49 protein-coding genes and 1 pseudogene (1 of these 50 only partly in view) are annotated in these 57,671 nt (G+C 59.0%); 32 read left to right on the forward strand and 18 right to left on the reverse strand.

Going from position 1 to position 57,671, the window contains the following annotated elements:
• From VNZ60_RS07415 to VNZ60_RS07445, 7 genes are all read left to right on the forward strand, one after another.
• On the forward strand, positions 1 to 220 hold the 3' portion of the coding sequence (locus tag VNZ60_RS07415; RefSeq protein WP_325657781.1) for a methyl-accepting chemotaxis protein. Its footprint begins 1,409 nt before the window's first position; only the last 220 of its 1,629 coding nucleotides appear in the window; its start codon lies off the left edge, out of view; the stop codon is at positions 218 to 220.
• Positions 221 to 264: 44 nt separating this feature from the next.
• Positions 265 to 729: a chemotaxis protein CheW gene (locus VNZ60_RS07420; protein WP_325657782.1), complete on the forward strand. Its 465-nt coding sequence runs from the start codon at positions 265 to 267 to the stop codon at positions 727 to 729.
• The gene (locus VNZ60_RS07425) at positions 729 to 2,018 is read left to right on the forward strand and encodes a CheR family methyltransferase (RefSeq protein WP_325657783.1); all 1,290 of its coding nucleotides are present in this window, start codon (positions 729 to 731) and stop codon (positions 2,016 to 2,018) included. The genes VNZ60_RS07420 and VNZ60_RS07425 overlap by 1 nt, the downstream gene beginning before the upstream one ends.
• Positions 2,019 to 2,098: 80 nt before the next feature.
• Positions 2,099 to 2,815, forward strand: coding sequence for a chemotaxis protein CheW (locus VNZ60_RS07430; RefSeq protein ID WP_325657784.1), 717 nt, complete (start codon positions 2,099 to 2,101; stop codon positions 2,813 to 2,815).
• Positions 2,812 to 5,133, forward strand: a complete 2,322-nt coding sequence (locus VNZ60_RS07435; protein WP_325657785.1) for a hybrid sensor histidine kinase/response regulator — start codon at positions 2,812 to 2,814, stop codon at positions 5,131 to 5,133. The genes VNZ60_RS07430 and VNZ60_RS07435 overlap by 4 nt, the downstream gene beginning before the upstream one ends.
• On the forward strand, positions 5,130 to 6,182 hold the full coding sequence (gene cheB / locus VNZ60_RS07440) for a chemotaxis response regulator protein-glutamate methylesterase (RefSeq protein WP_325657786.1): 1,053 nt from the start codon (positions 5,130 to 5,132) through the stop codon (positions 6,180 to 6,182). Before VNZ60_RS07435 ends, cheB begins: the two co-directional genes overlap by 4 nt.
• 29 nt (positions 6,183 to 6,211) lie before the next feature.
• Complete coding sequence (locus VNZ60_RS07445) at positions 6,212 to 7,222, forward strand: GGDEF domain-containing response regulator (RefSeq protein WP_325657787.1); 1,011 nt, start codon at positions 6,212 to 6,214, stop codon at positions 7,220 to 7,222.
• Between the two features lie 261 nt (positions 7,223 to 7,483).
• On the opposite strand, the gene VNZ60_RS07450 is transcribed toward VNZ60_RS07445, so the two are convergent.
• Positions 7,484 to 9,604, reverse strand: coding sequence for a hypothetical protein (locus VNZ60_RS07450; RefSeq protein WP_325657788.1), 2,121 nt, complete (start codon positions 9,602 to 9,604; stop codon positions 7,484 to 7,486).
• 1 nt (position 9,605) lies between these two features.
• A complete protein-coding gene (locus VNZ60_RS07455; protein WP_325657789.1) occupies positions 9,606 to 10,295 on the reverse strand; it encodes an NUDIX hydrolase in 690 nt (229 codons plus the stop codon).
• A 204-nt stretch (positions 10,296 to 10,499) separates the two neighbouring features.
• Between VNZ60_RS07455 and prs the strand changes: the two genes are divergently transcribed.
• Positions 10,500 to 11,363, forward strand: a complete 864-nt coding sequence (prs, locus tag VNZ60_RS07460) for a ribose-phosphate diphosphokinase (protein ID WP_325657790.1) — start codon at positions 10,500 to 10,502, stop codon at positions 11,361 to 11,363.
• Complete coding sequence (locus VNZ60_RS07465; RefSeq protein ID WP_325657791.1) at positions 11,363 to 12,832, forward strand: nicotinate phosphoribosyltransferase; 1,470 nt, start codon at positions 11,363 to 11,365, stop codon at positions 12,830 to 12,832. The genes prs and VNZ60_RS07465 overlap by 1 nt, the downstream gene beginning before the upstream one ends.
• A gap of 512 nt (positions 12,833 to 13,344) precedes the next feature.
• Here the strand turns inward: VNZ60_RS07465 and VNZ60_RS07470 are convergent.
• Both VNZ60_RS07470 and VNZ60_RS07475 read right to left on the reverse strand, forming a co-directional pair.
• The gene (locus tag VNZ60_RS07470; RefSeq protein ID WP_325657792.1) at positions 13,345 to 13,968 is read right to left on the reverse strand and encodes a TetR/AcrR family transcriptional regulator; all 624 of its coding nucleotides are present in this window, start codon (positions 13,966 to 13,968) and stop codon (positions 13,345 to 13,347) included.
• Between the two features lie 130 nt (positions 13,969 to 14,098).
• The gene (locus VNZ60_RS07475) at positions 14,099 to 14,707 is read right to left on the reverse strand and encodes a TetR/AcrR family transcriptional regulator (RefSeq protein WP_325657793.1); all 609 of its coding nucleotides are present in this window, start codon (positions 14,705 to 14,707) and stop codon (positions 14,099 to 14,101) included.
• A gap of 134 nt (positions 14,708 to 14,841) precedes the next feature.
• Between VNZ60_RS07475 and VNZ60_RS07480 the strand changes: the two genes are divergently transcribed.
• From VNZ60_RS07480 to VNZ60_RS07525, 10 genes and pseudogenes are all read left to right on the forward strand, one after another.
• Positions 14,842 to 16,344: an efflux transporter outer membrane subunit gene (locus VNZ60_RS07480; RefSeq protein ID WP_325657794.1), complete on the forward strand. Its 1,503-nt coding sequence runs from the start codon at positions 14,842 to 14,844 to the stop codon at positions 16,342 to 16,344.
• Between the two features lie 26 nt (positions 16,345 to 16,370).
• On the forward strand, positions 16,371 to 17,513 hold the full coding sequence (locus tag VNZ60_RS07485; RefSeq protein ID WP_325657795.1) for an HlyD family secretion protein: 1,143 nt from the start codon (positions 16,371 to 16,373) through the stop codon (positions 17,511 to 17,513).
• Positions 17,514 to 17,526: 13 nt separating this feature from the next.
• The gene (locus tag VNZ60_RS07490; RefSeq protein ID WP_325657796.1) at positions 17,527 to 19,074 is read left to right on the forward strand and encodes a DHA2 family efflux MFS transporter permease subunit; all 1,548 of its coding nucleotides are present in this window, start codon (positions 17,527 to 17,529) and stop codon (positions 19,072 to 19,074) included.
• A gap of 175 nt (positions 19,075 to 19,249) precedes the next feature.
• On the forward strand, positions 19,250 to 19,732 hold the full coding sequence (locus VNZ60_RS07495; RefSeq protein WP_325657797.1) for a cyclic nucleotide-binding domain-containing protein: 483 nt from the start codon (positions 19,250 to 19,252) through the stop codon (positions 19,730 to 19,732).
• On the forward strand, positions 19,729 to 20,868 hold the full coding sequence (locus VNZ60_RS07500) for an AI-2E family transporter (RefSeq protein WP_325657798.1): 1,140 nt from the start codon (positions 19,729 to 19,731) through the stop codon (positions 20,866 to 20,868). Before VNZ60_RS07495 ends, VNZ60_RS07500 begins: the two co-directional genes overlap by 4 nt.
• A gap of 95 nt (positions 20,869 to 20,963) precedes the next feature.
• A pseudogene (locus tag VNZ60_RS07505) lies at positions 20,964 to 21,896 on the forward strand (fumarylacetoacetate hydrolase family protein); the annotation flags it as partial.
• A gap of 469 nt (positions 21,897 to 22,365) precedes the next feature.
• Positions 22,366 to 23,007 (forward strand): paraquat-inducible protein A, encoded by a 642-nt coding sequence (locus VNZ60_RS07510; protein WP_325657799.1) that lies wholly within the window; start codon positions 22,366 to 22,368, stop codon positions 23,005 to 23,007.
• Positions 23,004 to 23,636, forward strand: a complete 633-nt coding sequence (locus VNZ60_RS07515; protein WP_325657800.1) for a paraquat-inducible protein A — start codon at positions 23,004 to 23,006, stop codon at positions 23,634 to 23,636. The genes VNZ60_RS07510 and VNZ60_RS07515 overlap by 4 nt, the downstream gene beginning before the upstream one ends.
• Complete coding sequence (locus VNZ60_RS07520; protein ID WP_325657801.1) at positions 23,633 to 25,207, forward strand: PqiB family protein; 1,575 nt, start codon at positions 23,633 to 23,635, stop codon at positions 25,205 to 25,207. The genes VNZ60_RS07515 and VNZ60_RS07520 overlap by 4 nt, the downstream gene beginning before the upstream one ends.
• Positions 25,204 to 25,794 carry a PqiC family protein gene (locus tag VNZ60_RS07525; RefSeq protein ID WP_325657802.1) on the forward strand — a complete coding sequence of 197 codons (591 nt, stop codon included), beginning with the start codon at positions 25,204 to 25,206 and terminating at the stop codon, positions 25,792 to 25,794. The genes VNZ60_RS07520 and VNZ60_RS07525 overlap by 4 nt, the downstream gene beginning before the upstream one ends.
• 66 nt (positions 25,795 to 25,860) lie before the next feature.
• Here VNZ60_RS07525 and VNZ60_RS07530 read toward each other — a convergent pair whose 3' ends face one another.
• Entirely contained in the window at positions 25,861 to 26,511 is a 651-nt protein-coding gene (locus tag VNZ60_RS07530) for a TetR/AcrR family transcriptional regulator (RefSeq protein WP_325657803.1), read from the reverse strand.
• A 378-nt stretch (positions 26,512 to 26,889) separates the two neighbouring features.
• On the opposite strand from VNZ60_RS07530, the gene VNZ60_RS07535 reads away from it, so the two are divergent.
• From VNZ60_RS07535 to VNZ60_RS07560, 6 genes are all read left to right on the forward strand, one after another.
• Entirely contained in the window at positions 26,890 to 28,032 is a 1,143-nt protein-coding gene (locus VNZ60_RS07535; RefSeq protein ID WP_325657804.1) for a VOC family protein, read from the forward strand.
• A gap of 50 nt (positions 28,033 to 28,082) precedes the next feature.
• Positions 28,083 to 29,039: a fumarylacetoacetate hydrolase family protein gene (locus VNZ60_RS07540; protein WP_325657805.1), complete on the forward strand. Its 957-nt coding sequence runs from the start codon at positions 28,083 to 28,085 to the stop codon at positions 29,037 to 29,039.
• Positions 29,036 to 30,064: an alcohol dehydrogenase catalytic domain-containing protein gene (locus VNZ60_RS07545; protein ID WP_325657806.1), complete on the forward strand. Its 1,029-nt coding sequence runs from the start codon at positions 29,036 to 29,038 to the stop codon at positions 30,062 to 30,064. Before VNZ60_RS07540 ends, VNZ60_RS07545 begins: the two co-directional genes overlap by 4 nt.
• A gap of 27 nt (positions 30,065 to 30,091) precedes the next feature.
• Positions 30,092 to 32,041, forward strand: a complete 1,950-nt coding sequence (locus VNZ60_RS07550; RefSeq protein ID WP_325657807.1) for an acyl-CoA synthetase — start codon at positions 30,092 to 30,094, stop codon at positions 32,039 to 32,041.
• Positions 32,038 to 33,624 carry a bifunctional 3-(3-hydroxy-phenyl)propionate/3-hydroxycinnamic acid hydroxylase gene (locus VNZ60_RS07555; RefSeq protein ID WP_325657808.1) on the forward strand — a complete coding sequence of 529 codons (1,587 nt, stop codon included), beginning with the start codon at positions 32,038 to 32,040 and terminating at the stop codon, positions 33,622 to 33,624. The genes VNZ60_RS07550 and VNZ60_RS07555 overlap by 4 nt, the downstream gene beginning before the upstream one ends.
• A 62-nt stretch (positions 33,625 to 33,686) precedes the next feature.
• A complete protein-coding gene (locus VNZ60_RS07560; RefSeq protein ID WP_325657809.1) occupies positions 33,687 to 34,427 on the forward strand; it encodes an OmpW/AlkL family protein in 741 nt (246 codons plus the stop codon).
• 163 nt (positions 34,428 to 34,590) lie between these two features.
• On the opposite strand, the gene VNZ60_RS07565 is transcribed toward VNZ60_RS07560, so the two are convergent.
• The gene (locus tag VNZ60_RS07565; protein ID WP_325657810.1) at positions 34,591 to 35,520 is read right to left on the reverse strand and encodes a cation diffusion facilitator family transporter; all 930 of its coding nucleotides are present in this window, start codon (positions 35,518 to 35,520) and stop codon (positions 34,591 to 34,593) included.
• Positions 35,521 to 35,733: 213 nt separating this feature from the next.
• On the opposite strand from VNZ60_RS07565, the gene VNZ60_RS07570 reads away from it, so the two are divergent.
• Positions 35,734 to 36,384, forward strand: coding sequence for a hypothetical protein (locus VNZ60_RS07570; RefSeq protein ID WP_325657811.1), 651 nt, complete (start codon positions 35,734 to 35,736; stop codon positions 36,382 to 36,384).
• 82 nt (positions 36,385 to 36,466) lie between these two features.
• Positions 36,467 to 37,558: a patatin-like phospholipase family protein gene (locus VNZ60_RS07575; protein WP_325657812.1), complete on the forward strand. Its 1,092-nt coding sequence runs from the start codon at positions 36,467 to 36,469 to the stop codon at positions 37,556 to 37,558.
• A 22-nt stretch (positions 37,559 to 37,580) separates the two neighbouring features.
• On the opposite strand, the gene aroQ is transcribed toward VNZ60_RS07575, so the two are convergent.
• Positions 37,581 to 38,192 carry a gamma subclass chorismate mutase AroQ gene (aroQ, locus tag VNZ60_RS07580; protein WP_325657813.1) on the reverse strand — a complete coding sequence of 204 codons (612 nt, stop codon included), beginning with the start codon at positions 38,190 to 38,192 and terminating at the stop codon, positions 37,581 to 37,583.
• 106 nt (positions 38,193 to 38,298) lie between these two features.
• Between aroQ and VNZ60_RS07585 the strand changes: the two genes are divergently transcribed.
• Complete coding sequence (locus VNZ60_RS07585) at positions 38,299 to 40,428, forward strand: site-specific recombinase (RefSeq protein WP_325657814.1); 2,130 nt, start codon at positions 38,299 to 38,301, stop codon at positions 40,426 to 40,428.
• Positions 40,429 to 40,452: 24 nt separating this feature from the next.
• Positions 40,453 to 41,802 carry a cardiolipin synthase gene (cls, locus tag VNZ60_RS07590; RefSeq protein ID WP_325657924.1) on the forward strand — a complete coding sequence of 450 codons (1,350 nt, stop codon included), beginning with the start codon at positions 40,453 to 40,455 and terminating at the stop codon, positions 41,800 to 41,802.
• 4 nt (positions 41,803 to 41,806) lie between these two features.
• Here the strand turns inward: cls and hutG are convergent, their stop codons facing one another.
• From hutG to hutU, 6 genes are all read right to left on the reverse strand, one after another.
• Positions 41,807 to 42,628 carry an N-formylglutamate deformylase gene (gene hutG / locus VNZ60_RS07595; RefSeq protein ID WP_325657815.1) on the reverse strand — a complete coding sequence of 274 codons (822 nt, stop codon included), beginning with the start codon at positions 42,626 to 42,628 and terminating at the stop codon, positions 41,807 to 41,809.
• A 156-nt stretch (positions 42,629 to 42,784) separates the two neighbouring features.
• Complete coding sequence (locus VNZ60_RS07600; protein ID WP_325657816.1) at positions 42,785 to 44,167, reverse strand: formimidoylglutamate deiminase; 1,383 nt, start codon at positions 44,165 to 44,167, stop codon at positions 42,785 to 42,787.
• Positions 44,164 to 45,438, reverse strand: a complete 1,275-nt coding sequence (gene hutI / locus VNZ60_RS07605) for an imidazolonepropionase (RefSeq protein WP_325657817.1) — start codon at positions 45,436 to 45,438, stop codon at positions 44,164 to 44,166. Before hutI ends, VNZ60_RS07600 begins: the two co-directional genes overlap by 4 nt.
• A gap of 10 nt (positions 45,439 to 45,448) precedes the next feature.
• Positions 45,449 to 46,027, reverse strand: a complete 579-nt coding sequence (locus VNZ60_RS07610; protein WP_325657818.1) for a HutD/Ves family protein — start codon at positions 46,025 to 46,027, stop codon at positions 45,449 to 45,451.
• 21 nt (positions 46,028 to 46,048) lie between these two features.
• The gene (gene hutH / locus VNZ60_RS07615; RefSeq protein ID WP_414648794.1) at positions 46,049 to 47,590 is read right to left on the reverse strand and encodes a histidine ammonia-lyase; all 1,542 of its coding nucleotides are present in this window, start codon (positions 47,588 to 47,590) and stop codon (positions 46,049 to 46,051) included.
• 106 nt (positions 47,591 to 47,696) lie between these two features.
• Entirely contained in the window at positions 47,697 to 49,403 is a 1,707-nt protein-coding gene (gene hutU, locus VNZ60_RS07620) for a urocanate hydratase (protein WP_325657820.1), read from the reverse strand.
• Between the two features lie 264 nt (positions 49,404 to 49,667).
• Between hutU and hutC the strand changes: the two genes are divergently transcribed.
• The 3 genes from hutC (at position 49,668) to VNZ60_RS07635 (ending at position 52,750) form a co-directional block, all read left to right on the forward strand.
• Positions 49,668 to 50,378 carry a histidine utilization repressor gene (gene hutC, locus VNZ60_RS07625; protein WP_325657821.1) on the forward strand — a complete coding sequence of 237 codons (711 nt, stop codon included), beginning with the start codon at positions 49,668 to 49,670 and terminating at the stop codon, positions 50,376 to 50,378.
• Positions 50,379 to 50,468: 90 nt separating this feature from the next.
• The gene (locus VNZ60_RS07630; protein ID WP_325657822.1) at positions 50,469 to 51,950 is read left to right on the forward strand and encodes an MFS transporter; all 1,482 of its coding nucleotides are present in this window, start codon (positions 50,469 to 50,471) and stop codon (positions 51,948 to 51,950) included.
• Positions 51,947 to 52,750 carry a ferredoxin--NADP reductase gene (locus tag VNZ60_RS07635; RefSeq protein WP_325657823.1) on the forward strand — a complete coding sequence of 268 codons (804 nt, stop codon included), beginning with the start codon at positions 51,947 to 51,949 and terminating at the stop codon, positions 52,748 to 52,750. Before VNZ60_RS07630 ends, VNZ60_RS07635 begins: the two co-directional genes overlap by 4 nt.
• A 46-nt stretch (positions 52,751 to 52,796) precedes the next feature.
• Here VNZ60_RS07635 and pstS read toward each other — a convergent pair whose 3' ends face one another.
• The 5 genes from pstS to VNZ60_RS07660 all read right to left on the reverse strand — a co-directional run bounded on the left by pstS (position 52,797) and on the right by VNZ60_RS07660 (position 57,556).
• Positions 52,797 to 53,840 carry a phosphate ABC transporter substrate-binding protein PstS gene (pstS, locus tag VNZ60_RS07640; RefSeq protein WP_325657824.1) on the reverse strand — a complete coding sequence of 348 codons (1,044 nt, stop codon included), beginning with the start codon at positions 53,838 to 53,840 and terminating at the stop codon, positions 52,797 to 52,799.
• Positions 53,841 to 54,028: 188 nt separating this feature from the next.
• Complete coding sequence (locus VNZ60_RS07645) at positions 54,029 to 54,721, reverse strand: ABC transporter ATP-binding protein (protein ID WP_325657825.1); 693 nt, start codon at positions 54,719 to 54,721, stop codon at positions 54,029 to 54,031.
• Positions 54,718 to 55,500 (reverse strand): ABC transporter ATP-binding protein, encoded by a 783-nt coding sequence (locus VNZ60_RS07650; protein ID WP_325657826.1) that lies wholly within the window; start codon positions 55,498 to 55,500, stop codon positions 54,718 to 54,720. The genes VNZ60_RS07645 and VNZ60_RS07650 overlap by 4 nt, the downstream gene beginning before the upstream one ends.
• On the reverse strand, positions 55,497 to 56,594 hold the full coding sequence (locus VNZ60_RS07655; protein WP_325657827.1) for a branched-chain amino acid ABC transporter permease: 1,098 nt from the start codon (positions 56,592 to 56,594) through the stop codon (positions 55,497 to 55,499). Before VNZ60_RS07655 ends, VNZ60_RS07650 begins: the two co-directional genes overlap by 4 nt.
• 17 nt (positions 56,595 to 56,611) lie before the next feature.
• Positions 56,612 to 57,556 carry a branched-chain amino acid ABC transporter permease gene (locus tag VNZ60_RS07660; RefSeq protein ID WP_325657828.1) on the reverse strand — a complete coding sequence of 315 codons (945 nt, stop codon included), beginning with the start codon at positions 57,554 to 57,556 and terminating at the stop codon, positions 56,612 to 56,614.
• Positions 57,557 to 57,671: the final 115 nt, after the last annotated feature.

Consider the following 57,671-nt stretch of genomic DNA (forward strand, 5'->3'; position numbering starts at 1 on the left):
GGTGCAAGCTTTGACGCCACGCTTCCAGTCGGTCAACCAAGGGGTGCAGGCGCAAGCTATCGGCGCCGAACAGATCAGCCAGGCGCTGGGACAATTGAGCGAGGCTGCTCAGCAGAGCGTGGAATCGCTGCGCCAGTCGAGCCAGGCGATTGATGAACTGACACTGACTGCGAACGGCTTGCGCAACGGCGTCTCGCGCTTCAAACTGAAACTCGGCTAAATGCTGCCCGGCTAAAGCAGCAACAGGAATTTGCAAACCACACCATGCTTTTTTTATTGTTCCAAATCGGCGAAGACCACTACGCACTCGACACCAGTCAAGTGGCGGTAGTGCTGTCGCTGGTCAAGCTGAAACAAATGCCGGCGACTGCGCCTTGGGTGGCTGGCGTATTCACCTACCGCGGCCAATCGGTGCCGGTGATCGATCTCAGCCAGCTGGCGTTGGGGCGCCCTGCCCAGCGCCGTCTCAGTACCCGCACGGTGCTGGTGCACTACCCTGCCCCCGGCCCGGATAGCCGTCTGCTCGGGCTGATATTGGAAAAAGCCAGCGAAATCATGCGCCGCGAGCCCTCTGAGTTTCGCGACAGCGGCCTCGATCACGATCATGGTGGCGCCCCCTACCTGGGCCCGGTCACCGACGATGCGCGTGGCTTGATTCAATCGGTCAAGATACAAGACTTGCTGCCACCCGCAGTGCGGGCGCAACTATTTCCGCCGGCGGAGCAATAATGCCGCTGGCAAAATTCGAAACCATGCTAAAGCGCAGCATGGGCCTGGATATCCAGTCCATAGGCCGCCCCATGCTGGAACGCGCACTGCACGAAAGACGCGGCTACTGCGGTGTTGACGACCTCGACGCCTACTGGCATTTGCTACAGGTGTCGGAGCCGGAACAGCTGCAATTGATCGAAGCGGTCATCGTGCCGGAGACCTGGTTCTTCCGCAATCGCGAAGCCTTCATCGAGATGGCGCAGTTGCAACAGCAATTGCAAAAACGGCGGCCGCTCAGCGCCAGCCAGCCCTTGCGCGTCCTGAGCCTGCCCTGCTCCACCGGGGAAGAACCGTATTCGATTGCCATGGCGCTGCTGGACGCCGGCCTGCCACCGCAGCATTTCCATATCGATGCGGTCGACATCAGCCCGCAATCGCTGGCCGTCGCGCAGCAGGCGGTGTACGGCAAGAATTCATTTCGCGGTAATTTCCTGAGCTTTCGGGACCGTTATTTCGCACTCAATGAACACGGTTATGCGCTATCGGAAACGGTAAGGCAGCAAGTGCGATTCGTGCAGAGCAATCTGTTTGCTGTCGATCTGTTGGCCGGGCAAGCGCCTTACGACATCATCTTTTGCCGCAATCTGCTGATCTATTTCGATCGCCCCACACAGCATCAGGCAGTGACCATCCTGACCCAGCGGCTGGCGCCCGAAGGCTTGTTGTTTGTCGGTCCGGCAGAAAGCGCCTTGATGATGCAACACGCGCTGACGCCGCTCAACGCACCGATGGCCTTCGCCTTCCGCCAGGGCGTGCCGAAACAAGAAATGCCTAAGCCAGCTGCGCCATCGACAGCGCCGGCCGCCGCCATTTTTGTGCCGCAAGCGGTAGCGCCATCGCCGCGGCCGCTGCCCGGATCTGCCGGTGCGGGCTCAGTTCGCGCAGTTCGCCCACGAGCCAGAGCAGCTGCAGATATGCCCGCGACGGCGCCGTCGCAAACAGCGCTAGCAACGGTGCAGCTGCTGGCCGACCAGGGCAAGCTGGACGAAGCCGCCAGCCAGTGCGAACAACTGATCCAGCACCACGGCGCAGCGGCTGCTGCCTACTATCTGCTGGGCGTGATCCACGACGCAGCCGACCGCAAACCAGCCGCCGCAGACTGCTATCGCAAAGCCTTGTATCTGGAGCCGACCCATGCCGAAGCCATGACGCATCTGGCGGCGTTGCTGCAAACCCAGGGCGACGCCGCCGGCGCCAGGTTACTTCAGCAACGCGCGCGGCGTTCGACAGAAAACAATCCTTCCTGATATGTGTTCAGCCCTGATTTTTTCAAACAACGATAGCAGCGGCCCAGACTGGCCGCTGCTGGTCGTATGATGTGCCAATCATGACAAGTACATCCCCTGAACCCCAAACCGATACCGCCATGCCATTGATCGACGATTGCTGGAACCGGATCGGCGTGCGCGGCGACGCTTCATGCGAGCGCCTGACGCTGCATATCGATTGCCGCAACTGCCCGCTCCATGCCCGCGCCGCTGCCGAACTGCTAGACCGTTTGCAGATAGACGATGTTGGCGGCAGCTGGTTTGAGCAAACCCTAGCGCGGACCCAGGAGCAAGCCGAGGAGCCGCGGCAAACTGCGGCAGACATGCGCTCCCTGCTGCTGTTCCGCATAGGCGAAGAATGGCTGGCGCTGCCGACCACGCTGCTGGAGGAAATCACCGAACTGCGCAGCGTGCATCGCTTGCCGCATCGGCAAAACGCCATCGTCCTCGGTATTACCAATATCCGCGGCGCGCTGGTGACTTGCGTTTCTCTGGCGGCGATGCTCGGCATCAGTGGAAACCCGCAAGCCACCGCGCGCCAGCAGCTGTTACGGCGCATGCTGATCATCCGACACAACGGCCAGACTACCGCTTTCACGGCGGATGAAGTGCACGGCACCTTGCGCATAGCCGCATCCGCTCAGCAAGCGCTGCCCACCACGCTAACCCGCGCCGCCGGCCATTTCACCCATGCGGTGATTCACTGGAACGGCCATAGCGTCGGTTTGCTGGATCAGGAATTACTGTTTCACACGCTGGATCGGAGCCTCGCATGAACGCTGACGAGATGCGCGACGCCTCCATGCTCGACCTGTTCCGGCTAGAAGTGGAAACCCAGGCGCAGGTCATGAGCAGCGGACTGCTGGCGATCGAACGCGCGCCATCCCCGCAGCAACTGGAAGCCTGCATGCGAGCTGCCCATTCGATCAAGGGTGCAGCGCGGATTGTCGGCATCCAGGCCGGAGTAGACGTGACGCATGTCATGGAAGATTGTTTTGTCTCGGCACAACAGGGAAAAGTGCAACTCGGCCCGCGCCGCATCGACCAGCTGTTGCACGGCGTCGATCTATTACAACGCATCGCCATCAGTGCCGAAGACGTGGAGCTGTGGCAGGCCGGCAGCGGCCGCACGGAAATCGAGGTCTTCCTGCAAGGCTTGCAAAACAGTTTGCAACAAGCTGACGATCGCGCCCGGGAGTCGGATTCAGAGTCGAACTCAAAAGCACTGCTGGCGGTAAGCATGGCAGCGGATGGCGCTGCCCCCGCAGCCGGCGAAACGCAGCAAGCCAGCAGTCAAGATCGGAATCAAGAGCGGAATGAAGACAAGAGCAAAGACCAGGCAGATCGCATGCTGCGCGTCACCGCTGCGCATCTGAATCAGTTGGTCAGCTTGTCCGGCGAGTCGCTGGTGGAGTCGCGTTGGCTGCCGGCATTCAATGAATCGCTGCTGCGCCTGAAACGGTTGCAGCAAAGCGCCGCGCAATCGCTGGAAATATTACATGACGCGCTGCGCGAGAGTAGTCTCGCTGGTGCCCAATTCAAGGCCTTGCAAGAGGTTCGGCAACAGGTCGACGCCAGCCAGAAAATGCTGGCGGAACGTTTGACCGAACTGGAACTGTTCGAACGTCGCAACAGCAGCCGCGCCCAACGTTTGTACGATCAGTCCCTGGCCTGCCGCATGCGGCCGTTTGCCGATCGGGTGGTCGGCTACGACCGCATGGTGCGCGATCTGGGACGCACTTTGGGCAAGCAGGTAAGGCTGGAGATCAACGGCGAAAACACCCAGGTCGATCGCGATATCCTGGAGCAACTGGAGGCGCCGCTGGTGCATCTGTTGCGCAATGCGCTGGACCACGGCGTCGAGCCGCCAGCGCAGCGGCGCGCTGCCGGCAAAAGCGATGAAGGCCTGATCACACTGGCTGCGCGCCACCATGCCGGCCTGTTGCAAATCACCATCAGCGACGACGGCAGCGGCATGGACCTGGAACAGTTGCGCACCTCCGTGCTGCAACGCGGCCTGGTTGACAGCGCAACCGCCTGCCGGCTGAGCGATGCCGAGCTGCTGCATTTCCTGCTGCTGCCGGGTTTCAGCATGCGCGACACGGTCACCGAAATTTCCGGACGCGGCGTCGGCCTGGATGTGGTCCACAACATGCTTAAGCGCATGCGCGGCACGATTCAGATTTTCAGCGAAGCCGGCCGTGGCATGCGTTTTCAATTACAGCTGCCGCTGACTTTGTCGCTGGTGCGCAGTTTGCTGGTCAGTATCGGCGGCGAGCCCTACGCCCTTCCTTTGGCTTACGTCAATCGCACCATGATATTGGAGCGGGATCAGATCGAATCGCTGGAGGGCCGTCAACATTTCGCGTTTGAAAATCGCCAGATCGGCCTGGTCGGCGCCAGCCAGATCTTGCAAAGCGGCGATGGCAACCCAGCAGCAGGCGACGATCGGATTTCCCTGGTAGTCATCGGCGACCAGAGCCAGACCTATGGCCTGCAAGTCGACCGTTTGCTGGGCGAGCACATGCTGGTGGTGCAGCCGCTGGATGCGCGCCTGGGCAAGATTAAGGATGTGGCGGCAGCGGCGTTGATGGAAGACGGTGCGCCGGTGCTGATACTGGATGTCGCCGACATGCTCAATTCGGTCGAGAAACTGATTGCCCAGGGTCAACTCGGCAAGATTCACGACAACAGCAGCCAGCAGCAGGTCCAGACTAGCAAACGGGTGCTGGTGGTCGACGATTCGCTCACCGTGCGCGAACTCGAACGCAAACTGCTGAGCAGCCGCGGTTACACGGTGCGCGTCGCGGTGGATGGCATGGACGGCTGGAACGCCTTGCGCAGCGAACCGTTCGACCTGGTGGTGACCGATATCGACATGCCGCGCATGGATGGCATTGAACTGGTCACCTTGATCAAGAAAAATCTGCAATTGAAGGCAATTCCGGTGATGATCGTGTCTTACAAGGATCGCCAGGAGGATCGCCAGCGTGGGCTCGAAGCCGGCGCCGATTATTATCTGGCCAAAGCCAGTTTCCACGACGAGACCTTGTTGCAAGCAGTTGAAGACTTGATCGGCGAGGCCCATTCATGAAGATCGGGATTGTCAACGATGCACCGATTGCGGTAGAAGCGCTACGCCGCACCCTGCTGCAGCGCCAGGACCACGAGATCATCTGGATTGCCGAGGACGGCCAACGCGCCATCGAACTCTGCGCGTGGCAAACGCCGGACCTGATCCTGATGGATTTGATGATGCCGGTGCTGGACGGTGTCGCCGCCACCCGTCATATCATGGCGCATACGCCGTGTGCGATTCTGATCGTCACCGGCGACGTCGGCGCCAATGTCTCGGCAGTCTATGACGCGATGGCCTACGGTGCGCTCGATGCGATCGATACCCCCAGCACCCTGAGCGGCTATCCGCGCAACGACGTCAACTCTTTGCTGGCCAAGATCGACTCGATTGAAAAACTGCTGAATCAGCGCCAATCGCCACCTGAACAGAAGCCGCCGCCGGCAACTGCGGCCAGCACCACAGCCGCCGCCAGAAAACCGTCATTGCCGGGCCCCGATTCAAAATACCTGGTCGCCATCGGCGCCTCCGCCGGCGGCCCGGCGGCGCTGGCAACCTTGCTATCGAAACTGCCGGCGGATTTTCCTGCGGCTTTAGTTGTAGTGCAACACGTCGACGCCCAATTTGCCTCTGGCATGGCCGAGTGGCTCAGCAGTCAGTCGAAGTTGCCGGTACGGCTGGCGCAGAGCGGCAACAGTCCGACCCCAGGCGTGGTCTTACTGGCCGGGACCGATGACCATCTGCGCCTGACCCGGCCGTTTCAACTGGGGTATACCGAGCAACCCAGCGGCTACCCCTATCGGCCGTCAATCGACGTATTTTTCCAGAGTATCGTCGGCTTATGGGCCGGCAAAGCGATCGGCATCCTGCTGACCGGCATGGGGCGGGACGGCGCCCTGGGCTTGAAAGCCATGCGTGACAAAGGCTATTACACGATCGCCCAGGATCGTCAATCCAGCGCCGTATACGGTATGCCGAAAGCGGCAGCGCTGCTGGACGCCGCCGACGCCATCCTGCCGGTCGACCAGATTGCCGACAGGCTGGTCAGCATCATATGCAAACGATAGCAACAATCAGTACAGATACGGAGCAAGTTATGCCTAAAGAATTAAATCTCGACATCGACGCCCCGCCGGACGATTATCCGGTCATGGTGCTGCTGGTCGATGACCAGGCCATGGTGGGCGAAGCCGTCCGCCGCGCATTGGCGAATCAGGTCAACATCGATTTCCATTATTGCGCGCATCCGGACGAAGCAATCGAAGCTGCACAGAAAACCCGGCCCACGGTGATCCTGCAAGATCTGGTGATGCCGGGGATTGACGGCTTGACCCTGGTGCGCCAGTATCGCACCACCCCGGCCACCCGCAACGTGCCCATCATCGTGCTCTCGACCCGCGAAGATCCGGCTGTCAAGAGCGCCGCGTTTACCGCCGGCGCCAACGACTATCTGGTCAAGCTGCCCGACACCATAGAGCTGGTGGCGCGGATTCGCTATCATTCGCGCTCGTATGTGAATCTGTTGCAACGCGACGAGGCCTATCGCGCGCTGCGCCAGAGCCAGCAACAGCTGCTGGAAACCAATCTGGAACTGCAGCGCCTGACCAACTCGGACGGTCTGACCGGGCTCGCCAACCGCCGTTATTTCGATGAGTATTTCGGCGCCGAATGGAAACGCGCCGAACGCGAGCAGAGCGCTTTATCGCTGCTGATGATCGATGTCGACGATTTCAAACTGTATAACGATACCTACGGCCACCTGGCGGGCGACACCGCACTCAAGCAGGTAGCAGACAGCATCGGCCAGTTTGCGCGGCGGCCGACCGATCTCGCGGCGCGCATAGGCGGTGAAGAGTTTGTGCTGGTGCTGCCATCCATGTCGCGCGAACATATGGAGATTCAGGCGGACAAGCTGCAGGCGGCAGTGCATGCACTGAACATCGCCCACGGCTCCTCCCGCAACGACGCCCGGGTCACCGTCAGCATCGGCGGCGCCAGCATGGCGCCACAACGCGGCAGCTCGCAGGAGAAACTGGTGGAAGCGGCCGATCAGGCGCTGTATCGCGCTAAGCGGGGCGGCAAGAACCGGGTCGAGATTGCTCAGTAAAACTGGCCGACCGAAGCGACGGCGCTATAGGGCCAAATACTGAGTCAAAAACTATTTGGCAGTCACCAGCCGCCATCTGCTCGCCTTAGACAAATCGCTGTCCTCCGCTTTCCGGGCTGCCAGCATCCGCACACGCCGCTTGCACGCGCAGACGATCACGCCGGTAACGCTTAGAGGAGATCAGATTCTTGAGCGTCTGTAATGCAGCCGAAACCAGCCGCAGCTTGATATCTCTGTGTCGCCAGAGCCGCTAATCTATAACTAGGCCTGAATAATCGTTCCATCCCCATACTCTCCCACAACGGGGTCTAAATTTTCTGGCGAGTGAAGAATCGTAGGACCTCGGGAGCAGGCCTGCCGCGTCAGGTACTCCGTCAATCCTTCCGCTTGAACTGCGGGAGGAATTACCGCATACATCTCCGTTAGTAATTCTATCGTTGCTCTCACAATCCACTCTATCGTGCGATATTTTGGAGCTACTATCTGGATGTTCTGCGAGTCAGTCTGATCGAAGAAACCATGTTGCAATTTGTGCCTGACATAAGAAAGTGCAGTGATACCAGGAATGGTGCGCTTTTCCAAATACGCCTGATTCCCTGCATCGTCATAACGGACGACGTGATCCGGAAACTCGTATCCCTCATCTTCCAGAAGTGCGTCCGTGACGATATTCGGTAACAGAGGCCGCGCGTCTTCGTGGCTGACTTCAAACAAGAGAATTTTCTTGAGTTTCTTCATTTCTTTCTGTTGTTCCGTGTCAGTTTTTCGGATGGCGATACTCGGAAAGTATTCGCGAATGAACTTATTGGATTCATTCATGAGTTCATCCCTGCTCAACTTTGCTTGCATTTGCAAAAACCTGTCGTCCATATCCATCATCTTCCAAGCGTGGTTAAGATCGTGGATGAGGAATTCGAGTGGGGACTGCCAGAATTCATCAACATAGACAGGTTCCGTTGACACCCCAACAAAATATATTGGAGTCCCTCGGATTTTCATGAGATCGGTGGCGGAAATGTTGTCGAAAGTCGGGATGATGATCACTTCGGGAATCCGACGCATCAGCTCCTCGTACCGGTACCAGTACTTCTTTTGAAAATGGATACTCAAATCCTTCTCAATACGGCAGGCCACATCAAAGAAGCCTACAGCTTCAAACAGGATACGCAGCGTCGGGGCATAGGGACACATCGGGCCGTTCTGGATCGTAACGTGGTGAAGTTTATGCAGCAACTGATCGCGCATCGACGCAAGTGCGACATTGTTGCGGCACTTCTCTTCTATCGCAGATAACATCATCTGGCTACGAACGTACTCAACCACTGGCAACAACTCCAGAACTGGCGTATCAAAGTTGTCGTTATTCGACTCAAACCGTGTCCGCAATCCACGGTACGCATCCAATGGGCGGCTTACCGTTTCGCGTATCCATTCATGATGAGAAGCCCCCTGCGTTTTAGTAAAATTTTTCGCAATGAGCGCAGCGGCAATCTGTTTGTGGTGACCGAAGGCAAAGGAGCCTTCTTTCGCGTTCGGCGTAGTAATCACGCTCTCCGGGAGCCACCTGCCTTCAACCCCTTCCGTTTCGGGAATCTCCACGAGGAATCCAACCGTATCAACGATATGACGCGGATCTGACGGGAGAGCGATGTCTTTAAGGTGATCGCGATATCCGTGAGAAATGGTTCTATCCATATAGATTCGCGCTTCTTTTCCTGCTTCGTTGCGGACGAAATAGTATTTACGCCCGCCTAATTCCGCAATTCCATATTCTGGTGTTACTGATCCGAACACTTTGCTGCCCGTTACCCTAAGTGCGGCAAAAATGTTGGATGGGATTCCGATCTCGTTTTGTTCATCTTCGTCGCGAAGCAAACCGCCAGGCAGCGACATACCCGCGGGAAAAAAAGTCCGGTCCAAGGTCAGGAATTCCCGCCCGTGCTCTCCGTCTCGCATCACAAGTACGTCGACAGTCTTACGAACCATGACCCCCTGATCAATTCGTTGCTTGGCCTGAATTTTGAGGTTCTGATCGGACAACAACGCATTCACTACTGTGGATTGATGATCTACGTTGAGATATTTACCAATGCAATTTTCGATGCCATTCTTGCGGATGGGGTCACGCAGGCGATGGAACCAATAAACCATATACAAGAGTGATTCGGCATAGAGGCTCGCCGAATAACTTTGCGTATCGAGAGCGAGCGCGTATTGATCGAGTATTTCCAAAACGATGCCCGTGGCAGTATCGCGTTGCGCGGTTGAGGACAAAGATGAAAGATCGTCGATAACGTCTGGGAATTCGCTGGTGTCTGATAATCCGAGGACAGGCGCAGGCGCGTTAAATACCATCATGTTTTCCTTAACGGTTTCTCTCATGTTAAACACTTAAATTGCGTTCAAAATTCACGATGTCGGCGCCTGGTTTCAGTGAGTAGAGCTGCGCCAATCGCCCACCTGAAGATATTTTTTCATTGGAAATTTCAAACATTTCTGATGCCTCAATTCGTCGCATCAAACTTTTTCTTTGAATTGGCTTTTCGATGATTGCTTCAATCACCTTGATCAATTGGCCGATGCTAAATTTTTCAGGTAAACAAAATACTGGAATCATTGAGTACAGCGTTTTCTGCTGAAGTCGCTGCCGCGCCATATCAATGATGTGCCGGTGGTCGAAAGCAATCAATAGCTTGGGCAATTCACTCACATTCAACCAACAGCTACTCTCTACAGACGCGATTTTAGACTCAACGTTTTGATGTGCTACCAACGCATAATAGGCAAGCGTAACGCTATAGCCACGCGGGTCACGCTTAGGTCCAGAGATCACCTGCAGTTGTTCCAAATAGCTCGGCACCAGCCCCGTTTTGTTCAACAATTTTCGGCGTGCAGTCATATCAGTGTTTTCATCCAGACTGATATCAATAAATCCACCGGGCAGCCCCCAATAACCCGCAAACGGCGATTCAGCACGTTTGGCCATGAGCACTTTCAAAACGCCATCGTGAACAGTGAAAAGCACGCTGTCCACAGTGAACAGAGGTTTGTCTATTTGCAATATGACATTCATTTTCTCGTCTTTTTATGTCTTTGGGACACTTTCTTTATAGCATAAATGGCAGCTTGATAAAAGTTGCGAAATTTCACTTTACTTTATGTCTCACAGACACTAATATCTCTTCATGTTTTATCCATGCCTCGATAAACCAAAGAAAACATAGTCAAACGAGCAAGAATTGACTGTGCTCTGATTACTTCAAAACAGGGTAAGCAAATGGGCAGCCACGCTACAAGCAATCGTCGTTATTTTTTACCAAATCCTCAGCCAGCGGAAGATTCGTTTAAGCATTTTCAATTTGGCAGCGGTGAAAATCACCTCCAAATTTTGGCGCCCAGCAGCTCCCATGTCGAAATCATGTTTCGCTACAGCGGAGATCAATCGCTGATTCAACTCATACTGCTGACCGATGCGCTTCGCCGCCAGGGCGCAAATGTGATCGATTTATGTATTCCCTATTTTCCAGGTGCAAGGCAAGACCGCGTTTGCAATTCAGGCGAACCACTGTCGGTGAAGGTCTACGCCGATTTGATCAATCAACAGCATTATCAAAAGGTTTGTGTTTTTGATCCCCACAGTGATGTGCTTGTCGCCCTTTTGAATAACGTCCATGTAGTCAAGAACCATCAATTTGTCCGAGACGTCGTGAACGACATTCGATCAGATTTTATTTTGGTGTCGCCCGATGCCGGTTCGAATAAAAAAATCTTTGAATTATCTTGTCAACTGGGCGGATTGCCGGTGATCCGGGCAGACAAGGTTCGCGACGTACGGAATGGAGCAATTATCGGCACGGAGATTTATTGTGACGATTTAAGCGGGAAGACGGCAGTGATTGTCGATGACATTTGTGCTGGTGGCAGGACTTTTATCGAATTGGCCAAAAAACTAAAAGCCAAAAACTGCAAAAAAATTATCTTGGCTGTGTCTCACTACGAAGGCACCGCCGATGAGAAAAAATTAGTGGCAAGCGGCATTGATGCGATATACACCACCAACAGTTTGCACGACTCCGCCGCAACGGAATTTTTAAATGTAAAAGATATTTGGCACTTTATGCCAGCACAAGGAGAAAAATAATGAACTTGAATCCCGCCACTGCAATCGACGGCTACAAAGTCGATCATCGTCGTCAATATCCCGACAATACTGAAGTTGTATTCAGCAATTTGACTGCCAGAACAACCCGCCGCGAATACACCGAGCATTTGGTTTTTTTTGGATTACAGTATTTTATAAAAAGTTTTTTAATCAAAAGCTGGGAAGAAGATTTTTTTAAACAGCCAAAAGACGAAGTCATCCGTCGATTTTCTCGTCGTATAAATAATTATCTGGGCCCGAATAATGTCGGCACTCAGCACATTGTGGATCTGCACGACCTGGGCTACTTGCCTATAAAAATTATGGCGTTGCCCGAGGGTTCGGTCTACTCGTTAAGGGTGCCATGTCTTGTGATCTTCAATACAGACGAGCGCTTCTTTTGGCTCACCAATTATTTGGAAACCATCCTCTCGACCAATGTATGGGGCATGTGCACCAGCGCCACTACCGCGCACGAATACAAAAAAATACTGACAGCTTACGCACTGGAAACCGATGGCAGCACCGAGTTCGTGAACTGGCAAGGGCACGACTTTAGCTTTCGCGGCATGTATGGCGCTGAAGCCGCCACAATGAGTGGTGCCGCCCACTTATTGAGTTTTACAGGCACAGACACCATTCCTGCTATCGATTTTCTGGAAGACTTTTACGGCGCAAATAGCGATTTGGAACTGGTTGGCGGCAGTGTTGCAGCAACTGAGCATTCAGTCATGTGCGCCGGCGGCATGGACAATGAACTTGAAACCTTCCGGCGCTTGATTCAGGACATCTATCCGGCTGGGATCGTTAGCATCGTGTCGGATTCCTGGGATTTCTGGCAAGTGATGACGGACTTTACCGTCAAGCTTAAAGAACAGATTTTAGCGCGAGATGGAAAAGTCGTGTTTCGTCCTGACACCGGTTGCCCAGTCAAAATGATTTGTGGTGATGCTGATGCCGAAATCGGCTCGCCAGAATACAAAGGCGCGATTGAATGCTTGTGGGAAGTGTTTGGCGGTAGCGAAACTAAGCACGGCTACAAAATTCTGGATCCCCATGTCGGCTTGATTTATGGCGACTCCATCACTATTGAGCGCGCCACGGCAATTTGTGCCGGACTCAAAGCCAAAGGATTTGCCTCAACCAATGTGGTTTTTGGAATTGGCAGTTACACCTATCAATACGTAACTCGCGATACCGATGGTTTCGCCGTTAAAGCGACTTTCGCCAAAATTTCCGGTGAAAATCGTGAGATTTTCAAAGCACCCAAAACGGGGGATGGAACCAAGAATTCAGCCAAAGGCCTGGTAGCCGTATACAAAAATGATCAAGGTGAATTTTATTTAAAAGACCAAGTGAGCTGGAATGAAGTCAATAACTGCGAATTTGTTCCCGTGTTTGAAAATGGACAATTACTCAACGAGGTAACCCTTACTGAGGTTAGGGGGCGTTTGGCCGCCACGATTTAATATAGGCAGTCATCAGATATGTTTTTCAGTTTGGGATTTTTTTATGTTCACCTTTTTCAATTCAAGAACTCGCAAAATTTAGAATCAATCGACGGCTTCAGTGGCAGCCCTGCATTCACGTGGAATCCGTCCGGACTCGAGCGGCCGAAACTTATTCTTTGTGGATGGCAATCCGTGGAACGGCAACCTCTGGTTTGATTCACTTCTTGCTCACCTCCGTTTTATTGGACGCCTTGACAATCAAACGGACTAGAACTGGTTGGCGTTCCATCTAAGCCCAGTGACAGCAACCAGTTGCGGTCATTGGCTTTTTATGACGCGGTTATTGATGTCGACGGTATTGCCCCTTCCTTCGATGTAATTCTAAGCGGTGGCTTCACTTCACATGGCTGCCATTCGCTGATTCAAACAACAATTACTTTGGCGTCGCTTTTTTTAGTTGAATTCATGCGTATCGAGTCGATTCCGCACTCGCGCCTGGTCAGGCTCAGCATCGGCATAAGCGCCCATTCTCAGCACTCGCTCGACTCAATCGCTGTCGGTGCGTAAACTTGTAGGAAGACGGTGATGGCTCGGTCTGCAGCGAGCTTGATCTCTTTTTCGTCCGGCGTCTCCCTTGCATGTAGCAGCAAAGGCTCAACAAGCTCGGCCTCCAATAAGGCTCGAAGATAGTCTGCAGCCAGTCGAGGGTCCTCGGGGCGCAGTGAGCCGATGGCCATGAATCGCGCTAGTAACGCAGCCACTTGAGCTCGCAATACAGTAATCTTTGCGTAAAAAAGCTTGCCTATACCAAAGCGGTTCGCTTCAGCGATGAGAAGGCGCCGCACCGCCACTATGTCGGGTGAACAGGTAAAGCTAAGTACGCGGACGCCATACTCGCGCAAGACGGTGTTTGGGTCTGAGCCCGAGGCGTCAAACAGCGTAACGATTTCCTCAATATATGCCTCAGTGGCGGCCATCATGCATTCGACGAATAGCTCCTCCTTTGATGGGAAATGGCTGTAGATCGTCGCTTTTGAACCACCTACTTTGGCTGTGATTTCGGAGACCGATGTCTGGTCAAACCCCTGCGTTCTAAAAAACTGGTAAGCCGTGTCAAGAATGGCCTGTCGTTTAGCATCTCTTTTCTTTGTCATATGGTCCTTCGCAAATCTGAACTGTTCGGTACGGTCTTCCAATTGTAAGCTTTAAGCTAAGATTCTGCAGCGGAAATGCAGCGTGGCTGGGATCTATCTTCTCGGTGTAGATAATGTGCGCCTACCGCATTTATCGCGCCGTGGGCGCGTAAGCGCGCATGAATACCGCTACGGCTCGCCCTACGGCGCGCAAAATCTCCTTTTCATCAGGTGAATTTTCCCTTACGTGCAACAGCAAGGATTCGACCACTTCGGCCTCGAGCAGCGCCCGGAGCTGCGCAGCGGCGAGTTGGGCGTCATCGGTACGAAGAACTCCCGCAGCCATTAGCTTGGATAGGAATGCCGCGACGAATCCCAGCAAATTGGTAATTTTGTTGAAGAACAATCTACCGATGCCGGAGCGGTCTGCCTCGGCGACAAGAAGGCGTTGCGTCGCCACGGAATCCGGGGAAGACGCGAAGCTGAGGAAACCGGCGCCGAATTCGCGTAGCGCTGTGCCTGGATCGGATCCCGATGACTCCAATAACGCAACGTTGCTTGTGATGTAGTCTTCGGCGGCGGCCATCATGCACTCGACGAACAGCTCCTCTTTCGATTCAAAGTGGCTATAAATCGTCGCCTTTGAACCGCCAACCTGGCGGGTGATTTCGGAAATTGTCGTTTTATCAAATCCATGGGCCGTAAATAGGCGATAAGCCGTATCAAGTATGGCTTGTCGCTTGATATCTCTATTATTCATCTTCTTCCTTAAATTGAACTGATCGGTACGGTACGTACTGTGTGGTACATTTTTGCTTGACACGCGAAATAAGTCAAGTTTAAAATGTACCACACAGTACGTACCGTACCGTACAGTTCTTAAGGAGCAATACCATGACTGCGGTAAATTTTTCTCGTTCTTCTCGTTCTTCTCGTTCTTTAACTGGCCGACGTGTCTTTAACGCATGTCTGGCTGTCAGCCTTCTCGCCATGGGCGGTTGCGCCCAAATCCCTGAGCTGGGTGTTGCACCCACACTGAAACCTGTGGAGCAACTGGCGAGCGCGAAGTCCTTTTCTTCCGCGCCGGTCACTTGGCCAGGAGATCACTGGTGGGAAGCATACGGCGACCCCCAACTCAATGCGCTAGTCGAGGAGGCATTGCGCGGCTCGCCAAACCTGGAGCTGGCTCAGGCGCGGTTACGCACGGCTGAGGCGGCAGTTCAAGGAGCAGGAGCCCCCCTCATGCCGGAAGTGACCGCTAATGCGTCCTTGGCGGAAGCAAAGCAAAGCTACAACTATTTGATGCCAAAGGCTGCCGTTCCCCAAGGGGGGAAAGACTACGGCCAGGCGACGCTGAATCTGTCTTGGGAACTGGATTTCTGGGGCAAGAACCGCTCGGCGCTGGCAGGAGCGATCTCGGAGCAACGCGCCGCCGAGGCGGAGGTAGCGCAAACCCGCCTGATACTGTCGACCTCGGTGGCTTCGGCTTATGCCGAATTGGTTCACCTCTTCGCCGTTCGAGATACCGCCGAGGCATCTTTGACGCTACGTACCAAGACCGTCGCGCTATTCCATCAGCGCAACGAGAATGGCTTGGAGAACTTAGCCAGCGTGCGCCAGGTGGAAGCGCGCCAGGCTGCGGCACAGGCGGAGTTGCTCGGCGTTGACGAGCGGATCGCGCTGCTGAGGAACGGCATGGCAGCGCTGTTGGGGGACGGGCCAGATCGCGGCCTCGCCATCATCCGCCCGACCGTGCAATTTACCGGCGGCGCAGGACTTCCGTCCAACCTGTCCCTGGAGCTACTCGGTCGACGGCCTGACATCGTGGCCGCGAGGCTGCGAACGGAAGCGGCTGCCAAGCGCATCGACCAGCAGAAAGCGGGATTTTATCCCAGCATCAATTTAATGGCTTTTGTTGGCGTCCAATCCTTGGGCATCGACAAAATGATCAAATCCGGTTCCGGTATTGGCAGTGTCGGCCCGGCAATTTCCCTGCCGATTTTCAATACGCAAGGACTGCAAGCGCAATTGCGCGGCGCCCGCGCCGAGTATGACGCATCAGTCTCGATCTACAACGCCACCCTGTCCAACGCCCTGCGTGAAGTGGCTGACGCGGCGACGAGCCGGAAAGCTCTCGACGGCGAACTGGCCGCATCGCGTGCCGCCGTCGCAGCAGCGGTAGATGCTTACGACATCGTCGACAAGCGCTACAAGGGAGCGCTTGCCACTTATCTCGACGTATTGAGCGCAGAAGACGCGCTTGTCTCGGCACAGCGCTCACTCGCTGACGTCGAAACGCGCGCGGTGGTACTCAATGTGGCCTTGGTACGCGCCCTTGGGGGTGGGTATCAAAACCCCGAAAAGCAGTCGAGCGGCAAGCTCGGCATCACTGGATGAATTAGGCAAAATTTAAGGAGAATGCAATGAATCAAGCGACAAATGTTTTAAATCCGAACGATACAAATAACGCAAACCGCGGACAGAGAAAAAAACTCTTCGCTCTGCTTGCGCTAAGTGTTGCACTAATTGGAGGCGGGGGCTGGGCCTATTGGGAACTCGTCGGTTCCCACCACATTTCGACAGATGACGCCTATACAGGAGTCGAGTCGGCCGAATTGACCCCTGCCGTCACCGGCACAATCGCCGAGGTGCGGGCAAACGATACACAGTCAGTGAAAAAAGGAGATGTCCTGGTCGTGATCGACCCAGCGGACGCCAAGCTCGCGCTGGCCCAGGCCGAGGCCGACCTCGGTCGCGCCGTTCGTCGTGTGAAGAGCCTCGAAGCCAACGACGCCGGACTCGGCGCACAGGTACTCGCCCGTGAAGAAGAGGAGAAGCGGCTTGACGCGCAGTTGGCAGCCGCTCAAGCCGATTACGAGCGGGCCGATATCGACCTCAAACGGCGCAAGGCGCTGGTGGCGTCGGGTTCGGTTTCCGGTGACGAACTTACCCGCGCGCAGAACGCGCATGCCTCCGCCGAAGCGAACGTGAAAGGCATGAAAGCCTCCATCGCGCAAGCCCACGCCACCCGTAGTGCCGCAATCGGTGCGAAACAGGCCAACGCTGCACTGATTTCCGGCACCGACCTGGACAGCAACCCCGAAGTGGCATTGGCACGCGCAAAACGCGACCAGGCCGCGCTGGATCTCGAGCGCACGATCATCCGTTCGCCCGTGGACGGGGTAGTCGCCAAGCGTCAGGTTCAACTCGGCCAGAAGGTGCAGGCCGGGATGCCGCTGCTGTCGGTCGTTCCGATCCAAAACATGCATGTCGACGCCAACTTCAAGGAAGTCCAGCTCAAGAAAGTTAAAGCCGGACAACCTGCCACGGTGCGGGCCGACATTTACGGCGAATCCGTGACCTATCACGGTGTCGTTGAAGGATTTTCGGGCGGTACGGGTGCGGCGTTTTCGCTGATTCCGGCGCAAAACGCGACGGGCAACTGGATCAAAGTGGTGCAGCGCCTGCCTGTGCGAATCCGTCTCGACCCCGCCGAACTGCAAGCTCATCCGCTGCGGGTCGGGATGTCGACGACCGCCGAAATCGACTTGAACAGCAAGTCCTGAGAAGGAGAAAACCATGACACAAGCTCAGGCCGCGCGTAATGACGCGCCCGCCCTTCAGGGGGCGATGCTCTGGGTGGGGGCCATCGTTCTGGCGCTGGCCAACTTCCTGGCCGTACTGAACATGACCATCGCCAACGTCACTCAGCCGAACATGGCCGGGGCGCTTGGCGCCGGCTCCAGCCAAGGCACCTGGATCATCACCGCCTACGCGGTCGCGGAAGCGATCAGCGTTCCTCTGACCGGGTGGCTTTCTGCTCGCTTTGGCGCGATCAAGGTGTTCTCGCTATCGGTACTCTTGTTCGGTATCTTCTCACTGATGTGCGGCGTATCCACCTCGATCGGCATGCTGCTCCTGATGCGCGTATTCCAAGGCTTCGCCGGCGGTCCGCTGCTGGCGCTGTCGCAGACGCTGCTGCTGCGCATCTTCCCCAAGGAAAAGTCCATGCAGGCCATGGGATTGTGGGCAATGACAACGTTGCTCGCGCCCGTCGTCGGGCCTGTGTTGGGTGGATGGATTTGCGACAACTATAGCTGGCCGTGGGTCTATTTCATCAACATACCCATGGCGCTGCTGTTTAGCGCGGTCGCTTGGAAATTGCTCAAGCGCTACGAAGAGCCGGTGGTCAAGAATCCGGTCGACAAGATTGGCGTCCTGCTGCTATTCACCTGGGTGGCTGCGCTCCAGATCATGCTTGACGAAGGCAAGGACAAGGATTGGTTCTCCTCTCCGGAGATCTGTGTCCTCGGGGCGATCGCGGTGATCGGGTTCATTTCCTTTGTCATCTGGGAATTGACCGAGTCGCACCCCATTGTTGATCTGCGCGTATTCCGCCACCGCGGCTTTTCCGCCAGCATGTTCGTGCTCGCGTTGGCCTTCGGCGGTTTCTTCGGCCTGAATGTGCTCACACCGCTATGGCTCCAGTACAACATGGGGTACACCACCACCTGGGCCGGGTTGGTTGTTATGTGGGGCGGTGTGCTTTCGGTAATTTTTTCCCCGATTGCGGCCAACCTGTCGAATCGCGTCGATGCTCGATGGCTGATCTTCATCGGTTGCGCCTGGCTGGGCGGCGACACCGCCTGGCGGGCACTCGCCAACCCGGACATGGACTTCTGGACGATCTGCATCCCGTTGTTGGTGATGGGCGTCGGCATGCCGATGTATTACGTGCCGATCACTGGATTGGCAATGGGCTCGGTGGATGAAAAGGAAACCGCTTCGGCGGCCGGACTGATGAATTTCGTGCGGACGATTTCCGGTGCATTCGCCACCTCACTGGTCACGACGTCCTGGCAAGACCGCAGCTACACAGCCCATGACCAACTGGCCAGCATTGTCGATCCCGCCCGCACGCTCACCGCTCAAATCGCCGGTGCCCCGGCAATGGCAGGCCAGGCGGCGCGCGAAATGTTCAACAACATGGTGACGGGCCAAAGCCTGATGCTGGCAACCAACGGGTTGATGATGGCCATCGCCGTCGTCTTCTTCATCGCGGCCTTCGCGATCGTGTTGGCACCCAAGGCGGCGCGGGCAGTGGACGCAGCATCAATCGGCCACTAGGAGCGACCATGAAAACGATCCCGCTCATCACTTTGAGCCGAACAACGACTCGGGGCGCAGTCCCGCCCCGGTTGCACGCACTCGCGCCGGCAGTCCATGTGGTGAGGCCTCGGCTCAATCCACGCGAAGTGAGGTCCTGCCGTTCCGACCTGCGTTTGACGAAGGGGACGACACAATGGTCTTAGACTTCCTGATATTCCGTCGACACAGCGACGACCTTGAAGGATTGAAGAAACTCTCCCTATTCGAGGACCTCTCCAAGCGGGAACTCAGTATTGTCGCCCGTCTGCTGCATACGCGTGAATACCTCGCCGGCGAAGTGATCTTTGATGAGGGTGAGGTCGGACAGGCAATATATTTGTTGCTCGAAGGCCAGGTGACCATTTTCAGGCAGGGGAGCCTCGACGACGGGCATCTGGCAATCCTTGGCGCAGGCGAGTTCTTTGGCGAGTTGGGCTTGCTCGATGATTCGGTTCGAACGGCCCAGGTTCGTGCCGCCAGCGACTGCAAGATGGCGGTACTTTTCCGGGAGGACTTTCATGGCTTGATGGAAAGCCACCTGCGCATCGCGCACAAGATCGGCAGACAGCTCCTGCGCCATTTGGGAGAGCGGCTGCGAGAGCTCCGGTTGACTGTCGGGAATCATCGACACCTATGAACAGAACAATTCATCGTGAGCCAGGGCCGCTGGTGTGGGCAATCATCATCGCCGCAACGCTCGCCATATTGCTCGCTTTAAGGGGGACATTGTGGCTTGTGCTGCCCGCCTTGTTGGCATTACTCCTCTACTACACGCTCTATCCCTTGATGCAGGCTCTGACTCATCGGGGTGTTACACGGAATAAAGCAGCTGCATTGGTGATGCTTTCCTTCCTCATGCTTGCCGTGGTTTTGATCGCGCTGATGGCGCCTCACGTGGTAAGCCAAGCCGCTGATTGGCAGGCGTCGGCAAATCGCTATCTGCACGGGGGGATACATTTTTTGCACAAGGTCTTGGGCACGCTGGAGACCGGTTTTTCCCCATTCGCTCGAGCCCACTTGACCGATACGGTCATGCAACGCATCGATCAGTCGAGTTCATTCAGCGAACATCTCGAACCACTGGGCATAGCACTTTCGACTAATTTGCCTCCGCTCCTTCTCGTACCTTTCTTTGCCTATTTTCTCCTTAGGGACGGACGACGATTCAAAGATCTCATGAGTGGCGCTGTTCCCAACGCTTATTTTGAGAAGAGCTTGAGCCTGCTTCATCAGGTTGACCGGATCGCCAGCGCCTATTTCATGGGCCTGCTGAAGCTCACCGTCCTCGATACCCTGACGCTTGCCGGCGGGCTCTGGATTTTGGGATTCCCGAGTGCCTTGGCTCTGGGATTGACATGCGCCGTGCTGGCGTGGATTCCCTTTGTAGGTTCAGTTCTTGGCGGCGTGTTGGTGATGCTGGTAGCGGCAACGGATTTTCCCCATGCTCCTTCGATGGCCTACTCGGTTGTGGGGTTCTTCGTCTTTGTACGCCTGCTCGACGATTTTGTGTATATGCCGATGACCGTTGGCCGAGAGCTGCGCATGCATCCCGTGATGACGGTTGTAATGATATTCGCCGGTGGTGCGGTGGCCGGTATTGCCGGGACGATGCTAGTACTGCCGGTTCTCGGCGTGGTTCGCATCATTGGCGAGACGATCAGTGTAGTCGCGACGGACGAACGCCTGCTCGCGCGTCACCGGCACGCTCGAGAACTGCGCCGGCGCTCAGCTGCACGGGATCTCCTTCATGACTTCGAATCGGACGGCGAATGACGCAATGACGCATATACAGCCATCTATGCCAGGTTGAGCAATTATTTTTTATTTCTTTGAATTTTTAAAAGCAACATTTACCAATAGGAACCATCATGGCCATCCATCTCGCTCATTTCGAATACCAGAACCACGTCCATTGGGGCGTGCTTAGCGCCGACGGCGTGATCCCACTGCCCGAGAGCTACGCGACCACGGGCGAACTGGTGCGTGCGGTGAAGCCCGCCGAACTCGCCAGGCTCACCGGCACACCCATTCCGCGCAAGCTCATCACCCTGCTCAGCCCGGTTACTCGCAATCAGCAGTTCGTCTGCCAGGGCGCGAACTATCGCGAGCACATGATCGAATCGGGCATGGACCCGGACACCAAGCACTTCAACATGATCTTCACCAAGGCCACCAGCTGCATCGTAGCCGCCGATAGCCCGGTGATCCGTCCAGCGCACGTGCGCTTTCTTGATTACGAGGTCGAGCTTGGTCTGATAATGCGCCGTGAAATAACCGGCCCGGTGCAAGTGACCGAGCAAAACCTGCACGAATTCATTGCCGGCATCGTGGTTGTCAACGATTACTCGGCACGTGATATCCAGATCCCGCAAATGCAGTTCTACAAAGGCAAGAGCTACCGTACCTTTGGTCCCGTCGGGCCGTGGCTGTGCCTGCTGGAAGCTGGCGACATGAAATACCTCAGGCAACTGCAACTCACGCTCAAAGTTGATGGTCAGGTTCGGCAAAGCGACAGCTCGGGCAACATGGTGCATGACCCCGTGGCCACGCTCAACGAGCTGGCCAGCCTGCAGGATCTTTTTCCAGGCGACCTTATCGCCACCGGCACGCCGGCGGGGTGCGCTCTGGTCATTCCGTCACCTGCCAAGCAGAAAATCGCTGCGCTTTTGCCTGAGGCCAAGAAGTGGGCCTTGTTCCTGGAGGCACAAGAAGAGCGTACGCAGTACCTGCAACCCGGCCAGGTTGTCGAAGCCGGCATCCGCAGTGCCGACGGTGTGATCGATCTGGGCACACAGCGGAACGTCGTCACCATCAGCCAATCCGACGACGATCGGGCATTGATCGCAACGACCAAAAAGATTCTGGTCACGGGACTCCGTTCCGGCGCCACCGAGTCTGCCGTCCAGTCATGGCTCAGCAGCTTTGGCCCGGTGGCCCGGGTCGAGATCATCCGCGAAGGTAACGCCGCCAGTCCATGCGCCCTGGTCCATATGGACATTGGCGACGCTGCGGCGGCCATTCTGGTGTCGCGGTTGAGCCATTACTGGCACGACGGTGCAATGGTCAACGCCTCGCTGTTGCATCACTGAAGCGGCGTTACTTCGCGAGACAGCAATCCCATGCAACTCCTCCTATTGATCCGATCATCAAATTTCGCGCTCTCCTCATCCACACGCGGGCTGAGGGTTGCGCGAAATTTTCTAGCGAACATGTTTACCGTCGCGTGGTTCCCCTTTTGCGCCGCCCATCCACGTGATCTCGAGGTGATTCATGAAAACTGACGTAATGCTCTCGACGCCGCAAGGCGAGGGTCAGACGGCTTGCCGTGAATGCGACTTGTTGGTGGGTGAAGAGCCGACAACGGCGGAGACATACGTAGCTCTGTGCCCACGCTGCGGCGCGCACCTTTACCGGCGCAGCCGCAACAGCCTGGAGCATACGCTGGCCCTGGCCTGTGCTGCCCTGGTGCTGCTCGCCATCGCCAGCGTTTTCCCGGTGGTCGGCTTGAGCCTGCAGGGGCAACACATTGACACCACAGTCATCGGTGCGGTCACTCAGCTTTGGCAGGCTGACATGCACGCCGTTTCGCTTCTGGTATTGGCGACGACGACCGTGACGCCGCTGTTGGAGATGACGGGGTTGATCTGGCTGGTGCTACCGCTCATGTTCGGCCGGCGGCCACCTGCCTTTGCCCGGGTTCTCCGCACGCTACAGGCGGCTCACCCTTGGGCGATGGTGGAGGTATTCATTCTTGGCATCCTAGTTGCACTGGTGAAGCTGGCACATCTGGCCGACGTGCTGCCCGGTCCAGCAATGCCATGTTTCGCCATGCTAATGCTACTGCTCACGACCCTGGGCGCCATCATCGAACCGCGCGATCTGTGGCAAGCATGGGAGGAGGCAAAGGAATGAATGATTCCACTGCGGCATCCGTCGGAAAGACCGTGTGCCCGACCTGCGGACTGCTTGGCTCGCTCGCCACAGACCGTGCCTGCCGACGCTGCGGCACACCGCTGCATCTTCGCAAGCCGCATAGCATCCAACGTGCTTGGGCCCTGCTGATCGCCGCCTATGCACTTTACCTGCCGGCCAACCTGCTGCCAATCATGGAAACCCGTTCACTGTTCGGATTGCAACAGGACACGATCATGAGCGGCGTCGTTTATCTCTGGGGCAGCGGTTCGTGGGTGTTGGCTGTGGTCGTTGTCATCGCCAGCGTCGCGGTGCCATTGGTCAAGCTGCTATCCCTGACCGCGCTGTTAGTTGGCGTCCAGCGCGGCTCGCGGCGTCAGCCGCTACACCGTACCAAGCTGTATCGGCTGCTCGAATTGATTGGCCGCTGGTCGATGCTCGACGTATATGTCGTGACCATCCTCGCCGCCCTGGTACAAGTCGAGTCGCTGGCGTCGATTCTGCCCGGTGCCGGTGTGGTGGCATTTGCGGCCGTCGTCGTCCTGAGCATGCTGGCGACGATGGCTTTCGACCCCCGGCTGATCTGGGATGCGATCGATAACCCCCAAAACAAGGAAATTACATTGTGAACCAGAACCTCTCCTGCACCGAGCCGCGCCCAATTCCCGCTGCCAAGAAGGTGGCCCGCCTCCGTTCCCCCATCAGCCTGATCTGGATCGTACCGCTGGTCGCAGTCCTTATCGGCATCGGCCTTGCCGTCAGCGCCATTCTTCAGCGCGGCCCTGAGATCGAGCTGCAATTCGCTTCGGGCGACGGGCTCGATGTGCACAAGACCAAACTCAAGTACAAGGAGGTAGCTATCGGCACGGTAACCGCCATCGCACTCAGCGAAGATCATCACTCGGTCAAGGTCTCCGTGCAGATGGACAAGCGAGCCGCGCCCCTAGTGGCCGAAGACAGTCGATTCTGGGTTGTGCGTCCACGCGTCGCGGCGGGCGGCGTTTCGGGCTTGAACACGTTGCTCTCGGGCGCATACATCGCGCTCGATCCCGGCAAATCGAGGAACGTCAAGCGCGCCTTCGTCGGGTTGGAATCGCCGCCGCTGGTGGTCGGCGACATGCACGGGCGGCAATTTGTGCTGGGCGCCGACGACCTCGGTTCGCTCGACATCGGCGCTCCGGTGTATTACCGCCACATTCCGGTCGGACGGGTGGTCGGCTATGCCATGCGTCCGGACGGCAAAGGCGTGGATGTGCGCATCTTTGTCGACGAACCTTATGATCATTTCGTCACTATGGCGACACGATTCTGGCACGCCAGCGGTATTGACCTGTCAGTGGGCGCGGACGGTATGAAGCTGGAAATGCAATCGCTGCTCAGCGTAGTCGCAGGTGGCATCGCCTTTGGCGGCGGTGACGCGGGCAACGGTGAAGCGCCCGTCGCATCGCGTTTCACGTTGTTCTCCGACCAGACGACGGCGCTCCGCCAGCCGGACAGCATCGTGCAGAAATACGTGCTGGTCTTTAACGAATCGGTGCGCGGCCTGACCGTCGGCGCGCCCGTGGATTTCCGTGGAATTTCTGCCGGAGAAGTGTCGCGCATCGACATCGATTTCAATCGTCGCGCCAGCGATGTCGCGATGGCCGTCGAGATTAGCCTCTACCCTGAACGCTTCGCCCGCCAGCAGCGGACCCGGCCGACTGCACTGCCGACGCAACAAGAGCTGCGGCAGATCCTTGATGGCATGGTTGCAAAGGGATTTCGTGCCCAACTGCGCACCGGCAATCTTCTCACCGGCCAACGCTATGTCGCCCTCGACTTCTTCCCGAAGGCAAAGGCCGCCCCGATTGGCTGGAATCGGCCGATCCCCGAATTGCCGACCCAGCCGGGTAGCCTCGATTCGCTACAGGAGAAATTGGTGGCGGTCGTAGACACCTTGCAAGGCACTCTGCAGCGCGCCGACCACCTTATCGCCCATATCGACCAGGAGGTCGTGCCGGAAGTGGCGCCCACCCTGCGCGACGCGCGGCGGACGCTCGACCGCGCCAACGCCGTCCTGTCAAGTGATGCGCCAGTGCAAACGGAATTGCGCGACACCTTGCGCGAGGTCGAGCGCGCCGCAGCCTCTGTACGCGACCTCGCCGACACGCTCGAACAACAACCCCAAGCCGTCCTTACCGGAAAGAAGGCAAGCAAATGACATCTCCCGCAAGACTGGCGTGCATCGCCGCCCTCGCGTTCCTTAGCGCCTGTGCGAACGCGCCGCCTACCAGCCTCGTCACGCTCGACAACGGCCGACCGAAAATAGCCGGAGTGTCGAAGGCGCCGAGCATCGCCGTGATCCGCGCAAACGTGCCCGAGCGCATCGACCGTTCACAGTTAGTAATGCGCACCGGCGGCAACCAGGTGACGTTGAGCGAGCAATACCGCTGGGCGGAACCGTTGCGTCGCGAAATTCCCCGAGTGATGGCGAACGATCTCGGCGAACTCCTTGATTCGAGCCGCATCGCCGCCTTGCCCTCCGACGCCGCAGGTTACGACGTCGATTTCAAGCTCATGCTCGACTTCCAGCAACTAGACGCCGTCGCTGGTCAAGGTGTGGATGTCGACGTGCTGTGGCGCGCCGAACATCGCAGCGGAAGCGCCATCGTCGGCCGCAGCAGTTTTCGGCAGTCCGTGGCAGGAGCGGCGGCCGATTACCCCACCCTGGTCGCCGCACAGCGGCAAGCCCTGCGGCGTGTGGCGACCGAGATCGCCCAGGACATCGCCGCGTATCAAAGGCATTGAGCTACATGAGGATACCTTACAGTCGATCGGCGGTTGGCTCGCACGAGAGTCGATTGCTCTTGTTTTTTAGGCTTTCCCATGGTCGGAGGCCATGGTCGCGATGCGCATCTGGGCTCGCGCCAGCAGGGAATCGTCCTGCACGGCCAGGCGCGGCAGCGGCGTCGCTGTCAGTCGGACCGCCGCGGCGCCGCTCACGCCCAGCGAGCGCAGGATGGCCTGGACGATCTGTTCTGGATAATCCTTGGCGATCCGGCCCTGCGCCATGCGGTGCAATGCGACCAGCACCGTGCCCTTGACGACGTCGACCGCCACCGCCAGCGCGGCGGCGTCGAACTGGCCGCGCTTGACACCCTCGTCCAAGTCGGGCGGCAGCACTTCGTATAGCACGCTCTTGGCGCCCGCCACCCGCAGGCCGGCGCCGGACACGAAGTGCGCTAACAGGCGGCAGGAACGGGCCAGGTGCAGATAACAGCGGATCGCCGTCGCCACCCGCAGCGCCGGATCCTCGATAGTGCCGACCACGCCCTCGATCAGCTCCAGCATCTCATTGCTGATCTGCTCGCTGACGGCAACCAGCAAGTCTTCGTTGGTACGGAAATAGTTATAGAAAGAGCCCTGCGACACTTCGGCCGCCGCCACCACGTCGGGAATCACGCTGGCGCCGACGCCTTTTTGCGCGAACACGACCAGAGCGCTCTCGATCAGGCGCGAGCGCATGCGCTCGCGACGCTCGGCGGCAACGCGCGGTCGGTGGTCGGTGGAATTGGTGGCAGCGGGCATCGGGTGGTCCGGGCAGTTGGTACGCCAGCGATGATATCAGATTCGCCTGCTCGGCAGCTTAAGCCGGATCAGGCGGCGCCCGCTTGCCCAGCCGCTGCGCCAACGGGTCAATGGCGCGCACCAGCTCACTGTTGATCTCGCCGATTTGGCGTGCTTTCTGGTTCCATATTCTGTCCTGTGCGGCGCTACCAATGCGCTGCCCACTCACCTGTTTATACGAAAACTATATTTGACATATCCGTCATTATGACGATAATGTCACTTAGAAGCGATAATAAATCGCCGCCCCGGCAACCCTATCCACCAGGAGACACTATGACTGCACCCTCGCGCGCGCTGCTGCGTACGCAGCCAACCTATCCAGAACATGCCCTGCCGCCGCAGGTACAAAAGCTGAAACGCCCGGCCGCACTGGTCAAGGCGAACGCTCTCGCGTTCCTGATGTTCGAGAAATGCGATCTCGACGCCACCGAAACCTTCCTCACCGACTTCGGCATGCGCACCGTGACGCGCAACGCCAGCCAATTACTGATGCGCGGCAGCGGCACGGCGCCCTGCATCTACCTGGCACGGCGCGGCAACCGTTCACGCTACCTGGGCGCCGCCTTCCGCGTGGCCGGCGAGGCCGAGCTGATCAAACTGGAACGCCAAGCCGGCGCGCGCCGCCTGCCGGCCGACGCTATCCCGGGCGGCGGCAGCGGCGTCGAGCTGGTCGACCCGGCCGGCAACCTGCTGTGGCTGGTCTGCGACCAACCGCCGCTGGCGTCGCTGCCGCTGCGCGCGCCGCTGCACCCGCTGACCAACAGCGTCGGCCACCTGTCGCGCGTGAACGCCACAGTGCGCCCGCCACTGGAACCGGCCGCGGTCGCGCGCCTTGGACACGTGGTGCTGCAGACCATCGACTTCCCCAATATGGCGCAGTGGTACATGCGCCACCTGGGCCTGATTCCCACTGACGTGCAGTATCTGGAGGACGGCGCGCCCAACCTGGCCTTCTTCCGTCTCGACCTGGGCGCCGCGCCGGCCGACCACCACAGCTTCGTGCTGGCCGGCGGCATCGAGGAAAAGTATGAGCACAGCGCCTACGAGGTGGTCGACCTGGACGCGCTGGGACAGGGTCACAACGTGCTGCGCGCCAACGGCCACCGCCACATGTGGGGCATCGGCCGCCATGTGCTGGGCAGTCAACTGTTCGACTACTGGTACGACCCGGATGGCATGGAGTTTGAGCACTACACCGACGGCGACGTGTTCACCGCCGACTACCCCACCCACTACGTGCCGCTGGAGCTGTCGGGCATCTGGGCCTGGGGCGACGATGTGCCGGCCTCAATGGGGGTCCAGCGCGACCTCGGCACTTTGTTCAAGGTATTCCGGTTGCTATGGCGTGGACAGCTGTCGGCCGCGCGCCTGAAGCTGCTGGGCCGCGCCATGGGCCGCCCGCGCCCGTGGCTGTGACGAGTCCGCAGCACCACCCATTCCAATAACAAAGAACCAAGGAGAACATCATGGCAACCACTGTGGTCCGCTATCAGCACCAAGGCAAACCGGCCTGGGGCGTAGTGCACGAACGACGCATCGCGCCGTTGTCGCGCCACTACGCCAGCACCGCCGATTTCATCAACGAGGGCCTCGACGAGGCTCATGCCAGCACACCGGCGCAGGCGCTGCTGGCGCTCGATCAGGTCGCGCTGCTATCGCCCATCACCGGTGACCGCCAGTTCCTTTGCCAAGGCATCAATTACGCCAGCCACGTGCGTGAGTCCGGCATGGACCCGGCGCGGATCGGCTTCAACACCCTGTTCACCAAAGCACCCTCGTCGCTGGCATCGGCGCACGACGACGTGGTGCGGCCGGCCCACGTGCGCCTGCTGGATTACGAAATCGAGCTGGGCCTGGTGATGCGACGCTCGTTGCGCGGAGCCACCAAGGTCGGCAGCGGCGAGCTGCACCATTGGCTGGCCGGCGTCACCATCGTCAACGACATCTCGGCGCGCGACGTGCAACTGCCGCAGGGTCAGTTCTACAAGGGCAAGAGCTACCGCACCTTCGGCCCGGCCGGGCCCTACCTGCTACTGCTCAGCGCCGAGGAATGGCTGCGCTGGCCGGAGCTGCGCATGCGCTTGGCGGTCAACGGTCAGCCGCGCCAGGACAGCTATTGCGGTGACATGATCTACAAGCCGCACCAGACCCTGACCGAACTGTCCGCCCTGCACGACCTCGACGCGGGCGACCTGATCGCCACCGGCACCCCGGCCGGCTGTGCCGCGCGGGCGCCTGGCAAGCTGACGCTGTGGGTGATGAAGCACCTGCTGTCGGACGCCACCAAATGGCGCCTGTTCATCCAGAAAGGGCTGGACAATCCGGCCTACCTGCGGCCGGGCGACGTCATTACGGCGGCGATCCGCAGCGACGACGGCAGGCTCGACCTGGGCGAACAGCGCAACCGGGTGGTGGCGGCATGAGCGCGCCCTGCCTGGCCGCCACCGTCGAGCAGTTTGGCGACGCCAGCCAGCTGCGGGTGCACGAGGTGCCGGCGCCGCAGCCGCGCGCCGGCCAGATCGTAGTGCAGGTGGCGGCAGCCGCCATCAACCCGATCGACGTGCGGCGCCGCAGCGGTTATGGCCGCAAGCTATTCGGCCTGATGGGCGCGGCGCGCCTCCCGCTGGTGCTGGGCAGCGATTTCGCCGGCACCATATGCGCGGTCGGCCCCGGCGTGACCGGCTGGCGTGAAGGCGACGCCGTGTTCGGCGCCAAACCGCCCTCCCGCCAGGGCACGCACGCCACCCATGTGGCGCTCGATGCCGCCCACGTACTGGCGCAGCCGGCCGGTATCGCCCCGGCACAGCTGGCCACGCTGCCGTACAATTTCCTGACGGTGTGCCGCGCGCTGGCCGGCGCCGGCATCACGCGCGACAGCGTGCTAGGCCGCAAAGTGCTGCTGCATGGCGCCTCCGGCGGGCTGGGCCTGATCGCCATCGCCCTGCTGAAGCAGCTGGGCGCGCACGTCACGGCGGTGGCGGGCGAGCGCGGCCTGGCGGCCTGCGGCGCGGCCGGGGCCGACTTGGTGCTGGACCGGCGCCGCCATCCGCTGGAATCACTGCCGCGGCAATTCACCGCCACGCTCAACTTCGCACACTGGGACGACGACGCGCAACTGGTGTCGCGGCTGGCGCCGGGCGCGGTCGGCCACGCCACCACGGTCCATCCGCTGCTGGCGCAGATCGACCGCTATGGCATCGCTGGCGGCGCGCTCGCCGCGCTGTACTGCAAACGCCGCAGCGCCGCCGCAACACCGCGCGGTACGCGCTACGCCTGGACCGTGTTCCGGCCCGACCGCGACGCGCTGAACTGGCTGGCCGAATACGCCGTGATGATACCTGCCGCACCAACGCTGCAGGCCTTTCGGCTGATCCACGTCGCCGCCGCACATCACTATGTCGAACAGCGCTGTGCCGGCCGTGCCGTGCTGCTGCCGTCCCCCCTCTGACCTGAACCGCACACCTACGGAGTTCCTATGCCTGACTTTACCCTCGCAGCGACGGACGCGCCTGCCCGCATCCGTTCGCTGGACGACCTGCGCGCTGTTGAACAAACCCCATGGCAGCAAAAGCTGCCAGCCCGCACCACCTATGAACTGCTGCGGCAAGCCTGCGAACGCCATCCCGACCACACCGCGTTGCGCTTCGTGCTGTTCGGCGCACCGGAAGCACCCGCGTTCACCATCAATTACCGCACCCTGCTGGAACAGGTAACGCGCGCCGCCAACGCCTTCCATCGCGCCGGCGTCAGCTCCCAACAGGCAATCGCGCTGCTGCTGCCCAATCTGCCGGAAACCCACTACGCGCTGCTGGGCGCGCAGGCGGCCGGCATCGCCAGTCCGATCAATCCCATGCTGGACGTGGAACACATCGCCAGTATCGTCAACGCCACCGAGGCCACCGCGCTGGTGGCGCTGGCGCCGCTGCCGGACAGCGATGGCTGGAGCAAGGCGCTGGCAGTGGCCGAGCGCTGCCCTTCGCTGCGCACCCTGTTCGTGGTGAGTCTGGCGCCCTATGTCGACCCGGCCACCGGCGCCGCGCTGGACGCGTTGTATCAGGCCGCGCCCCAGCCGCAACGCGCCGACTTGCGCATCCTGCCGTTCGATGCCGCGCTGCGGGCGGAGCGCCCGGACCGGCTGGTGTCCGGCCGGATCATCGACGCCAGTGACCGCTGTGCCTATTTCCATACAGGCGGCACCACCGGCCTGCCGAAGATCGCGGTGCACACCCACCTGAACGAAACCTTTGTGGCCTGCATGCTGAGCGTGATGGAGCCGCGCCACCATGTGGTGCTGTGCGGACTACCGTTGTTCCACGTCAACGGCGCCATGGTGACCGGGCTGGCCGCATTCCATTGCGGTTGGGAAGTGGTGATGCTCACGCCGCAGGGCTATCGCGGCAAGGACGTGCTGGCTAACTTCTGGCGTCTGGTGGAGCGCTTCCGCGCCACCAGCTTCAGCGGCGTGCCCACCATCTTCGCCACCCTGGCCGGCTTGCCGCGCGACGGCGCCGACCTGTCTTCGCTGCGCCACGCCTTTTGCGGCGCGGCTCCGTTGCCGGCCGAAGTGGCACGCCGCTTCGAGGCGGCGGCAGGCATCCCGCTGTGCGAGGGCTACGGCCTGACTGAGGGCGCTTGCATCTCCTCGCTCAATCCCACCGACGGCGGCCACCGCGCCGGCAGCGTCGGTCTGCGCCTGCCGCATCAGGACTTGCAGGTGTGGCAGGTCGACAGCGCCGGCCTGGCCGTGCGCGCCTGCGCCAGCGGCGAGACCGGCGTGATCGGCGTGTCCGGCCCCAACGTGTTCCCCGGCTACCTGAACGAACGCGACAATCGGGGCATCTGGCTGGCGCCGGGTTGGCTCAACACGGGGGATCTCGGCTACCTGGATGCGGACGGCTTCCTGCACCTGACCGGCCGTGCCAAGGACTTGATCATCCGCGGCGGCCATAACATCGATCCGGCCATGATCGAGGACGCGTTGCTGCGCCATCCGGACGTGGCCATGGCGGCCGCCGTCGGCCAGCCGGACGAACACGCGGGCGAACTGCCGGTGGCCTACGTTACGCTGAAAACCGGCGCCGTCATCCTGCCGGAGACGCTGCAGGCCGCCGCCCGCTTGCTGGTACCGGAACCGGCCGCCGTTCCGGTGCGTATCGAGGTGCTGGAGCAAATGGCGCTGACAGCGGTCGGCAAGGTTGCCAAGGCCGAGCTGCGCATGCGCGCCGCCGCTCACGTGTTCCGCCAGCGGCTGGCCCAGCACAGCATTGACGCCAGCGTCCAGGTGCAGGCCGACGCCCAGCGCGGCGCGGTCGCCACCATCCAGGCCGCAGCGCTGCAAGGCGAAGGCGAGCGCGCCCGCGCTGCGCTGGCCGGCTTCAGCTACGCCATCGACATCCTGCCACAGGACTTAAAGGAATCACCATGACTACTCCCCTGCCCGACACCATCGACGTGCTGCTGGTCGGCCTCGGTCCGGTCGGCGCCGCCGCCGCCAATTTGCTGGGCCGCTACGGCGTGCGCACGCTGGCAATTGACAAGGCCAGCGACGTGTTCACCATGCCGCGCGCCATCGCGCTCGACAACGAGGCGTTACGCATCCTGCAGCTGGCTGGCCTGGAGGAAGGCGCGTTCGCTACCCACGCCATCGCCAAAGTGCAGATGCATTCGCCGCTGTTCGGCCGCTACGCGCGCGCCAACACCGCCGGCGAACAAGACGGCCACCCGCGCCTGGTGACCTTTTACCAGCCGGAGCTGGAGCGCACTTTGCGCACCAGGCTGGCTCTCTATCCCTGCGTGCAGACCGCGCTGGACACCGAACTGGTGGACTATACCGAGACCGCCGATGGGGTCAACGCCACTCTCAGGCAGGCCGACGGCGCGCTGGCCACGGTGCGGGCTCGCTACCTGGTAGGCGTTGACGGCGCCAGCTCGCCGGTGCGCCAGCGCGCCGGCCTTGAGTTCGATGGCCAGACCTTCAGCGAAGACTGGCTGGTGGTCGACGCCATCGGCGTGCCCAATCCGATCGACCACGTGGAATTCATCTGCGACCCGCGCCGGCCGACGCCGCACATGGTGGCGCCGGGCGACCGCCAACGCTGGGAATTCAAGCTGGCCCCGGGCGAGACCCGTGAGCAGATGGAGCAGCCGGAAAAGATCCGCGAGCTGCTGGCGCCTTGGTGCGACATCGACCACGTCACCATCGAGCGCACCGCCGTGTACCGCTTCCATGCCCGCATCGTCGAGCGCTTCTCGCGCGGCCGCGTGTTCCTGGCCGGCGACGCGGCCCATATCACGCCGCCGTTCGTGGGCCAAGGCCTGGTGGCCGGCCTGCGCGACGCAGCCAACCTGTGCTGGAAGCTGGCCTGGGTGGTGCATGGGCGCGCCGCGTCGTCCATTCTCGACAGCTACGACACCGAGCGCCGTCCGCATGCCAAGTCCATCATCCAGCTGGCGCTGCTGATGGGCCGCCTGGTCATGCCGCACAACCGGCTGGCGGCGCTGTGCTTGCACGGCACGATGGCGCTGTTGCAGCGCGTCCCCTTCACCCGGCCCTGGTTCCAGGACTTGAAGATCAAGCCGGCCAACAGCTTCCGGCGCGGCCTGTTCCAGCCGGGGCGCGGGCGTGCGCGGCTAGTACGCGGCGGCTTGCTGCCGCAGGGCCTGGTGCGTAGCGCCGCGCACGCGGGCTGCCTGCCCAGCGACGAAGTGCTGGGCCTCAAGCTGAACCTGATCGGCTTTGGCTGCGATGCCCAAGCGGTGCTGTCCGCGGAGCTGCGGGCACGCTGGCAGCGGGCCGGCGGCCACGTTGTGCAGTTGCGCCACCGCGGCCAGCACGGCGCGTCGACTGACTCGTGGGAAGACATGACCGACTGCCTGGTACCGGGTGCGGCGCCAGTTGGCTGGGTCGCCGTGGTACGGCCAGACCGCACCGTGCTGCACGATGGTCCGCTGGACCAGCTCGACAGCATCGTACGCGAATCGTTAGCCTTGTTGGGCGCTGCCGCCTAGCCTGCGGCGCGCGCAACCCGATTAAGCAACTTTTCATGCAGTAAAACCCTAAAGGAGACAAAATGAAAATGCAATTTATGAGCAAACGGTTAGGTGTGGTGACGGTAGGATTTGCGATGCTCAGTGCTGTCGGCATGGCGCAGGCGCAAACCGCCGGCAGTAATGTAATCAGCGTAGGCTGGTTGCATGCCGCGCCACAGAACCAATCCACGCCGTTAACGGTCAACAGCATCAATGGCATGCCGGTCAATCTGGTGGAAACCGGCAGCGGCTTCGCTGCCGAGAAGACCGATACTTTGGGCTTCACCTTCGCGCATTATTTTACCGACGATATTTCGGTGGAGGCGGTTGCTGGATATCCGAACTATCTGAAATTCGAAGGAACAGGTACGCTGTCGTCATTCGGCGTGCTTGGCAAGGCCAAGCCGATCGCTCCGATTATCTTGTTGCGTTACCACTTTTTCGATGCGCAAACCAAGTTTCGTCCATATGTTGGTCTGGGTGTCAATTACACCAAGTTTATCGATGCTCAAGTGTCCAACAATGATTTCGTGACCAGCAAAATAGGCCCGGGTGGATCAGCCACTGTCCATGCGACCAGTTCGTGGTCGCCGGCATTCAGTGCCGGCGCAAACTATGCGATCGATGACCACTGGTCGCTTGGTCTGTCGGTTTCTTACGTTCCGGTAAAAACAACGGCTACGCTGACGGGAACAACCGCCGGCGGCACGGTAATTGACAGCACTGCGACACTCAAGATACGACCGGTAATAACATTCCTTAACGTCGGCTATCGCTTCTGATCGCTTTGCCGTCAGCTGACGTACCGCGTCGGCTGATCGGCCGGTTGCGCTCTCATCAGAAGCAATGGGCGATTACCGTCCTGTAAAGGCGGTTTAGATTCAATAAAATCTGACGTTGTAGTACCGTTGAGTCTGAACCAACACAACTCAGCCCAACCCGGCCTCAAGCATGTATATGTTGTTCCTCAGGCGCGCTGTAATTGCAGCCATCCGCCGTGTGGGCACAAGGATTTATCTCAAACTGCAGCGTGGTGTGATACACCGCAAACTGCGACGCCAGGACTTCTTTCAAAGCCGGCAGCAATTGCTCCGTCGAATACGCCGGGTCATACACCACATGCGCGGTCAGGCTGGCCTTGCCGCTGGTGACCGCCCACAGGTGGAAATCATGCACGCTTACCACGCCGGGTACAGCGCGCAGCGCGGCTTGCACCTTTTCAATATCCATGCCTTCCGGCACTCCTTCCAGCAGGATGTTCACGCTTTCTTTGAGCAATATCCAGGTGCGCGGCAAGACCCAGAGACCGATCAATACCGCAATCAGCGAATCAACCCAGGCCCAGCCGGTATAGCGGATCACCAAGGCGCCGAGAATCACGCCAATCGAACCCAGCATATCGCTCCAGACTTCCAGATACGCCCCTTTGACATTCAAGCTGGCGTCCTTGCCGCCGCTGAGCAGGCGCATGCTGATCAAATTGACGATCAGGCCGAAGACGGCAATCACCAGCATCCCGCTCGATTGAATTTCTGCCGGGCTGCGGAAGCGCTGGTAAGCCTCGTACAAGATATACATCGCCACCAGGAACAGCAGTACCGCGTTGAACGCCGCCGCCAGGATTTCAAACCGATGGTAGCCAAAGGTGCGGCGCGCATCGGGCGCCCTTCTGGCGATGCGAATTGCTGCCAGGGCGATCGCCAGCGCCATGGTGTCGGTCAGCATGTGCGCTGCATCCGAGATCAGCGCCAGACTGCCGGTGATCAGGCCGCCTATCACTTCGACCACCAGGAAGATCGAGGTGAGTCCTAATGCGAGCCAGATAGTTTTCTCGTTCTGGCTGCTGGGTAAGGCGTGAGAATGGCCTGCGCTCATAATTATCCTTGGTGCGATATGTAGAAGTAATAATGCGCCGCTCTATTGTGGCACACCGCAATTGCCGCAGAATTTTTCTCCGGCGATATGGTTATATGGCGTCATTTAAAACCCTGTAGTTACCACAAGGTCAAGCAGCCACATAAAAAATTACGCAAGGAAACAAAGCGGACTACACTATCGCCTGATTTTCAGCTTTCTTTGAATAACACTATGCATCCCACTGTTCGGATTTTTGGCGCATTCTTGCTGGCTATCGCACTTGTCAGCGGCGGTTTATATGCGGCCGACCACTGGTTCAATCCGGTTAACCGCAATCGCGTCGAGAACCTGAAAAAAACCGCTAACGCTGCGCCGCTGCCAGGCAACCCCGCCAGCCCTGCGCCGGCCGCTGCGGCAACATCGACAACACTGGCGGGTAGCAGCACACCGCCACCATCGCCACCGGAATATGCCCAGCCCAGCAAGCCGGCTCTAGCCGCAGACCCCGGCGCCATTGCCAAATGCAGCGTAGACGGCAAGATCGTCTATACCGACAAAGGCTGCCCCCAAGGCAGCAAAACCAAGCCGCTGCAAATCACCGATAACGCCGTCATCCCCGGCCTCGACCAGGCTGCGATTGAACAGTCACTACGCCAGCCGCAGCCACTGGCCAGGGCTCGGGCCGCGCCGCCTGCCGCCGTTATCGAACCGGAACCGGTTACGTCGATCACCACCGAGCCTAACGTCGATTGCCGGGCGCTGGAACGACGCCTTGACTGGCTCGACTACATGGCGCATCGGCGCCATCCGCCGTATATCCGCGATCGCATGCAACGCGAACGGGACGAGCTGCAAACCAGGAGGTTCTGGGCGCATTGCTAACACCTGCGGCAATCGAGATGGTTGCATGCATCAGGTATAGTTACTTGTTACTCAATGTGCAATCAGTGCATCACTCCAACTCATGACCCGAACCGAAAAATATCAATGTTGCATGGTAATGGCGGGCGGCGGCTTCCGCTTTGGCTACTACCTTGGCATGTACGCAGCAGCCGTCGAAACCAATAACCAACCTGATCTGCTGCTGGCCAGCTGCGGCGGCGCGATCGCTGCCGCCGTGATTCAGGCGCTGCCGGACGACGCCCAGCGCAAGGCATGGATCAGTTCGCCGGCGATGTATCAGTTTCTGTGCGGCTTGCAATCGACACCCAAAGCCGCCATCGGCCGCGCGTTTACCCACGCCGTCAAACGCCGCCTGACGGCAAAACGCGCCGCCGTTATCCCGGATCTGTTTAGCGATTATTTTTTCGACATTCCGGCGCAATTGCCGTTGCCGCCGCTGCAGCCGCAATCGGAAAATCCGCTGGCGGTAGCGATTGTCGGCGGTAAAATATTATTTTCAAAAGATGAAGTAGGAGAGCGCAGAGCCGGCCGCAAATTGTTTGCCGAAACCGTGTTTTGCAATCCCCGTACGGCGGCGCTGCTTGAAGGCATGCCATCTCCCATGAGCAATCCGATCTGGGGCGACAATGCGATTGCGCCGCAATTGCTTACCGAGGTGGATATGCCTATCGCCGATGCTGTACGGATTTCCATTTCCGACATGTTTTATTTCCGCTGCCACTCGCATCAGGCCAGGCACTACACCGGCGGCGTGGTCGACCTGTTCCCTATCGAATTGGCAAACCAACTGGCGCAACGCGTAGTGATGGAAATGAAAGCGCCGTTTAACCAGGCGCTGGCGATTCCGGCCTGGCGCGCGGTGCTGGGCGTGGACGGCAACCAGCGCTTGCGCCATGTGCATAGCCAGCATGCCGATGTCTGGATCGACGCTTCGGATGTGGAAAGCGTCTTCCACAAGCATGGCATGCAACAGAAACTGTCCTGGCCGAAAAATCGCCTGCGCCTGCGCATGCCGGCTCGCTATGCTTCCTATCTGGAGCACGTGGAAACGCAATGGCAATATGGTTATCAGCGCGGACTGGAGGCCTTTAGCAAGCCCGGCCCCAATTACAAAAAGCACATGCGTTATGCGACCAAATACAACCAGGGCTAATCATTACTGACTGCCACCAAGGCTAACTTCCCAGCCAGCCCTGCAGGGCGACACGGCGCGGCACACCATCCAGATCGCCGCGCACCAGGCTGCGTGAACGCATTTCGATAAAGGCAGGCACGCCCGGCTGCGTCAGCAAAGGCGCGATCTTGCCTAGCGCGGCAATCAATTGCGGCGTCAACTCATCCAGCAGCGGCCGCACGTCCCGCCCCAGATCCGGAGCGTCATCAAAACGCCCGGCGCCTTGCCGACGCCACTGCGCGTGCAAGCCCAGTTGCCAGGCTTTGCTGGCGTCGAACTGGGCCTGGAAGAAGCGCCGTACTAAAACCGCATCCAAGCCCTTGGCCTGGGCTGTGACGGCGTCCAGTATCAATTGCTCGCGCGGCGGATCGTTGATGGCGCCGCCGCTGTTCCATTTTGCCTTGGCCACCATGGGGGCGACCGCCAGCCGTTGATCTATCAGCGTCAGCAGCTGATCGACCTGCGCCGCATCGGCGGCGCTCGGCGCTGGCGCTAAAGTTGGCGATAAAGTTGGCGATAAAGTTGGCGATAAGCTCTGGCAGGCCGCCAGCATAAACCACAGGAACATACAGGCAAAGATTTTGCCCAAGAATGGTGCGTTGGAAAATTTCATGGATTCTTTGATTCTTTCTATGACGATTTGGGACAGAGCATTCATTCACAACCGGCTGCGGCAAACTAAACGTACACTATCGACTTTGCATTTTATAAAATTCTACATGCTGTCAACACTAAAACGCATCGCCGCCGATCCGAACTCCGACAATATCGACCATCTGGTGGCCTTGATAAAGACCTTACGCCCGAGCAAGCCGGAACTTGGCCAGCAAGCCGCCGAGAACGTGCGCGTGCTGGTGCAATTGCTGCACGGCGAACCGGCCCAGGCCAGCGCCTTGCGCCATTACATACTGCGTTTGTTTTCGACACGCCACCAGATCAGCCTGTATACGGATACCGGCATCCTGCCCAACGCCGGCTTTTTTACCGAACTGTTTCAGCGCCTGTCGTTTCGCATCTTGCCGCCGGCGCTGGATGAAAACTACTTGCGCGATTGCCTCGACCGTCTGCTGCCGGTGGAAACCGATTATTTGTGGATCAACGCCGTTCCTGCAAGCGACTGGCTGAGCCTGTTCGACCTGCTCAGCCAGGCCGCGCCCTATACCGACGCCGAGAACAATGCCGCCAGCGACGCCGTCGAGCGCCATAAAACCGTGGGTGAACTGCTGGAGGCGATCCAGACCCTGTCCTATCGCATCAGCGCCATGGGGCTGGAGCCGGCGCTGCTGCGGCTCTACCCCAGCATCGATGAATTCGAATCGCCGTTCCTGATGCAAAACGTCGAATTGCATCTGTATCTGAACAGCTATCGCCAGCATCTCGCAGCGGCAGACGCGGCTGCCGATCTCAGCAATTTGCCGCCGGTCGAAGACGCCCGCCATCTGTCGGTGATGCTGGATCAGTGCGAAACCATCGTCCTCAAGATCCGCAAAAACGCCTTGCGCATGGGTAGCAGCGTCTCCCTCACCTATCTGCTGGTCCGGCTGGAACAAAGCATTGCCCGCCTGCGCAAACTGTTGAGCCTGGTCGATGTCGGCCCAGCCAAAATAGAACTAGCCGAAACGGCGCCCGATCAAAGCCAGGCTGAAGCGGAAACCGAAGCTGAAGCCAGGCGACTCGCCAGGCGCAACCAGGCATTGGCGCTGGGCCAAGAGTTGATCGAAGGCCATAACCGCAAATACGCGGTGCGTGAATTATTCGCCGACAACATCAACCTGCTGGCGCGCAATGTCACCGAAAACGCCAGCCGCACCGGCGAACACTATATCGCCGAAGACCGTGCCGAATATGGCGCGATGTTCCGCTCCGCCTCCGGCGCCGGCCTGATCATCGGCTTCATGTCGCTGCTGAAGATCCTGGCATCCTATCTGCGCGCCGCACCGCTGGTGGAAGCGTTTTTATTCAGTATGAATTATTCGCTCGGCTTCATGCTGATCCATGTGCTGCATTTCACCGTCGCCACCAAACAGCCGGCGATGACCGCATCGCGCATCGCCTCCGGCCTGCAAAGCCGGGACGGCCGCAATATCGATCTCGACAGCCTGGTGGAACTGATCGTCAAGGTGTTACGCACGCAATTCATCGCGGTGGTCGGCAATTTGCTGCTGGCTTTTCCAGTGGCTTACCTGATCGCCCTCGCCTATCACGCCTTGTTCGGCCATCACCTGGTATCGCCCGACAAGGCTGGCCACCTGCTGCACGACATCGATCCGTTCGCCAGCCTGGCGCTGTTCCATGCAGCGATTGCCGGCGTCTGCCTGTTCCTGGCCGGCCTGATCTCCGGCTACTACGATAACAAAGCGCTCTACACCCACATAGCGCAACGGGTGGCGCGTGCACACTGGTTGCGCAAGCTGCTGGGCCAGCAGCGGCTGGCCAGGTTCGGCGAATACCTGGAAAGCAACCTGGGCGGCCTGATGGGTAATTTTTACTTCGGCATCCTGCTCGGCACCATCGGCACCGTTGGTTTCATGCTCGGCCTGCCGATCGACATTCGCCACATTACATTTTCGGCCACCAACTTTGCTACCGCCCTGGCCGGCCTCGACAATCAGATGGGCTGGCATACCGCGCTCATCTCTGTCATTGGCGTGCTGGCGATAGGTACGGTCAATCTGTGGGTCAGCTTTTCGCTGGCGCTGTTCGTCGCCATGCGGGCGCGCCAGGTGCGCTTCCGTCACGGCATGACCCTGGCCAAAGCCGTTTTCACACGCTTCAGGAAAGCTCCCAAGGATTTTTTCATGCCACCTAAAAGAGCTGTGCCACTAGAAGAAGACAAGCCCACCGTTTAGTGTTCGAAATCAGATATGGAAAATATGTTGAACGCTCAGCAGCATGGTTTGTTTCTACGGCGTTTTTTGAGATATGCTGCCGCGCTGCTGTCCATCCTGACAGCAGCTTGCTCGACCCTGCCCGATGTCAGCAATCTGAGCGCTTCAGCATTGCAGTCGGTCGCCAGCAACGGCGACCCGGCTGCCGGATTATCCAGGCTCGACAGAATAGCGGCGATGGAAGAAGCTGCAACCGGCAGTCCGCTGATCAAAGGCAATAAGGTGACCTTGCTGTTCGACGGCCCGGACACCATGACGGCCATGATAGCCGCCATCCAGCAAGCCAAAAGCACGATCAATTTCGAAACCTATATTTTCGACCGCGACCAGCTTGGCCTGCGCTTTGCCGATCTGCTGATTGAAAAACAGCGCGCCGGGGTCCAGGTCAACATCATCTACGACAGCGTCGGCAGCATCGGCACTCCTACCGAGTTTTTCGAGCGCATGCGCGCTGCCGGCATCAAACTGATCGAATTCAATCCGGTCAATCCGCTCAAGCGTTTTGGCCGCTGGCAGTTGAATCATCGCGATCATCGCAAAATCCTGGTGGTGGACGGCAAGATCGGCTTCACCGGCGGCGTCAACATCAGTGCGGCGTACGCCAACAGTTCCCTGTTTCGCGCCAGACGCAGGCCTGGCGCCGACGCCATCGGCTGGCGCGACACCCACGTACAGATAGAAGGCCCGGCGGTCGCCTCCCTGCAACTACTGTTCTTGCAAACCTGGAGCGCCCAACAGGATGAAGATCTGCCCGACCTGGATTACTTTCCAAAACTGGAGAGCGCCGGCGACAAGACCGTGCATGTACTGGGCAGCCAGCCAGACCACGACTACAGTCTTTACAAGGCCTATATCCTGGCGATTCAACAGGCGCGCAGGAGCATACATATCACCACGCCCTACTTCATCCCCGACCGCCAGCTGGTGGCTGCGTTGGTGGCCGCCGCCAAGCGTGGCGTCGAGGTCACCCTGATCTTGCCCAGCGTGACCGACATCGGCCTGGTGTACCACGCCGGCCAATCGTTTTATACGCAGCTGCTGAGCGCCGGCGTCCACATTTATCAATTGCAGATAGCGGTGCTGCATGCAAAAACCGCAGTGATCGACGGCAGCTGGTCTACCGTCGGTTCCGCCAACATGGATATCCGCAGCTTTCTCCACAACTATGAAGCGAACGTGATCGTCATCGACGATCAGTTTGGCCGCGAAATGGAAAAGGCTTTCCGCGAAGACATCCGCGGTTCAAGCCAGATCACGCTGGAACAATGGCAGCAACGGCCGCTTTCCGAGCGCATCAAGGAATGGGCGGCGCGCTCGCTCGGCTATTGGTTGTGAGAGATCAGCGCAATGCGTGGGTCTGCGCCCAGGCCAGCATCACGTCCATGAAGCGCTGTAAAGTCGGCCTTACCCGCGCGGCTCGCTGCTCATCGAAAGCAAACGGCAGTTGTTCTTCCATATAGGTGCATTGTGTCTGTTCCAGTTGCACCGCGTGGACATTCTGCTCGGGCTTGCCGTAGTGGCGCGTGATATGGCCACCTTTGAAACGGCCATTCACGGCATGACTGTAGCCGGCATCGGCCGCCTGGACGGCAACCGCCTGCAGCTGTTGCGTCAGTTCCGGCGCGCACGAACTGCCGGCGCCGGTACCCAGATTCAAATCGGTCAAGCGGCCCTCGAAGAAACGCGGCACGACGGATGCGATGGAATGCGCATCCCATAACATCGCCACGCCATGTTCAGCCCGCATGCGCTGTAATTCCTGCTCCAGCTGCTGATGATAAGGCCGCCAGTATTGTGTGACGCGGCGCTGGATTTCGGCTTCGTCAGGATTCTTGCCGGGTTGATACAAGGCTTCCTTATGGAAGGTATCCAGCGGACAGAGCCCTGTCGTATCCTGCCCCGGATAGAGATTGACGTTGTCCTCGGGGCGATTCAGATCGATCACATAACGTGAGTGAGTTGCCACCAGAATCGAAGCGCCGAGCTGCTCCAGGAAGTTGTATAACTGCGGCAGGTGCCAGTCGGTATCGGCAATATCCAGCGCGGCGGCGCTCATGTTGGCGCGGATATCCGGCGGGATGTGTTCGCCCGCATGCGGCATCGAAACCAGCAGCGGCAAACGGCCGCGATGAAACAGGAATTTTTCTACAGGCAAGTTCATAGTCGATCCTTAAGATGAGGCAGGTACTCCGTGGCCCGCTAAGTGGGGTCAGAGTGAAGTTTCTGCAAAAAACCCGCAGAAAGTTCACTCTGACCCCAGTTAGCTGCGTTTGTTAAGCGCAACCGGGCACGGACATTGTCATGCTTTATGAAACTCTCAATAATCCAGCAATTTTTTCATGGTGTTCGCATACGATAAAGCGCTCTGCTCCTGCAGCGTATGCTTGTGGTCCCTGATGACCCAATGGCCGCCGACCATGACATCGCGCAGCGGTGTCTGTCCGTGCTGGCAAAACACAAAACTGTCGAGCAACTGCTCGCCGTGCTTGCCGTTCAGGTCTGCATGTTGCTGATCCAGCACCAGCAAATCGGCGCGCTGCCCCAGTTGCAGGCCAGCCACCGGACGGCCGCTGGCCGCAGCACCGCCGCGCAGAGCCTGGCGATACAAATAGCCGCCTACCGAAGTTCCTTCACTGCCGACCAGCATATTACGCTGGCGATGCTGGAGGCGCTGGCTGTATTCATACAAGCGCAATTCTTCGCTGACGCTGGTACTGACATGGCTATCAGAACCGATGCCCCACACGCCTTGCGCACCGGCATAGGCAACGCCGTTGAAAATGCCGTCGCCCAGATTGGCTTCGGTGGTCGGGCAAATGCCAGCGACGGCGCCGCTGTGCGCCAGCTTTTCTGTCTCTACCGTCGTCATTTGGGTGGCGTGCACCAGGCACCAGTGGCGGTCAACTTCGACATTATCCAGCAACCAGGCCACCGGCCGCGCGCCCAAAGCAGCGACACAGTCTTCGACCTCTTTGTTTTGCTCGGCGATATGGATATGCACCGGTGCTTGCGCATCCCATTGCCTGAGATGGGTCAGCAGCTCTTGCAGCGACTGCGGCGTCACCGCACGCAAGGAATGGGGAGCGACGCCATAACGCAAGCCGGCATGTTGCGGGTGTGCCGCTTGCAACATTTGCAAAACATGCATGATCCATTCCGGCGAATTGATGAAGCGCGCCTGCCCGGCATGCGGCGCCTGGCCGCCGAAACCGCTGTATTGATACATGACCGGCAGCAAAGTCAGGCCGATGCCGGCTTCCTGCGCCGCTTCGATCAGGCACACCATGTTTTCGGCCGGATTGGCATAAGGCTTGCCATCACTATCGTGATGCAGATAATGGAACTCGCAAACCGAGGTATACCCGGCTTGCAGCATCTCGATATACAGCTGCACTGCAATCGCCTTCAGATCCGCAGGCGCCAGCTTGCCGGCGAACTTGTACATCAAAGTGCGCCAGCTCCAGAAGCTGTCGTTCGGATCGGAGCGATATTCGGTCAAGCCCGCCATCGCTCTTTGAAATGCGTGCGAATGCAGGTTGGCGATGCCTGGCAACACCGTGCCGGCGACTCTGGGAGCTAGTGCGATTTTCTCGGCGTCGGGGCTGACGCGGGTCAATATGCCCTTGTCATCCCATTCCAGCAGGACATTGTTGCGCCAGCCTTCCGGCAACAGGGCGCGGTCGGCGATCAATTGTTTCATGCTGCCTCCTTTTGCGATACAGCGCTGAATTGGCCGGCGCGGACTATCGCGCTGCAGCGATTGAGCCCCGACCAGTAAGCCAGTTCCGCCAGCGACTCCACCGACCAGACCACAAAGTCGGCAGCCCGTCCCACCGCCAGCAAACCATGACGATCCGCCTTGCCCAGCGCCAGCGCGGCGTTGGCGGTAACTCCCATCAGCGCTTCCGCTGTAGTCATGCGGAACAAGGTACAAGCCATGTTCAGCATCAGCAGCAAGGAGGTGCTGGGAGAAGTGCCCGGATTGCTATCGGTAGAGATCGCGATCGGTATCCGGTAGCGTCGCAACAGTTCCAGCGGCGGCTGTTTTGTTTCACGGATAAAGTAATAAGCGCCAGGCAGAAGCACAGCAACCGTGCCGCTTTGCTGCATGGCGATCACATCTGCTTCGCTCAGATATTCCAGATGATCGACCGAGAGTGCCTTGAAGCGGGTCGCCAATTGCGTGCCGCCCATATTCGAGAGCTGGTCGGCATGCATCTTTACCGGCAGGCCAAGCTTGGCGGCGGCGACAAATACCTGTTCGCTCTGCGCCACGGAGAAGCCGATGTTTTCGCAAAATACATCGACCGCATCGACCAATCCTTCAGCATGCAAGGCCGGCAGCATCTCTTCGCAAACCAGCTTGATGTAGTCGTCGGCGCGGTTTTGGTATTCCGGCGGCAAGGCGTGAGCGCCAAGAAAAGTGGTGTAGACCGTTACTGGATAAGACTCGCCCAGACGCCGCGCTACCCGCAGCATCTTGCGCTCGGTGGCCAGGTCCAGGCCGTAGCCGGATTTGATTTCAATCGTGGTGACGCCCTCGGCCAGTAAAGCTTCCAGGCGTTGCGCCGCTTGCTGGAACAGGCTGTCCTCGTCGGCCAGGCGGGTGGCGCGCACGGTAGACACGATACCGCCGCCGCGTCGCGCAATTTCTTCGTAACTGGCGCCAGCCAGACGCAAGGCAAATTCATCGGCCCGATTGCCGCCGTACACCAGATGGGTGTGGCAATCGATCAAGCCGGGTGTGATCCAGCGCTTGCCGACATCGTGCCGGGCCAGCCCGGCGTGACCAAATTCGGCCGGCAGCTCCGACTCGCTGCCGATCCAGGCGATCAAGCCGTCGCGCACTACGATGGCGGCATCTTGGATGACTTGATCGGGATTGCCGGCGGGCGCAATCCTGGCGTTGTGCCAGATGCCGTCGGCTGGTTTGGTTTGCTTGCCTGGTTTGATTTCTTGACTCTGCTCCATGCCGGTTTCCCTATAGCAGATTGATGTTGACACTGATGACGATGCTGCCAGCCTGCAGCGAACGCAACGATAGTTGTCCCAGCTTTTGCTCACAGACCAGGCTCTGGCGCGGTTCCAGCGATACCTGCTCGCCGCCAGCCGTCAGCACATCCCAGCGGCCTTGCAAACAAAACAGTAGATTGCAACCATGCGCCAGATCCTGGTCGGCATGCCAGATATCAACTGAGCCGGTGGCAGCACCGCGCCGCAGCATCAGGTTGAAATCCAGGCAGGCGACGCCTTCCAATTGTGCGCTGATTTGCTCTTCCCCGCGAAAACGATGCGCTTGCAATGGCGTCAACAAAGTGCGATCGCCGTTAGCCGAGAGCAACTGCATGCCCTCTCCTTGCAGCAAGGTAATCACGCGGTCGACGCCGGGAAAACTGGAAAAAGGGCCGGATTGCGTGACGTCGGCAATGCTCACTCGCCATATGAACTGGTCGAACGAGGCGGTTGCCGGATAGCTGCATAGCTCACGCGTGACGCCACCACCGTTTTTCCACGGCGTGGCAGGCAATGCCTCGTAGCTGATCAGACGCATCTCATTCATCACACTTTTATCCGCCACACTTCACTGAGCGTACAAATCGGCAAACAAAGCCTGGCAGCTGTCGCTGACCGCGCCTTGCAAGACCAGTTGCTTGGCAGCTTCGATATCCGGCGCGAAGAAACGATCCTTATCGTAAAACGCAACTTGCTTACGCAGGCGCTGCAGCACTTCGCTCAGCAACGGCGAAGTAGCCAGCGGCTGATGACAATCCACGCCCTGCGCCGCTGCCAGCAATTCAATCGCCACGATGGTGGCGGTATTGTGTGCCATTTCATGCAGGCGGCGGCCGGCGAAAGTCGCCATGCTGACGTGGTCTTCCTGGTTGGCGGAAGTCGGCAGGCTGTCGACACTGGCCGGATGCGCCAGCGATTTGTTTTCGGACGCCAGGGCTGCGGCCGTCACGTGCGCAATCATGAAACCGGAATTGAGGCCGGACGATTGCACCAGGAACGGCGGCAACCCCGACAAGGATGAATCGATCAGCAAGGCGATGCGGCGTTCCGACAAGGCGCCGATTTCCGCAATCGCCAATGCCAGCGTATCCGCAGCAAAGGCGACCGGCTCGGCGTGAAAATTACCGCCGGAAATGACTTCATCATGTTCTGAATAAATCAGCGGATTATCGGTCACGGCATTGGCTTCAATCAGCAGCGTGCGCGCCGCATTGCCGATCAAATCGACGCAGGCACCCATCACCTGCGGCTGACAACGCAAGCTGTAAGGATCTTGCACGCGCTCGTCGTTGACCAGATGCGATTGCCGGATCGCGCTGCCGTTCAACAGCTGACGATAAATTTTAGCCGTAGCAATCTGCCCCGGCTGGCCGCGTACTTCATGCACACGCGGATCGAACGGCGCGTCGCTGCCACGGGCGGCGTCGACTGCCAAGGCGCCAGTCACGGTCGCGGCTTCCAGCACGCGCTCGGCCAGGAACAAGCCGTTCAGGGTCAGTGCGGTGGAAACCTGGGTGCCGTTGATCAGCGCCAGCCCTTCCTTGGCTGCCAATACGATAGGCGTAATGCCGGCCTTGGCCAACGCCTCTTTGGCGTCGATCAGCTTGCCGTCGACCCGTACCTGCCCTTCGCCCAGTATCGCCAATGTCATGTGCGACAGGGGCGCCAGATCGCCGGATGCGCCGACCGAACCTTTGACCGGAATGCAAGGCATGATGCCGGCGTTGTAGATCGCCAGCAAGGTGTCGATCACCTGGGCGCGGATGCCGGAATAGCCGCGCGCCAGGCTGCCGATTTTCATGGCCAGGATCAGGCGCACCGCGGCATCGTCGATCAGCTCGCCGGTGCCGACCGAGTGTGACAGGATCAGGTTACGTTGCAGCAGTTCCAGCTGCTCGTCGGGGATACGGGTCTTGGCCAGTTTGCCGAAACCGGTGTTGATGCCGTAAGCAGCGTCGCCGCGTTCGACTATCCTGGCGACGGTGGCGGCGGACGCATTGATGGCGGCATAGGCAGCCGGCGGCAACTGCAGCGGCACGGCCTCGGCCCAGATACGGCGAATCTCTGCCAAAGACATTTTTCCAGGTTGCAGAGTCAAGCTTGTTTTCATGATCATTTCTTTCAAATTAGCGCAGAATATACGTCGATTTTACGGCCACAGCTCAGCTCAGCTTAGCTTAGCTCAGCTCAGCTCAGCTCAGCTCAGCTTAAGATGATCAGCGATTGATCATCGGCAGATTCAAGTTATAGCGTTTGGCGCATTCGATCGCCAACTCGTAACCGGCGTCGGCATGGCGCATCACGCCAGAGGCGCAATCGTTGACCAGCACCCGTGCCAGGCGCTTGGCGGCTGCTTCAGTGCCGTCGGCCACAATCACCATGCCGGCATGCTGCGAGTAACCCATGCCGACCCCGCCGCCATGATGCAGCGAAACCCAGGTGGCGCCGCCGGCAGTGTTGAGCAAGGCGTTCAGCAAGGGCCAGTCGGAAACCGCGTCGGTGCCGTCTTTCATGCTTTCGGTTTCGCGGTTCGGGCTGGCGACCGAGCCGGTATCCAGGTGATCGCGGCCGATCACTACCGGCGCTTTCAATTCACCGCTGCGCACCATCTCATTGAAGGCCAGGCCGGCGATATGGCGTTCGCCCAAACCCAGCCAGCAAATCCGCGCCGGCAAACCCTGGAAAGAAATCCGTTCACGCGCCATGTCGAGCCAGCGATGCACATGCTTATTTTCCGGAAACAATTCCTTGATCTTGGCGTCGGTCTTGTAGATATCTTCGGGATCGCCGGACAAGGCAACCCAACGGAATGGCCCCTTGCCTTCGCAAAACAGCGGCCGGATATAGGCCGGCACGAAACCGGGAAAATCGAAAGCGTTCTTGACGCCTTGGTCAAACGCCACCTGACGGATGTTGTTGCCGTAATCGACGGTCTTGATGCCCATCGCATGGAAATCCAGCATCGCTTGCACGTGCCGGGCGCAGGATTGCGCTGCATCTGCGGTCAGCTTGGCTTGTTGCGATGGATCATGTTGCGCCGCCACCCACTGCTCGATGCTCCAGCCGATCGGCAGGTAACCGTTGATCAAGTCATGGGCGGACGTCTGGTCGGTGACCAGGTCCGGCTTGATGCCGCCAGCCTTGGCGCGCTTGACCAGCTCTGGCAAGACTTCGGCCGCGTTGCCCAGCAGGCCGATGGAAATCGCTTCCTTGCGTTCGGTATGGTATTTGATCAGTTCCAGCGCATGGTCCAGATCCCTGGCCTGCTTGTCGAGATAGCGTGTGCGTAGGCGGAAATCGATGCTCGATTGCTTGCACTCGATGGTCAGCGACGCTGCCCCGGCCAAAGTTGCCGCCAGCGGCTGCGCGCCGCCCATGCCGCCCAGGCCGGCGGTCAGGATCCAGCGGCCGGACAGATCGCCGCCGAAGTGCTGGCGCCCGGCTTCGGCAAAAGTTTCAAAAGTGCCTTGCACGATGCCCTGGCTGCCGATGTAGATCCAACTGCCGGCAGTCATCTGGCCGTACATGAACAAGCCTTTGCGGTCGAGTTCATTGAAATGCTCCCAATTGGCCCATTTCGGCACCAGGTTGGAATTGGCCAGCAATACCCGCGGCGCATCGGCATGGGTCTGAAACACGCCGACCGGCTTGCCGGACTGGATCAGCAAGGTTTCATCTTCGTTCAGATTGGTCAGGGTTTCGACGATCTTGTCGAAACAGGCCCAGTCGCGCGCGGCACGGCCGATCCCGCCATACACCACCAGATCGTTCGGCCGCTCGGCCACTTCCGGATCGAGATTGTTCATCAACATGCGCAGCGGCGCTTCGGTCAGCCAGCTCTTGGCGGTCAGCGTGGCGCCGCGTGGCGCCCGGATGGTGCGGCTGGGGTCGCGGCGCGGATCGGTTTTGGTGGTTGTGCTCATGTTGACTGGTCTCCTTAAAAAGGTTTGCAAATAAGGTCTGCGAACAAAACGGCAAGTTGTATAGTCCAGTAAGATATAATGCATATACAACTTAGTCAACCGGATTTATGCGAATCTTCTGAGCACATGATCGTCGCCATAGCAACGTTGAAAAATAGCTATTGACTTCAAGCACACTTGAACTTGCATACTTGGCTCGGCAGCAACTGAAGTATGCAACTGATGTAGTATCCGTGATGAATTTTCTTGAGTAGGAACCAGCATATGCAAGGCGCATCAAGCAACAAGGCAGTACCGGCATTTCAACAGGTAAAAGACCATGTCTTGCAGCAAATCCGCAGCGGCGACTGGAAACCCGGCGACCTGATCCCTTCGGAACGCGAGCTGATGCTGCAATTCAGCCTGTCGCGGATGACGGTCAACCGCGCCCTGCGCGAACTGACCGACAACCAGTTGCTGGTGCGGATCCAGGGATCCGGCACCTATGTCGCGCCCGGCAAATACCAGTCGACGCTGGTGGAGATACACAGTATCGATGACGAACTGGTAGCGCGCGGCCACCGCTATCGCAGCCAGGTGCTGACGCTGGAAGCCAGCAGCGCGCCGCTGGCGCTGAAGGCGCTGGGCCTGGAAAGCGGCCCGGTGTTTCATTCCGTGATTGTGCATTTTGCCGACGATATTCCGATCCAGCTGGAAGACCGCTACACCAATCCGCAACTGTTTCCCGCATACCTGCAACAGGATTTTCATCGGATCACGCCTAACCACTACATGGTGCAGATTGCGCCGCTCGACAAAGCCGAATACAGCATCGAATCCAAAATGCCCGACAGTGCTGTGCGCAAGCTGTTGCAGATGGAAGCCGGCGAGCCATGCCTGCTGCTGTCGCGCCGGACCTGGGTGCGGCAGACGGTGGCGACTGCCGTCTCCTTGTGGCATCCCGGTTCCCGCTACCAATTTACCGGCGGCTTCTGATCCGCGGCAGCAGGCAGCGGCGCCCCGGTCGCCGCAGTAAAATTTCAATTAGCATGCGCTAGCAAGCTATACAACAGGACATATCGATTCATGTCAGCAACCCCTACTTCGCTTGACGCACCCTCTGCCAGCTGGGCAGACCTGCTGTCAGGACGCAATGCCTTGCGCTCTATCACGCTGGCCGGCGGCATCGGCATGCACGCTACCAATGTGTATATCGTCACCACCATCTTGCCGTCGGTAGTCAAGGATATCGGCGGCCTGGAATACTACGCCTGGGCCACTTCCTTGTTTGTGGTGGCGTCCATCATTGCCGCTGCTGTAGCGTCGCGGCTGGTCGAGTGGATCGGCTATCGGCCCGCCTGCCTGTTGGCGTTGCTGGTGTTTTCACTCGGTTCGGTCGGCTGTGCGCTGGCGCCGCACATGGTGTGGCTGCTGCTGGCGCGCACCGTGCAAGGTTTTGGCGGCGGCGTGCTGGTGTCCCTGTCTTACGCCATGATCCGGGTGGTGTTTGCACCGCCTCTATGGTCGCGGGCGATGGCCCTGATGTCAGGCATGTGGGGAATTTCCACGCTATCCGGCCCCGCCATCGGCGGCATGTTTGCGCAGGCCGGCAGCTGGCGCGGCGCTTTCTGGGCGCTATTGCCGGCCGCCGTCATACTGGCGCTGCTGGTGCAATTCACGCTGAAAGTTCCAGCGGAAACACGCTCCGAAGAGCAAGCGAATAGCATCCCCATCATAAAAATATTGCTGCTGGCGGCGGCGGTGCTGTCGGTGTCGGCGGCCAGCCTGTTCAGCAGCGCCGTGCTGAATATCGGCGGCATAGTCTTCGGCATTGCCTTGATCGGCCTGATTGCATGGCTTGAGCAACGCGCTGGCACGCGCTTGCTGCCTAGCGGTGCATTCTCCCTGCGCAGCCGCGTCGGCGCCCTGTACGCCACCATGATATTGATGATCCTGGGATTGACCACTGAAATCTATGTGCCGTACTTCTTGCAAGTGATCCAGGGCCATTCGCCGCTGCTGGCCGGTTATCTGACCGGCATCATGTCTTGCGGCTGGACCCTGGCGGCGCTGCTGTTTTCCAGTTATAGCGGTGCTCGTGCAAGATTTGTCATGAAAGCCGGACCGCTGCTGGTAATTGTTGCGTTGCTGGGCCTGGCGCTCATGTTGCCATCGGTAACCGTACTGGATAACTACGGCCTGCTGCCCTTGTGCATCGCGCTGATACTGGTCGGTTTCGGCATAGGCATGGGCATGCCGCACCTGATGGCAAAAATATTGAGCAGCGCCGATCCGGATGAAGGCAGTCTGGCCGCCTATTCGCTCACCACCGTGCAACTGTTTGCAACCGCCATCGGCGCCGCCCTCGCTGGCATGGTGACATCGCTGGCCGGGCTGGCCGATCCGGGTGGCTTGCCAGGAGCGACAAATGCGGCACAATGGCTATTCATCTGTTTCGCAGCGGCGCCGATACTGGCCTTCTTCACCGTACGGCAAGCGCTGCGCTTGAACGCTCCGGTTGTATCCGGGTCCGGACGTAGCGAGCAACTACAGGAACCTCTTGCATGAGCAGCGCACCCCCGAAAACCCCGGTTTCCCGCCTCAAGGCCAGCACTGAAACCGTCACCAGCGTGCACCACTGGACTGAGAAACTGCTGTCGTTTCGCACTACGCGCCCGGCCGGCTACCAGTTCACGCCCGGGCAGTTTGCCCGGCTGGGCGTGGTGGCCGGCGACGAAACGCTGTGGCGCGCCTATTCAGTCACCTCTGCAACCACCGAAGACGAACTGGAATATTTCCTGGTGCAGGTTCCCGGCGGCCTGTTCACCGAACAGCTGAAAGACCTAAAACCAGGCTACCCGATCCTGGTCGAAAAATTCAGCTACGGTTTCATGACTGCGGACAGGTTTGTGGATGGCGAGGATTTGTGGATGCTGGCCACCGGCACCGGTCTCGGCCCGTATATCTCGATCTTGCAAGATCCGGCGGTATGGCAGAAATTCCGCAACCTGATTCTGGTGCATTGCGTAAGAAATATCGAGGAACTGGCCTATCAGGAGATGCTGTCCAAGCTGCACCTGCGGCCGGAACTGGCCGCCGGCGGTGCACGCTTGCAGTTGCTACGCTCGACCACTCGCGATGTGCAAACACCCGCTGCAGGCAATCTGCAAGGTCGCATCACCGCCCTGCTGACCAGCGGCGAACTGGAAGCGGCGGCAGGCCTGGCCATCACGGTGGAGAGCTCGCGCGTCATGATGTGCGGCAATCCGGAAATGATTACCGCAACCCGCGAGATCCTGTACCAGCGTGGCTTGCGCCCATGCCGACGCGCGGTGCCGGGGCAGTTTGTGACGGAAGACTATTGGTGATCGCTATCCTGTCGACTCAGTTACTTGATTCGGTTACTTGATTCGCCTACTTGACAAAGATCGGAACCGACAGACGATTGCCTTTGGCGTCGACGACGCTGGACATTTCATGCACGACACGGGCCTGTACGCTATCGGGCAGGCGAATATAGTCCAGGCTATTCGCCAACTCATCGCCTTCCATGAAAGCCCAGGTGAAAAACTGTATGACCGCGGCGGTGCGTTCCGGCTGGCTGGTGATACGCGGCACATACACGTAGGTGGCGCCGGTGATCGGCCAGCTTCCAGGGCCGGGCTTGTCGGTCAGCATTTCCTCGAAATTTCCAGTGTTTTTCCAGCCACTGTTTGCCAATGCCGATTTAAATGACAGTGCATTCGGCCGGACGTACTGGCCTTCGCGGTTCTTGAGTTGCACATAGTTCAGACTGTTCTCGACCACGTACGCATATTCTGCATAGCCTATTGCACCCATCGTTTTCTTTAGCGTCGCCACCAGATCGTCCGAGCCTTTAATTGTTTTGACATCGGCATGCCAGGCGATGGAGAAATTGCTGCCGTACTGCTTTTTCCATTCTGGATTGACGCGGCTGAGGTAGTCGGTAAACGTAAAGGTTGTACCGGACCCGTCAGCGCGCGCCAGCGGCAGGACACGCAAATTAGGCAGCGTCAATTTTGGATTTTCCTTGGCGATGGCGGCATCGTTCCATTTCTCTATCTTGCCGGAATAAATAGCCGCGATCAGATCTGCGCTCAGATGCAACTCACCGTCCTTGACGCCAGGTAAATTGACAAACGGCACCACCCCTGAAATCACGGTAGGGAAATCCAATAAATTGAATTTCTTGAGATCGGCGGCCGACATGGGGGCGTCGCTGGCGCCGAAATCGCTGGCATTTTCCTTGATCTTCTTGATGCCGCCGGATGAGCCGATCGCTTCGTAGGCAAGTTTGTTGCCGGTTTTCTTGGTATAGGCTTGTTGCCACTTCGTATATAACGGCGCTGCAGCGGTAGAACCGGCGCCGGTGATGTCGGTAGCCTGGGTCGCGCTGACAGCGAGCGCGCAGAAGAGTAGAACAGCGTGTTTCAACATTATCAACCTATGGAGTAATTAATTGACAGACAAGCGTTACAGACAAGCGTGACAGACAAGCGCTGGCCGGCGAGTGATGTTTTGAGCCGTCATGGCGGCCAAAGCCTGGCTTGGCAAAATTGGCGGGAGCAATTGTGCCATCAACCGCGGCTCTATTGGCAAATGTCGGATATAGCCAACAACAAACATCAAACTTCCAGCCACTTTTGCCGCAGCGCCGGATTGGTGCGCAATTCATCCGGCGTGCCGGCAAACACAATCCGGCCGTGCCCCATCACCAGCACGCGGTCGGATATCTCCAGCGTGATGCCGAGTTTTTGCTCGACCAGCAACACCCCCAGCCCCTGCGCTCGCAGCGCCAGTAAATGCTGCGCTACCGAGCGCACCATCTGCGGCGCCAGACCTTCGGTCGGCTCATCGACCATGACCAGCTGCGGCTTGCCCATCAGGCTGCGGCACAGGCTGAGCATCTGCTGTTCGCCGCCGGACAGCAAACCGGCCGCGACATGTTTGCGCGCTGCCAGTTGCGGCATCCATTGCCACATGTCTTCGATCGACACCGGCTCGCGTTGCTGACCCAGCAGCAGATTCTGTTGCACCGTCAGCGTTGGAAATACTGCCCGCTCTTCCGGTACGTAGGCCAGGCCGTGACGGGCGATCTGAAAGGTTTTCAAGCCAGTCAGCTCAACCCCGTTGAAGCACACCGAGCCACTGCTGCGCAGCATGCCCATGATTGCTTTCAGGGTCGAGGAACGGCCCGCGCCATTGCGTCCCAGCAAACTGACTATCTCACCCGGCCTGACCTCCAGATCCACCCCGTGCAAGACATGGCTTTGATCGTAGAAGGCGTGCAGATCACGAATTTCGAGCATGGCCGTCATGGCGCCGCCCCCACATCTGCATCCGCACTGCCGAGATAGGCGGCCTGCACCAAGCGATTGCTACGAATCGCCAGCGGCGTATCGCAGGCGATAATCCGGCCCTCGACCAGCACCGCGATCCGATCCACCAGGCCGAACACCACCTCCATATCGTGCTCGATCATCAGCAAGGTTTTACCGGCACTGACGCGCCGGATCAACTCGGTAGCAACCGCGGATTCATCCCGGCTCATGCCGGCGGTCGGTTCGTCCAGCAGGATCAGATCGGCATCGCCGGCAATCGTGATGCCGATTTCCAGCGCGCGCTGAGCGGCATAGCTGAGATCGCAGCCCAGCGTGTCACGCTGCGTTTGCAAACCGCATTGCTGCATCACGTCTGCGGTACGCTGGCTGACTGCGCGCAGGGTCGACAAGCGACGCCAGAATACTTTGCGATAACCATGTGACGACAGCACTGCCACACGCAGGTTCTCCTGAACGCTCAGTTGCGGAAATATGTTGGTAATCTGAAAGCTGCGCGCCAGGCCAAGGCGATTTATCTGGAACGGGCTCAGGCCGCTTATCTGTTTATCACGCAGAATGATTTCACCGCTGCTGGCGGCGGTACGGCCGGATATCAGATTGAACAAAGTCGATTTTCCCGCGCCATTGGGGCCGATCAACGCCAATCGTTCGCCTTGCTTCAACTGCAAATCCGCACCGCAGATGATCGGCGTGTTGCCGAATTTTTTATGCAGATCGCGCAGTTCCAGGATGGTTGGCATTGCGTTTTCACTCATATGCCCGCCGCCTGCCGATACAGCGTTTCGATCAGGAACACGGCGCCGCCCGCCAGCAGCAACAGGCCGGCCAGACGCAGCAAAAACGGCGGCGCCAGTTGCCGCAATTGGGCCGCGCTCAGGCCCCGCCAAGTGGTAACGGCTCTCGCCAAAACACCGGCGATGCCGCCTGGCGCAAACAGAACGACAATCACAAACAGCAAACCCAGATACAGTTGCCAGCCCCGCGTATAAGTCGACAATAAAGCCGAAAACAGCACACCGACCAGCGCCCCTATCATCGGCCCGAAGAAATAGCCGACGCCGCCTATAAAAGTAAATAACAGGATCTGCGCCGAACGCAGCAAACTCAGATTCTCGGCGCTGACAATTTCAAAATTGATGGCGGTCAGCGCACCGCCAACGCCGGCAAAAAATGCCGACAGCATGAACATCAGGTAACGCACCTGGCGCGGATCGTGGCCGATAAAGGCTGCCCGCTCCGGATTCTCGCGCACGGCGTTGGCGATGCGGCCCAGCGGCGTGCGCGTCAATCCATACATGGCGGCGGCAGACACGAAAAGCCAGAATGCGATCAGGTAATACACTTGCAATTGCGACGCAAAATCGATGCCGAGAAACGGCGCGCCAAGCACCCTGTCGGTACTGATCCCGCTCTCGCCGCCGAACCACCCCGGCAGCATCAAGGTGCCGGCCGCCACCAACTCGACCAGCGCCAGGCTGATCATAGACAAAGCCGTAGCCGATTTACGGGTGGTGATAAAACCGAAGACGGCGCCGCACAACATACCGGCGCAACCGCCGGCCAGCGGCACGAACACCAGCGCCAGCGTCGCAGAACTGCTGCCGGCCAGCCGGTTCATCAGATGTACCGCGACAAACGCCGCCAAGCCCGAATACACAGCATGGCCGAAGGACAGCATGCCGCTTTGCCCAAGCAGCATATTGAAGGAAAGCGCAAGGATCATCATGCTGCCGCATTGCGACAAGATCGATAGCGCTGCGCTTTGCGGGAACACCCAGGGCGCGGCCAGCAATACCAGTGCGAACCCCAGCCAGACCCACTTGCGTTCCAGTCTCCGCTCTAATCTCATATGGCGGCCCCCGCCCATCAGTCGCGTACGCCAGACAAGCCGCGCGGGCGCAGCAGCATGACCAGCACCAGCAACAGATATGGCAGCAGCGGCGCTACTTGAGCCAGCGTCAATTGCAGCAGCGGATACGCCGTCGCATCAGGATTGATCTGCACGCCCCAATGCGCCAGACCGCTAGCCAAGGACACATCCAGCGCTACCGCATAAGTTTGCAAGATAGCGATCAGCAGCGAGGCTATAAACGCCCCGCGCAGCGAACCCAGACCGCCGACCACCACCACCACAAAAATGATGCTGCCGACGCCGGCCGCCATGCCCGGTTCAGTGACGAAGGCATTGCCGCCCACCACCCCGGCCAATCCAGCCAGGCCGCAACCGGCAGCAAACACCAAGGTAAAAAGGCGCGGCACGTTGTGCCCAAGGGCCTCGACCATCTGCGGATGGGTCAACGCCGCCTGGATCAACAGGCCGATGCGCGAACGTTTCAGCGTCCATCCGGCCGTCAGTAAAATCAGCAATGCCAGCAGCATCATGAAAGCGCGATAGAGGGGGAATGTGGTGGAATAAAGGGTAAATAAAGGCCCGTCGAGTTGCGCCGGAATGGCATACGGCAGCGCCGATTTGCCCCAGGCCAGTTGCACCAGTTCGACGATCACGTAGGACAGGCCGAAAGTGAACAGCAATTCCGCCGCCTGCCCATGGCGACGCACATGGCGTAATCCAAACCGCTCTACCAATGCGCCCAGCACGCCGACCAGCAGCGGCGCCAGCAGCAGCGCCGGCCAGAAGCCAAGCTTGACGCTGATTGCATAGGCGAAATAAGCGCCCAGCATGTAAAAACTCGCATGCGCAAAATTCAGCACTCCGAGCATGCTGAAAATCAGCGTCAGTCCCGACGATAGCAGGAACAGCAACAGGCCGTAACTGAGGCCGTTGAGCAAGGTGATGAGAGCAAATTCCATTGCGTAGTTTTATGGCAGACGACGATGACAGGCAGTCCGGCATTCTACCGGTTTGTCGGCCTCATGATTTTCAGTTGGCAACGCCGGCGACTATCGAGTATTCAGTTTGCCAGCC

Origin of the sequence: Collimonas sp. (genome assembly GCF_035566375.1) — a bacterium.
Lineage (GTDB): Bacteria > Pseudomonadota > Gammaproteobacteria > Burkholderiales > Burkholderiaceae_D > Collimonas.

Excerpts from the sequence above, each read along its gene's own strand:
- VNZ60_RS07645 (WP_325657825.1), bottom strand. The coding sequence starts at position 54,721 with ATGACGGCCATGCTCGAAATTCGTGATCTGCACGCCTTCTACGATCAA.
- VNZ60_RS07430 (WP_325657784.1), top strand. The coding sequence starts at position 2,099 with ATGACAAGTACATCCCCTGAACCCCAAACCGATACCGCCATGCCATTG.
- VNZ60_RS07535 (WP_325657804.1), top strand. The coding sequence starts at position 26,890 with ATGACTGCACCCTCGCGCGCGCTGCTGCGTACGCAGCCAACCTATCCA.
- VNZ60_RS07510 (WP_325657799.1), top strand. The coding sequence starts at position 22,366 with ATGAAAACTGACGTAATGCTCTCGACGCCGCAAGGCGAGGGTCAGACG.
- VNZ60_RS07565 (WP_325657810.1), bottom strand. The coding sequence starts at position 35,520 with ATGAGCGCAGGCCATTCTCACGCCTTACCCAGCAGCCAGAACGAGAAA.
- VNZ60_RS07545 (WP_325657806.1), top strand. The coding sequence starts at position 29,036 with ATGAGCGCGCCCTGCCTGGCCGCCACCGTCGAGCAGTTTGGCGACGCC.
- prs (WP_325657790.1), top strand. The coding sequence starts at position 10,500 with ATGGGCAGCCACGCTACAAGCAATCGTCGTTATTTTTTACCAAATCCT.
- VNZ60_RS07490 (WP_325657796.1), top strand. The coding sequence starts at position 17,527 with ATGACACAAGCTCAGGCCGCGCGTAATGACGCGCCCGCCCTTCAGGGG.
- VNZ60_RS07470 (WP_325657792.1), bottom strand. The coding sequence starts at position 13,968 with ATGACAAAGAAAAGAGATGCTAAACGACAGGCCATTCTTGACACGGCT.
- VNZ60_RS07540 (WP_325657805.1), top strand. The coding sequence starts at position 28,083 with ATGGCAACCACTGTGGTCCGCTATCAGCACCAAGGCAAACCGGCCTGG.
- VNZ60_RS07575 (WP_325657812.1), top strand. The coding sequence starts at position 36,467 with ATGACCCGAACCGAAAAATATCAATGTTGCATGGTAATGGCGGGCGGC.
- VNZ60_RS07475 (WP_325657793.1), bottom strand. The coding sequence starts at position 14,707 with ATGAATAATAGAGATATCAAGCGACAAGCCATACTTGATACGGCTTAT.
- hutC (WP_325657821.1), top strand. The coding sequence starts at position 49,668 with ATGCAAGGCGCATCAAGCAACAAGGCAGTACCGGCATTTCAACAGGTA.
- VNZ60_RS07660 (WP_325657828.1), bottom strand. The coding sequence starts at position 57,556 with ATGGAATTTGCTCTCATCACCTTGCTCAACGGCCTCAGTTACGGCCTG.
- VNZ60_RS07445 (WP_325657787.1), top strand. The coding sequence starts at position 6,212 with ATGCCTAAAGAATTAAATCTCGACATCGACGCCCCGCCGGACGATTAT.
- VNZ60_RS07485 (WP_325657795.1), top strand. The coding sequence starts at position 16,371 with ATGAATCAAGCGACAAATGTTTTAAATCCGAACGATACAAATAACGCA.
- VNZ60_RS07570 (WP_325657811.1), top strand. The coding sequence starts at position 35,734 with ATGCATCCCACTGTTCGGATTTTTGGCGCATTCTTGCTGGCTATCGCA.
- VNZ60_RS07600 (WP_325657816.1), bottom strand. The coding sequence starts at position 44,167 with ATGAAACAATTGATCGCCGACCGCGCCCTGTTGCCGGAAGGCTGGCGC.
- VNZ60_RS07650 (WP_325657826.1), bottom strand. The coding sequence starts at position 55,500 with ATGAGTGAAAACGCAATGCCAACCATCCTGGAACTGCGCGATCTGCAT.
- VNZ60_RS07450 (WP_325657788.1), bottom strand. The coding sequence starts at position 9,604 with ATGAGAGAAACCGTTAAGGAAAACATGATGGTATTTAACGCGCCTGCG.
- VNZ60_RS07435 (WP_325657785.1), top strand. The coding sequence starts at position 2,812 with ATGAACGCTGACGAGATGCGCGACGCCTCCATGCTCGACCTGTTCCGG.
- VNZ60_RS07455 (WP_325657789.1), bottom strand. The coding sequence starts at position 10,295 with ATGAATGTCATATTGCAAATAGACAAACCTCTGTTCACTGTGGACAGC.
- hutH (WP_414648794.1), bottom strand. The coding sequence starts at position 47,590 with ATGAAAACAAGCTTGACTCTGCAACCTGGAAAAATGTCTTTGGCAGAG.
- pstS (WP_325657824.1), bottom strand. The coding sequence starts at position 53,840 with ATGTTGAAACACGCTGTTCTACTCTTCTGCGCGCTCGCTGTCAGCGCG.
- aroQ (WP_325657813.1), bottom strand. The coding sequence starts at position 38,192 with ATGAAATTTTCCAACGCACCATTCTTGGGCAAAATCTTTGCCTGTATG.
- hutU (WP_325657820.1), bottom strand. The coding sequence starts at position 49,403 with ATGAGCACAACCACCAAAACCGATCCGCGCCGCGACCCCAGCCGCACC.
- VNZ60_RS07420 (WP_325657782.1), top strand. The coding sequence starts at position 265 with ATGCTTTTTTTATTGTTCCAAATCGGCGAAGACCACTACGCACTCGAC.
- hutG (WP_325657815.1), bottom strand. The coding sequence starts at position 42,628 with ATGAACTTGCCTGTAGAAAAATTCCTGTTTCATCGCGGCCGTTTGCCG.
- VNZ60_RS07585 (WP_325657814.1), top strand. The coding sequence starts at position 38,299 with ATGCTGTCAACACTAAAACGCATCGCCGCCGATCCGAACTCCGACAAT.
- VNZ60_RS07550 (WP_325657807.1), top strand. The coding sequence starts at position 30,092 with ATGCCTGACTTTACCCTCGCAGCGACGGACGCGCCTGCCCGCATCCGT.
- VNZ60_RS07425 (WP_325657783.1), top strand. The coding sequence starts at position 729 with ATGCCGCTGGCAAAATTCGAAACCATGCTAAAGCGCAGCATGGGCCTG.
- VNZ60_RS07630 (WP_325657822.1), top strand. The coding sequence starts at position 50,469 with ATGTCAGCAACCCCTACTTCGCTTGACGCACCCTCTGCCAGCTGGGCA.
- hutI (WP_325657817.1), bottom strand. The coding sequence starts at position 45,438 with ATGGAGCAGAGTCAAGAAATCAAACCAGGCAAGCAAACCAAACCAGCC.
- VNZ60_RS07555 (WP_325657808.1), top strand. The coding sequence starts at position 32,038 with ATGACTACTCCCCTGCCCGACACCATCGACGTGCTGCTGGTCGGCCTC.
- VNZ60_RS07655 (WP_325657827.1), bottom strand. The coding sequence starts at position 56,594 with ATGAGATTAGAGCGGAGACTGGAACGCAAGTGGGTCTGGCTGGGGTTC.
- cls (WP_325657924.1), top strand. The coding sequence starts at position 40,453 with ATGTTGAACGCTCAGCAGCATGGTTTGTTTCTACGGCGTTTTTTGAGA.
- VNZ60_RS07500 (WP_325657798.1), top strand. The coding sequence starts at position 19,729 with ATGAACAGAACAATTCATCGTGAGCCAGGGCCGCTGGTGTGGGCAATC.
- VNZ60_RS07480 (WP_325657794.1), top strand. The coding sequence starts at position 14,842 with ATGACTGCGGTAAATTTTTCTCGTTCTTCTCGTTCTTCTCGTTCTTTA.
- VNZ60_RS07525 (WP_325657802.1), top strand. The coding sequence starts at position 25,204 with ATGACATCTCCCGCAAGACTGGCGTGCATCGCCGCCCTCGCGTTCCTT.
- VNZ60_RS07515 (WP_325657800.1), top strand. The coding sequence starts at position 23,004 with ATGAATGATTCCACTGCGGCATCCGTCGGAAAGACCGTGTGCCCGACC.
- VNZ60_RS07635 (WP_325657823.1), top strand. The coding sequence starts at position 51,947 with ATGAGCAGCGCACCCCCGAAAACCCCGGTTTCCCGCCTCAAGGCCAGC.
- cheB (WP_325657786.1), top strand. The coding sequence starts at position 5,130 with ATGAAGATCGGGATTGTCAACGATGCACCGATTGCGGTAGAAGCGCTA.
- VNZ60_RS07495 (WP_325657797.1), top strand. The coding sequence starts at position 19,250 with ATGGTCTTAGACTTCCTGATATTCCGTCGACACAGCGACGACCTTGAA.
- VNZ60_RS07610 (WP_325657818.1), bottom strand. The coding sequence starts at position 46,027 with ATGAATGAGATGCGTCTGATCAGCTACGAGGCATTGCCTGCCACGCCG.
- VNZ60_RS07465 (WP_325657791.1), top strand. The coding sequence starts at position 11,363 with ATGAACTTGAATCCCGCCACTGCAATCGACGGCTACAAAGTCGATCAT.
- VNZ60_RS07560 (WP_325657809.1), top strand. The coding sequence starts at position 33,687 with ATGAAAATGCAATTTATGAGCAAACGGTTAGGTGTGGTGACGGTAGGA.
- VNZ60_RS07530 (WP_325657803.1), bottom strand. The coding sequence starts at position 26,511 with ATGCGCTCGCGCCTGATCGAGAGCGCTCTGGTCGTGTTCGCGCAAAAA.